This is a genomic window from Bradyrhizobium sp. BWC-3-1 (assembly GCF_032917965.1).
Taxonomy (GTDB): domain Bacteria; phylum Pseudomonadota; class Alphaproteobacteria; order Rhizobiales; family Xanthobacteraceae; genus Bradyrhizobium; species Bradyrhizobium canariense_D.
Window position 1 is genome coordinate 1364346 of record NZ_CP136625.1, and the last position, 55022, is coordinate 1419367.

54 protein-coding genes and 1 tRNA gene (1 of these 55 only partly in view) are annotated in these 55022 nt (G+C 65.0%); 32 read left to right on the forward strand and 23 right to left on the reverse strand.

What is annotated here, in order from left to right:
• Window positions 1-33: 33 nt before the first annotated feature.
• The gene (locus RX329_RS06670; protein WP_085360599.1) at window positions 34-477 is read left to right on the forward strand and encodes a hypothetical protein; all 444 of its coding nucleotides are present in this window, start codon (window positions 34-36) and stop codon (window positions 475-477) included.
• Here the strand turns inward: RX329_RS06670 and RX329_RS06675 are convergent, their stop codons facing one another.
• Entirely contained in the window at window positions 478-2706 is a 2229-nt protein-coding gene (locus tag RX329_RS06675; RefSeq protein ID WP_085360527.1) for an ATP-binding protein, read from the reverse strand.
• Between the two features lie 310 nt (window positions 2707-3016).
• Here RX329_RS06675 and RX329_RS06680 point away from each other — a divergent pair, with 310 nt between their 5' ends.
• Complete coding sequence (locus RX329_RS06680; protein WP_085384411.1) at window positions 3017-3790, forward strand: DUF2189 domain-containing protein; 774 nt, start codon at window positions 3017-3019, stop codon at window positions 3788-3790.
• A gap of 27 nt (window positions 3791-3817) precedes the next feature.
• Here RX329_RS06680 and RX329_RS06685 read toward each other — a convergent pair whose 3' ends face one another.
• Both RX329_RS06685 and RX329_RS06690 read right to left on the reverse strand, forming a co-directional pair.
• Window positions 3818-4009, reverse strand: a complete 192-nt coding sequence (locus RX329_RS06685; RefSeq protein ID WP_317245555.1) for a hypothetical protein — start codon at window positions 4007-4009, stop codon at window positions 3818-3820.
• The gene (locus tag RX329_RS06690; RefSeq protein WP_018453605.1) at window positions 4009-4815 is read right to left on the reverse strand and encodes a transglutaminase-like domain-containing protein; all 807 of its coding nucleotides are present in this window, start codon (window positions 4813-4815) and stop codon (window positions 4009-4011) included. The genes RX329_RS06685 and RX329_RS06690 overlap by 1 nt, the downstream gene beginning before the upstream one ends.
• A gap of 360 nt (window positions 4816-5175) precedes the next feature.
• On the opposite strand from RX329_RS06690, the gene RX329_RS06695 reads away from it, so the two are divergent.
• Complete coding sequence (locus tag RX329_RS06695) at window positions 5176-5400, forward strand: hypothetical protein (RefSeq protein ID WP_007614662.1); 225 nt, start codon at window positions 5176-5178, stop codon at window positions 5398-5400.
• Window positions 5401-5418: 18 nt separating this feature from the next.
• On the opposite strand, the gene RX329_RS06700 is transcribed toward RX329_RS06695, so the two are convergent.
• From RX329_RS06700 to RX329_RS06710, 3 genes are read right to left on the reverse strand one after another with little or no spacing between them, the layout of a single operon-like run.
• The gene (locus RX329_RS06700; protein WP_085360525.1) at window positions 5419-5931 is read right to left on the reverse strand and encodes an SRPBCC family protein; all 513 of its coding nucleotides are present in this window, start codon (window positions 5929-5931) and stop codon (window positions 5419-5421) included.
• Complete coding sequence (locus RX329_RS06705; RefSeq protein ID WP_085360523.1) at window positions 5928-6398, reverse strand: SRPBCC family protein; 471 nt, start codon at window positions 6396-6398, stop codon at window positions 5928-5930. The genes RX329_RS06700 and RX329_RS06705 overlap by 4 nt, the downstream gene beginning before the upstream one ends.
• Entirely contained in the window at window positions 6391-6705 is a 315-nt protein-coding gene (locus RX329_RS06710) for an ArsR/SmtB family transcription factor (protein WP_007614659.1), read from the reverse strand. Before RX329_RS06710 ends, RX329_RS06705 begins: the two co-directional genes overlap by 8 nt.
• Window positions 6706-6816: 111 nt before the next feature.
• Here RX329_RS06710 and RX329_RS06715 point away from each other — a divergent pair, with 111 nt between their 5' ends.
• Complete coding sequence (locus RX329_RS06715) at window positions 6817-7437, forward strand: LysE family translocator (protein WP_085384410.1); 621 nt, start codon at window positions 6817-6819, stop codon at window positions 7435-7437.
• Window positions 7438-7448: 11 nt separating this feature from the next.
• On the opposite strand, the gene RX329_RS06720 is transcribed toward RX329_RS06715, so the two are convergent.
• Entirely contained in the window at window positions 7449-8255 is an 807-nt protein-coding gene (locus tag RX329_RS06720; RefSeq protein WP_085360521.1) for an N-formylglutamate amidohydrolase, read from the reverse strand.
• Between the two features lie 91 nt (window positions 8256-8346).
• Between RX329_RS06720 and RX329_RS06725 the strand changes: the two genes are divergently transcribed.
• Window positions 8347-9258, forward strand: a complete 912-nt coding sequence (locus RX329_RS06725; protein WP_018453611.1) for a transglutaminase N-terminal domain-containing protein — start codon at window positions 8347-8349, stop codon at window positions 9256-9258.
• 45 nt (window positions 9259-9303) lie between these two features.
• Entirely contained in the window at window positions 9304-9702 is a 399-nt protein-coding gene (locus RX329_RS06730; RefSeq protein ID WP_018453612.1) for a gamma-glutamylcyclotransferase, read from the forward strand.
• On the opposite strand, the gene RX329_RS06735 is transcribed toward RX329_RS06730, so the two are convergent.
• Entirely contained in the window at window positions 9699-10262 is a 564-nt protein-coding gene (locus tag RX329_RS06735) for a chlorite dismutase family protein (RefSeq protein WP_085360595.1), read from the reverse strand. The two genes, RX329_RS06730 and RX329_RS06735, sit on opposite strands and share 4 nt — an antisense overlap.
• 161 nt (window positions 10263-10423) lie before the next feature.
• On the opposite strand from RX329_RS06735, the gene dnaG reads away from it, so the two are divergent.
• The 3 genes from dnaG (at window position 10424) to RX329_RS06750 (ending at window position 15551) form a co-directional block, all read left to right on the forward strand.
• Window positions 10424-12436, forward strand: a complete 2013-nt coding sequence (dnaG, locus tag RX329_RS06740; protein WP_018453614.1) for a DNA primase — start codon at window positions 10424-10426, stop codon at window positions 12434-12436.
• A 377-nt stretch (window positions 12437-12813) separates the two neighbouring features.
• Complete coding sequence (gene rpoD / locus RX329_RS06745; protein WP_085360519.1) at window positions 12814-14964, forward strand: RNA polymerase sigma factor RpoD; 2151 nt, start codon at window positions 12814-12816, stop codon at window positions 14962-14964.
• A 206-nt stretch (window positions 14965-15170) separates the two neighbouring features.
• On the forward strand, window positions 15171-15551 hold the full coding sequence (locus tag RX329_RS06750) for a thiol-disulfide oxidoreductase DCC family protein (RefSeq protein WP_410706472.1): 381 nt from the start codon (window positions 15171-15173) through the stop codon (window positions 15549-15551).
• 18 nt (window positions 15552-15569) lie between these two features.
• On the opposite strand, the gene RX329_RS06755 is transcribed toward RX329_RS06750, so the two are convergent.
• Window positions 15570-15806, reverse strand: coding sequence for a hypothetical protein (locus RX329_RS06755; RefSeq protein WP_007614643.1), 237 nt, complete (start codon window positions 15804-15806; stop codon window positions 15570-15572).
• Window positions 15807-16309: 503 nt separating this feature from the next.
• Here RX329_RS06755 and RX329_RS06760 point away from each other — a divergent pair.
• On the forward strand, window positions 16310-17116 hold the full coding sequence (locus RX329_RS06760) for a lytic murein transglycosylase (protein ID WP_085360517.1): 807 nt from the start codon (window positions 16310-16312) through the stop codon (window positions 17114-17116).
• A 195-nt stretch (window positions 17117-17311) separates the two neighbouring features.
• On the opposite strand, the gene RX329_RS06765 is transcribed toward RX329_RS06760, so the two are convergent.
• Window positions 17312-18145, reverse strand: coding sequence for an SDR family NAD(P)-dependent oxidoreductase (locus RX329_RS06765; RefSeq protein WP_085360515.1), 834 nt, complete (start codon window positions 18143-18145; stop codon window positions 17312-17314).
• Between the two features lie 129 nt (window positions 18146-18274).
• Here RX329_RS06765 and RX329_RS06770 point away from each other — a divergent pair, with 129 nt between their 5' ends.
• The 4 genes from RX329_RS06770 to RX329_RS06785 all read left to right on the forward strand — a co-directional run bounded on the left by RX329_RS06770 (window position 18275) and on the right by RX329_RS06785 (window position 21755).
• Window positions 18275-18649, forward strand: a complete 375-nt coding sequence (locus RX329_RS06770; RefSeq protein ID WP_018453620.1) for a response regulator — start codon at window positions 18275-18277, stop codon at window positions 18647-18649.
• A 56-nt stretch (window positions 18650-18705) separates the two neighbouring features.
• The gene (locus RX329_RS06775) at window positions 18706-19317 is read left to right on the forward strand and encodes a LysE family translocator (protein ID WP_085360513.1); all 612 of its coding nucleotides are present in this window, start codon (window positions 18706-18708) and stop codon (window positions 19315-19317) included.
• Window positions 19318-19882: 565 nt separating this feature from the next.
• The gene (locus RX329_RS06780; protein WP_085360511.1) at window positions 19883-21094 is read left to right on the forward strand and encodes a GGDEF domain-containing protein; all 1212 of its coding nucleotides are present in this window, start codon (window positions 19883-19885) and stop codon (window positions 21092-21094) included.
• A gap of 34 nt (window positions 21095-21128) precedes the next feature.
• Entirely contained in the window at window positions 21129-21755 is a 627-nt protein-coding gene (locus tag RX329_RS06785; protein ID WP_018453624.1) for an N-acetylmuramoyl-L-alanine amidase, read from the forward strand.
• Between the two features lie 184 nt (window positions 21756-21939).
• Here RX329_RS06785 and RX329_RS06790 read toward each other — a convergent pair whose 3' ends face one another.
• The 3 genes from RX329_RS06790 to RX329_RS06800 all read right to left on the reverse strand — a co-directional run bounded on the left by RX329_RS06790 (window position 21940) and on the right by RX329_RS06800 (window position 24596).
• Window positions 21940-22281, reverse strand: a complete 342-nt coding sequence (locus RX329_RS06790) for a hypothetical protein (RefSeq protein WP_018453625.1) — start codon at window positions 22279-22281, stop codon at window positions 21940-21942.
• Window positions 22282-22471: 190 nt separating this feature from the next.
• On the reverse strand, window positions 22472-23371 hold the full coding sequence (gene rpoH / locus RX329_RS06795) for an RNA polymerase sigma factor RpoH (protein WP_007596598.1): 900 nt from the start codon (window positions 23369-23371) through the stop codon (window positions 22472-22474).
• A gap of 217 nt (window positions 23372-23588) precedes the next feature.
• Complete coding sequence (locus tag RX329_RS06800; RefSeq protein ID WP_026232566.1) at window positions 23589-24596, reverse strand: RluA family pseudouridine synthase; 1008 nt, start codon at window positions 24594-24596, stop codon at window positions 23589-23591.
• Here RX329_RS06800 and RX329_RS06805 point away from each other — a divergent pair.
• From RX329_RS06805 to RX329_RS06815, 3 genes are all read left to right on the forward strand, one after another.
• Window positions 24595-24939, forward strand: coding sequence for a hypothetical protein (locus RX329_RS06805; protein WP_018453628.1), 345 nt, complete (start codon window positions 24595-24597; stop codon window positions 24937-24939). The genes RX329_RS06800 and RX329_RS06805 overlap by 2 nt on opposite strands.
• Before the next feature lie 223 nt (window positions 24940-25162).
• Window positions 25163-25237: transfer RNA gene (locus RX329_RS06810), tRNA-Glu, on the forward strand.
• A gap of 61 nt (window positions 25238-25298) precedes the next feature.
• Window positions 25299-25832 (forward strand): 2'-5' RNA ligase family protein, encoded by a 534-nt coding sequence (locus RX329_RS06815; protein WP_085349596.1) that lies wholly within the window; start codon window positions 25299-25301, stop codon window positions 25830-25832.
• 62 nt (window positions 25833-25894) lie between these two features.
• Here the strand turns inward: RX329_RS06815 and RX329_RS06820 are convergent, their stop codons facing one another.
• Window positions 25895-26848, reverse strand: coding sequence for an alpha/beta hydrolase (locus tag RX329_RS06820; RefSeq protein ID WP_085384409.1), 954 nt, complete (start codon window positions 26846-26848; stop codon window positions 25895-25897).
• A gap of 787 nt (window positions 26849-27635) precedes the next feature.
• On the opposite strand from RX329_RS06820, the gene RX329_RS06825 reads away from it, so the two are divergent.
• Together RX329_RS06825 and RX329_RS06830 are read left to right on the forward strand one after the other, a co-directional pair.
• Window positions 27636-29126 carry an amidohydrolase family protein gene (locus RX329_RS06825; protein ID WP_085360509.1) on the forward strand — a complete coding sequence of 497 codons (1491 nt, stop codon included), beginning with the start codon at window positions 27636-27638 and terminating at the stop codon, window positions 29124-29126.
• Window positions 29127-29129: 3 nt separating this feature from the next.
• Window positions 29130-30095 (forward strand): CobW family GTP-binding protein, encoded by a 966-nt coding sequence (locus RX329_RS06830; protein ID WP_085349593.1) that lies wholly within the window; start codon window positions 29130-29132, stop codon window positions 30093-30095.
• Between the two features lie 10 nt (window positions 30096-30105).
• On the opposite strand, the gene RX329_RS06835 is transcribed toward RX329_RS06830, so the two are convergent.
• Window positions 30106-30483 carry a tautomerase family protein gene (locus RX329_RS06835; protein ID WP_026232569.1) on the reverse strand — a complete coding sequence of 126 codons (378 nt, stop codon included), beginning with the start codon at window positions 30481-30483 and terminating at the stop codon, window positions 30106-30108.
• Between the two features lie 110 nt (window positions 30484-30593).
• Here RX329_RS06835 and RX329_RS06840 point away from each other — a divergent pair, with 110 nt between their 5' ends.
• Window positions 30594-31193, forward strand: a complete 600-nt coding sequence (locus tag RX329_RS06840) for a TetR/AcrR family transcriptional regulator (protein WP_085384407.1) — start codon at window positions 30594-30596, stop codon at window positions 31191-31193.
• Between the two features lie 3 nt (window positions 31194-31196).
• On the opposite strand, the gene RX329_RS06845 is transcribed toward RX329_RS06840, so the two are convergent.
• Entirely contained in the window at window positions 31197-31670 is a 474-nt protein-coding gene (locus RX329_RS06845) for a hypothetical protein (RefSeq protein ID WP_018453635.1), read from the reverse strand.
• Between the two features lie 12 nt (window positions 31671-31682).
• Entirely contained in the window at window positions 31683-32033 is a 351-nt protein-coding gene (locus RX329_RS06850) for a hypothetical protein (protein WP_240543218.1), read from the reverse strand.
• 440 nt (window positions 32034-32473) lie between these two features.
• Here RX329_RS06850 and RX329_RS06855 point away from each other — a divergent pair, with 440 nt between their 5' ends.
• From RX329_RS06855 to RX329_RS06870, 4 genes are all read left to right on the forward strand, one after another.
• Complete coding sequence (locus tag RX329_RS06855; protein ID WP_085349591.1) at window positions 32474-34156, forward strand: methyl-accepting chemotaxis protein; 1683 nt, start codon at window positions 32474-32476, stop codon at window positions 34154-34156.
• A gap of 12 nt (window positions 34157-34168) precedes the next feature.
• Window positions 34169-34834, forward strand: a complete 666-nt coding sequence (locus tag RX329_RS06860; protein ID WP_085360507.1) for an aspartate/glutamate racemase family protein — start codon at window positions 34169-34171, stop codon at window positions 34832-34834.
• A gap of 126 nt (window positions 34835-34960) precedes the next feature.
• The gene (locus tag RX329_RS06865; protein WP_085360505.1) at window positions 34961-38266 is read left to right on the forward strand and encodes an acetyl-CoA carboxylase family protein; all 3306 of its coding nucleotides are present in this window, start codon (window positions 34961-34963) and stop codon (window positions 38264-38266) included.
• Window positions 38267-38375: 109 nt separating this feature from the next.
• A complete protein-coding gene (locus RX329_RS06870) occupies window positions 38376-40256 on the forward strand; it encodes a sigma-54-dependent Fis family transcriptional regulator (protein WP_085384405.1) in 1881 nt (626 codons plus the stop codon).
• Between the two features lie 190 nt (window positions 40257-40446).
• Here the strand turns inward: RX329_RS06870 and RX329_RS06875 are convergent, their stop codons facing one another.
• Window positions 40447-41016, reverse strand: coding sequence for a flavin reductase family protein (locus RX329_RS06875; RefSeq protein WP_085384404.1), 570 nt, complete (start codon window positions 41014-41016; stop codon window positions 40447-40449).
• 57 nt (window positions 41017-41073) lie between these two features.
• The gene (locus RX329_RS06880; RefSeq protein ID WP_085360501.1) at window positions 41074-42171 is read right to left on the reverse strand and encodes an LLM class flavin-dependent oxidoreductase; all 1098 of its coding nucleotides are present in this window, start codon (window positions 42169-42171) and stop codon (window positions 41074-41076) included.
• Window positions 42172-42410: 239 nt separating this feature from the next.
• On the opposite strand from RX329_RS06880, the gene RX329_RS06885 reads away from it, so the two are divergent.
• From RX329_RS06885 to poxB, 3 genes are all read left to right on the forward strand, one after another.
• On the forward strand, window positions 42411-43325 hold the full coding sequence (locus tag RX329_RS06885; RefSeq protein WP_085360499.1) for a 2-dehydro-3-deoxygalactonokinase: 915 nt from the start codon (window positions 42411-42413) through the stop codon (window positions 43323-43325).
• Between the two features lie 13 nt (window positions 43326-43338).
• Window positions 43339-43971 (forward strand): 2-dehydro-3-deoxy-6-phosphogalactonate aldolase, encoded by a 633-nt coding sequence (locus RX329_RS06890; protein WP_085360497.1) that lies wholly within the window; start codon window positions 43339-43341, stop codon window positions 43969-43971.
• 80 nt (window positions 43972-44051) lie between these two features.
• Window positions 44052-45788 (forward strand): ubiquinone-dependent pyruvate dehydrogenase, encoded by a 1737-nt coding sequence (gene poxB, locus RX329_RS06895; RefSeq protein ID WP_085360495.1) that lies wholly within the window; start codon window positions 44052-44054, stop codon window positions 45786-45788.
• Here the strand turns inward: poxB and RX329_RS06900 are convergent.
• A complete protein-coding gene (locus tag RX329_RS06900; protein ID WP_018453646.1) occupies window positions 45785-46150 on the reverse strand; it encodes a hypothetical protein in 366 nt (121 codons plus the stop codon). The genes poxB and RX329_RS06900 overlap by 4 nt on opposite strands.
• A 69-nt stretch (window positions 46151-46219) precedes the next feature.
• A complete protein-coding gene (locus tag RX329_RS06905) occupies window positions 46220-47128 on the reverse strand; it encodes a PaaI family thioesterase (protein WP_085360493.1) in 909 nt (302 codons plus the stop codon).
• A 148-nt stretch (window positions 47129-47276) separates the two neighbouring features.
• On the opposite strand from RX329_RS06905, the gene RX329_RS06910 reads away from it, so the two are divergent.
• A complete protein-coding gene (locus RX329_RS06910; protein WP_027565258.1) occupies window positions 47277-47597 on the forward strand; it encodes a hypothetical protein in 321 nt (106 codons plus the stop codon).
• Between the two features lie 38 nt (window positions 47598-47635).
• Here the strand turns inward: RX329_RS06910 and RX329_RS06915 are convergent, their stop codons facing one another.
• Complete coding sequence (locus RX329_RS06915; RefSeq protein ID WP_085384401.1) at window positions 47636-49105, reverse strand: amidase; 1470 nt, start codon at window positions 49103-49105, stop codon at window positions 47636-47638.
• 124 nt (window positions 49106-49229) lie between these two features.
• Window positions 49230-50342, reverse strand: a complete 1113-nt coding sequence (locus tag RX329_RS06920) for a ring-opening amidohydrolase (RefSeq protein ID WP_317245556.1) — start codon at window positions 50340-50342, stop codon at window positions 49230-49232.
• Window positions 50343-50640: 298 nt separating this feature from the next.
• Here RX329_RS06920 and RX329_RS06925 point away from each other — a divergent pair, with 298 nt between their 5' ends.
• The 4 genes from RX329_RS06925 to RX329_RS06940 form a co-directional block, all read left to right on the forward strand.
• Window positions 50641-52977 carry a Tex family protein gene (locus tag RX329_RS06925; protein WP_085360491.1) on the forward strand — a complete coding sequence of 779 codons (2337 nt, stop codon included), beginning with the start codon at window positions 50641-50643 and terminating at the stop codon, window positions 52975-52977.
• A gap of 190 nt (window positions 52978-53167) precedes the next feature.
• Window positions 53168-53608: a hypothetical protein gene (locus RX329_RS06930; RefSeq protein WP_018453653.1), complete on the forward strand. Its 441-nt coding sequence runs from the start codon at window positions 53168-53170 to the stop codon at window positions 53606-53608.
• 97 nt (window positions 53609-53705) lie between these two features.
• Window positions 53706-54398, forward strand: coding sequence for a response regulator transcription factor (locus RX329_RS06935; protein ID WP_018453654.1), 693 nt, complete (start codon window positions 53706-53708; stop codon window positions 54396-54398).
• Window positions 54385-55022, forward strand: the 5' portion of a protein-coding gene (locus RX329_RS06940) for a sensor histidine kinase (protein ID WP_018453655.1). The gene runs 436 nt beyond the window's last position; the window shows 638 of its 1074 coding nt (coding positions 1-638); its start codon is at window positions 54385-54387; the stop codon falls past the right edge of the window. The genes RX329_RS06935 and RX329_RS06940 overlap by 14 nt, the downstream gene beginning before the upstream one ends.

Here is a 55022-nt window from a genome sequence, read left to right on the forward strand (position 1 = left end):
TTCCTGGCCAACGAGCCGTGGGAGGGCTCCGCCATGCGTCTTTCGGATATCGTGCTGCTCCTCAACGCGCTCTGGTTCGGCGGCGCCTTCATCCAGTTCAGCATTGCGCAAGCCAATACACTGAAGATTCTCCTGCCGCGGGAAGAGCGCACCAATCCGATCGCGCCGACATTGTCGGCCAGCGTGGCATTCCTTGGCGGCATCAATCTGCCAATCGGCCTTCTGTCGCTCTACTTTCTGGCAGCCCGTCCGGTCTTCTTCCAGCCGGTCGAAGCGCAGCTGGTGCTGTTCCTGTTCTTTGCCGCCTGCCATTTCAGCCAGTTCGCCTACAACCTTCCGGTCCTGCTGCGCGGAGGACGCGTCGGGGTCGCTTATTGGCCCGTGTTGAAAGGCCCGATGCTCAGGATCTTCGTCATCGACGCGGCCTTGTTCGTGGCCAATCTGGGTGCGGCGCTTCTCCTCGCGTCGCGCTCCTGACTACCGCGACGGCGTCGACAGCGCAGATCGCAGCATGGCGGCGAGGTCTCGCCGCCGGAACGGCTTGGTCAGGATGCGGGCATCGCCGATTGCGTCGGGCGCCGAGACCGGATTTTGGCTGTAGCCGGAGGTGAAGAGCACCTTGAGCCCGGGTCGCAGCTGGATTGCTTGCCGGGCAAGCTCCGGCCCGAACATGCCGCCGGGCATCACGACGTCGGTGAACAGCAGGTCGATATCCCCGGACTGGCGCAACAAGTCGAGCGCCGCCGGGCCGCTCGCGGCCGTGATGACGCGATAGCCGAGCGTCTTCAGCTCGCTTTCGACATAAGTCCGAACCATGTCGTTGTCTTCGACGACGAGAATGGTCTCGCTTCCTTCGCGCGTGACGATCCCTTCGGCGGGTGAGGCGTCCTCGTTTGGCGGTGTTGCCAGGCGGGGAAAGAACAGCCTGACGGTGCTGCCTTGTCTCGGTGCGGACTGCATCTGCACCAGCCCGCCGGACTGCCGCACAAAACCGTAGACCATGCTCAGGCCGAGCCCGGTTCCCTTGCCGACCTCCTTGGTGGTGAAAAACGGCTCGAACGCCCGGCTCGCCACCTCGGCGGTCATGCCGCTGCCGGTGTCGATCACGGCCACCATGACATAGTCGCCTGGTCGCCGTTCGCCATTGATGTCCAAGTCGGATTCACCGAGCGAGACGTTGCGCGCCTCGATGGTCAGCCTGCCGCCCAACTGCATGACATCGCGCGCGTTGAGCACGAGATTGAGCAGCGCAGTCGTGAGCTGGCCGGGATCGACGCTGATCAACCACAGGTCCGGTGCGAGCGCGAAGGTGCATTCGATGTGCTCGCCCAAGGGGCGGCGCAACAAGTGCTCCACCTCCTTAATCTTTTCGCCGATGTCGATGTCTCGCGGCCTCAGGGGCTGCTTGCGCGCGAAGGCGAGCAGGCTCCGCGTCAGGTCGGAGCCGCGTTCGGCAGCTGTCGCGATGTCGCCGGCGATCCGGTGCAACTCCTTGTTCCCCGCCAGCCTGTCGGCAAGGTGCTCCGAATTGCCGAGAATGACGGTGAGGAGATTGTTGAAGTCATGCGCCACACCGCCGGTGAGCTGACCCATGGCCTCCATCTTCTGGGATTGGCTGAGCTTCTGGTTGAGGTCCGCGATGGCCGCCCGTTGCTGCTCAAGCGACTCGGCGGTGCCGTTGAGCAGAGTCATCAGTCCGCCCAGCTCGCCGCGCGGATGGGGAGGAGGAATTCGCGCGCTGAGATCGCCGAGCCCGAGTCTCTTCGCCATGTTGGCGAGCCGCCCGACCTGGCGCCCGACGCTCACGGTCGCGAGGATCCATACGCCGGCCAGCAGCAGCAGCAAGGCCACCGCGAGGATCGCCATATCCTCATAGAGCCGGCGATTCGCCGCCGCGACCAATCCGTCCTTGGACCGTCCGACCAGGATGTAGAGGCCGGCATCACGGATCGAAGGTGAGTGGGCGACGGCCCAGACCTGCGTGCGGCCGTCGCGATCGGTCACTTCCTGAAATGCCTTTTGATCGGGAGCCGTCGCGAAGCCGAGCAGGTCGGATCCCGCGATCGACGCGCCCACGGGCGCGGTCCAGCCGGCTCCCGAGGGAGCGACGAGAACGGTGCCCTTGCCGTCAATGAGCAGAATATCCTTCTCGGCGAGCAGCCGCTTGTGGTGATACTCGGCGAATTTGCGCAGGTTGAACGAGGCAAGCAGCACCAGCTTCAGCGCGCCCGCCTCCGATCGCACCGGATATGCGATCTGGAGCACCGATATTCCGGTCAGCCGGCCGAATACCGGCTCAACCACGACGTTGCGCGAGACCAGGGCCTGCTTGAAATAGGCGCGATCCCTCAGATCGAGGGTGCGGTTGGTCCGTAGCGAGTCGCAGAACAGGCTGCCGTCCGGATCGATGGTCAGGATTCCCGTGAACTGAGGATATTCCTCGCGCACGTCCGACAGAAACGCCGAGCACGCCGCCTTGTCGCGCGTGTCGAGGTCGCGCGCGCGGGCCAGACCATAGTGAAGCTGAGCGGTGCCCTGAATCTTCCCACCCAGATCGCTCGCAATGTCGTCGGCCGAGGCCGCCAGATTGGCCAGGGCGGCGTTGACTTCACTGCTCCGGTTCTGCACGAAACGCAGCCCGACGAGGCTCGCCGGCACCAGCATGGCCGCGATGACGAGTATCAGTAGCCGGGTACGCAAGCTCATCGGTCGGACGGTCCATTCGGGTCATCGCGCGCTCGTTCAAAGACCCAATTTGCGGCACCACCCGCCGCTCAGTCCATAGGCATCGGGTCGAAAAAGTCCCCCACGGGGAAAGATTTGGAGCCGCGGGCAGCGCGGATGAGCTTCCCGAAGGGAGCGCCGCCGTCGGCGCGGTGGTTCTCCCGGGTCTGTGCCGGCGGCTTCGAGATACCATCGTCCGGCCATCAACTCGCGCGTGCGCACCGGCCGCGGGGACGCTAAGATCGAGGTCCGCGTGCGACGGAGATCGCGCCGGCCAACGAAGAGGAAGCTGATGTCCATTTCGGGCAAGGTCGACCCGGTGGTGCGTCCCGTCGCGGCGACCGACATCGCCGAGGCGCTCGTCGAAGGCCTGCGGGATTTCCAGGCGCTGCCGCTTTACGGCCTCTGCTTCGGTACGCTCTACGCCGCCGGCGGCATCGCCATCATGCTGTGCTTCACTGCGTTCGGCATGGTCTATCTGGTCTATCCGCTGGCCGCCGGCTTCGCGCTGCTCGGGCCATTCGTGGCGATCGGGCTCTATGAAGTCAGCCGCCGTCGCGAGCGCGGCGAGCCCGTCTCGCTCGGCGCGATCTGGTCGGCTGTGCGCGCGCGCAGCGAGATCGGCTGGATGGCCTTCGTCACGCTGTTCGTGTTCGTGGTCTGGATGTATCAGGTGCGGCTTCTGATCGCGCTGCTGCTTGGCCTGCATGCCTCGTTCTCGAGCCTGCAGGAGTTCATGACGGTGGTGCTGACCACGAACGAGGGCCTGCTGTTCCTCGGCATCGGCAACGCGGTCGCCGCGGTGCTGTCGCTGATCCTGTTTTCGCTGACGGTCGTGTCGTTTCCGCTGCTGCTCGACCGCGAGGTCGATTTCGTCACGGCGATGGTGACAAGCGTGCGCGCGGTCGTGGCCAGCCCGCTGCCGATGATTGGCTGGGCCGCGGTGATCGTGATAGTCCTGATCGTCTCGGCGCTGCCGTATTTTCTGGGGCTGGTGGTGACGCTGCCGGTGCTCGGGCACGCGACCTGGCATCTTTATCGGCGGATCGTGGTGCCGGTGGCGTAGCGGGAAGCCGGACGCAACGGCAGCGAGCTATTCGCCGGTTGCCAGCCGGCGTTCGCCGGATGAGGTCAGTTCGAGTTCGCCGAGGCGCCTGATTGCATAACCGAGGTTGGTCAGGCGCTCGCCGTGCGCTTGCGGGATTTCGCCTTGCGCCTTGCCCTTGCCGATCTCGGCCAAGGACGCAAATCCATCGGCGCTGAGTGCAACGCTGCTGTCTGTCATCAGGCAACCTCGTCGGTCCATACCTTGAAATTGACAAGGGTATTCGGACCGAAGGTTTGGGTGATCGGGACGTCCGCGGCATCGCGTCCTTGTGCGATCAACACGCGACCGATCCGCGGCGTGTTGTTGCGCGGATCGAACATGTGCCAGCTTCCGCCGAGATAAGCCTCAAACCAGCCGGCGAAATCTCCCACGGCCCAGGGCTTCGGCGTGCCGATGTCGCTGAGATAACCGGTGCAGTAACGCGCCGGGATGTTCATGCAGCGGCAGAACGCGATGGCAAGATGAGCATAGTCGCGGCACACGCCCTTGCCTTCGTCGTAGGCTTCCCGCGCCGTCTTGGTCGCGCGCGCGTGCTCATAGCCGAAGGCGATGTGACGATGAACGAAATCGCAGATGGCCTGGACCCGCGCCCAGCCGGGCGGCGTGTGCTCGAACAACTTCCATGCGATATCCGACAGGCGATCGGTCTCGCAGTAGCGACTGCCGAGCAGATAGACGAGCGTGTCGGTCGGCAGCGCCTCGACGGCGTGCTGAGCCGCGTTCGGGAACACTGGATCGGGCAGGCCGCTGTCGCTCACGACGCCGTCGCCGGCAAGGCGAAAGGCGCCAGCCGGCGCCACGATGCGGCTGCACCAATTGCCGAAGAGGTCGCGATAGGGAGTGATCGGCACCGAGGGTCTGGTGGTCAGCAGGTCGGGCACGATGACATCGGAGGCGCGGGTGAAGTGCGTGCCCAGCACCATGATCATAGGCGTGGGCTGCGGGAATTCGTACAGCATCTCAAACCCGACGCGGAGCTTCATACGATTTTCCCTTGGCTAAGCTCGTAACATGGCTACGAAGCGGCCGATCACAAGGCTTTGACGGCTTATTCGGTCGCGGGCGGCAATTGGCGCCTCAAAAGTGCGGCACGGGCGAGAAAATGATAGCTAATTGCGGCGCTTGCGCGCACGGTGCGGGAATGTCGAAAGATCTGTCGTTTCTGCGCCTATGCAGCGCCACGACTATTCGCGCGACGTGAAGCGCCTCATTCCCTCGCACCGGCGGAGCCGACTCGTAGCGACGTCGTAACAGCGGTCGTCGCGCATATTGCCCACTCCAGCGGTGAGTTGGACGCGGCAGGCGCGTGCCGCGGACACCTGAAGGTTTCACCGCGATCGATCATGAGATCGAACGCCAACCGAAAGCACCCGATGCAAACTCAACCGATGCAAGCTCTCTCGCCACGGCACGTCAAGACAGAAGAAGCGCTCCGGCTCGGCGTCGAGTCGGGCTGGTACGCGATCAAGGTCAGCGGAACCTTTGTCTCGGGCCCGCACGACTCGGAAGCGGATTGCAGTCGCAAGATCGACGAAATCAATCCGCCTCCGGTGAAGAAGAAGCGATGACGACACGGAGTTCGCCCGCTACGGCGTCTTGATACCCATCGCCTTCAACGCTTCCAGCATCTGCGCCGGCGGCGCCATCTTGATCTGCGGCGCCTTGCCCGTTTCCAGCAGGCTCTTCAGCCCCGACAGGATTGCGGGCCAGCCGGTGCGGCCGCCGGAAAGGATGTCGTCGCTGAGCGGGCGGTCGTGGCGTTCGCTCATGGTGAGGCGGACGGCCTCGCCGGCTTGTTCAATCGCGTAAGTGACAAGCGTCGTGCCGAGCTTCGCGACGAGGTCGGGCCAGTTGACGTTCCACGTCACCGTCAGCTTGTTCGGCGGAGCGTATTCGAACACATCGCCCGAAATGTGTTCCGAGCCATCAGGCGCGCGCACGACGAATTTGCCGCCGAGTCTTGGCTCCATCTCGACCGCAAAGCCGGAAAAGTATTTGCGGCTGAACTCGGCGGAGGTCAGCGCCTCCCACACCTGGTCCGGCGTCGCGGCGATGTAAATCGTGTAGACGGTGAGCGGTTTGAACTGATCGAGGTTCATTTTGCATCGAATCCCTTGTTGAGGGCTGCGTGCGGAATGGCCAGCACCTTGCCGCTTTCCAGCAGGCTCTTGAGCCCGGACAGGATCGCCGGCCACCCGTTGGAAACGGCGCCGAAATATTTGCCGCCTTCGACGAAGCCGTCATGCAGCACCGTCAAACGCACGAGCGAGCCGAACGGTTCGATGGTAAAGACCACCCGCGAGATCGGCTCACCGCGCAGCTCCTCGTATTTTTGGTGCTTGAAGCTGTAAGACAGCCGCCGCGGCGGATCGGCTTCGAGGATCTCGCCGGAATCGGTGGTCTCGCCGTCCAGCAGCAGCGCGAAAGGGGAGCCGATTTTCCAGTCGGACTTGACCTCGGCGCCGAACCAGTATTGCTTGGTGAACTCGCTCGATGTCAGCGCCTCCCACAGCCTCGTTGGCGTTGTCTCGATGTAGGTGACATAGACGAATTGCGGCTTACTCATCGCGCTTCTCCAACTGGCGTTTCAACTCGCCGAGTGCGGCGAGCTTGCCGCGCTCGAATTTCTTGATCCAGCGTTCGCCGATCTGATGGATCGGAACCGGATTGAGATAGTGCAGCTTCTCGCGGCCGTGCCTGATGGTCGTGACCAGATTGGCCTCTTCCAGAATGGCAAGGTGCTTGGTCACGGCCTGGCGCGTCATCGCGAGGCCTTCGCAGAGTTCGTTCAGCGTCTGGCCGTTCCTGGCGTGAAGTCTGTCGAGCAGCGACCGTCGTGACGCATCGGCGAGCGCTTTGAAGACCTCATCCATGGCGGCGATAATAGGCAACCAAATGGTTGCATGTCAAGGGCAAGGTCGTGACTTCCGTTCCCGCCCTCGCCATGCATTAATGCCGCAAACCGCTCCCAGCGAGTCCTCCCCATGATGTCTCTGCAAGCCTATCTCGCCTTCCTTGCCGCCTGCATCGCGCTCGCGCTGTTGCCGGGGCCGATCGTCACCCTCGTCATCGCCAACGGGCTGCGCCACGGCACGCGCGCGGCGCTGACCAATGTGGCCGGTGCGCAGGCCGGCCTCGCCATCGTCATCGGCATCGTCGCGGTCGGACTGACCTCGCTGATGGCGACCATGGGGTATTGGTTCGACTGGGTGCGCTTTGCCGGCGCCGCCTATCTGGTCTGGCTCGGCATCAAGCTGATCTGGGCGCCGGTCGAGGGCGTCAATGTGGATGAGCCGCCGGCGCCGCCGCGCGGCGGATTCTTCCTGCAAGGTTTCCTGGTGCTGCTGTCGAACCCGAAGGTGCTGGTGTTCTTCGGCGCCTTCATCCCGCAGTTCATGGACATGAACCGCGACCACTTCCCGCAGGTCGCGCTGCTGGGAGCCACCTTCATGGTCACTGCGGTGATGACGGACGCGCTCTACGCCATCGCCGCGGGGCGGGCCCGGAAGTTCTTCTCGGCTCGCCGCACCCGCATGATGTCGCGCATCTCCGGCGGCTTCATGATCGGCGGCGGCATCTGGCTGGCGCTGACCAGGGCGAAATAACCGCCGTCGGGCTAATCGACCAGCCTTTCCGCCCGCAGCTCAACCTCGATCTCTGCAAAAATCCGCGCCAGCCGCTCGGCCCATTGTTGCTGGCCAGACTGGTCGGCGATCAGATCCTGGCGGATCTCGATGCCGGTATTGGCGAGGCCGCGAGCTTCGCCGTGCACGGGGATGGTGTAGTCGGTGAGGTCGTTCACCGCATAGGGCTCGTTGTCGCCCACGACGAGATCGCCCTCGCTGCGGAGATGCCTGAGCAGCAGCTGCGGCAGCACGGTGTCGCGATTGTAGAGCGCGCCGATGTGCCAGGGACGCGCGACGCCGGCATAAACGGGCGTGAAGCTGTGCAGCGACACCAGCACCGTCGGCCGCTTGTCGTGCACGCGGCGGTCGATCGCGGCATGGATATGCCGGTGATAGGGCTCGAAAATCTCGCGGCGGCGCGCTTTGCGCTCCTGCTCCGAAATTCCCTCGTTGCGCGGGATCGCGGTTGCTTCGGAAATCAGGGGAATCGAGCTCACGGCGGCGGGCGGGCGGTTGCAGTCGATCACCAGCCGCGAATAGCGCTGGGCGATCAGATGTGCGCCCAGCATCTCTGCCAGCCGGTCGGCGACACCCCCAATGCCGATGTCCCAGGCGATATGCCGCGTCAGCTCGTTCTCGGCGACGCCAAGATCGCCAAGCGCAGCCGGCAGGACCCGTCCGTAGTGGTCCGAGGTGAGCAAAAAAGGCGATGTCCCTTGCGCATTCACCTCGTGCACCGGGGGGACGTCACCCTCGCTGAGGAGTTGATTGGTCGCCCCGATTGTGTCTAAAGCCATCCTGATTGCCTAATGAAACAGCAGTCACCCCGAAGAATCGGGCGGGATTGCTATAGATTGGTCCGCCCGACATCACCATGATTGCCTGACGATGCCGTTGCTGACGATTCATCACAAGACCGAATATCGCTACACCCGCCCCGTGGCGTTCGGCGAACACAGGATCATGCTGCGGCCGCGCGACGGGCATGATCTGCGCGTGCTCGACTCCAGGCTCGAGATATCGCCCGAGCCGATGTCGCTGCACTGGATCCACGACGTGTTCGGCAATTCCGTCGCGATCGCGAATTTCGACGAGCGCGCGGACGCGCTGATCTTCGACTGGCACGTCACCGTCGAGCACAATCCGGTCGAGGAGTTCGCGCTGACGCCGGACGACTCGGCCTATTTCTATCCTTTCGCGTATGACGATGAGGAGTTTCCCGACCTCGTCCACTACATCACGCCGCAATATACCGATCCCGATGGCGAGATCGCGGAATGGGCGCGCGGCTTTCTCGACGAGGACGCGCCGACGCCGACCTTCAAGATCCTGAGCGGCATGACCCACGGCATCCGCGAGCGGTTTAAATACCGCAAGCGCCACGAGCTGGGCACGCAGCATCCGCTCGACACCTTGCAGTCCGGTAGCGGGACCTGCCGCGATTACGCGCTGTTCATGATCGAGGCGCTGCGCCATCTCGGCATCGCCGCACGATTCGTCTCCGGCTACATCTTCCTGCCGGAGGATATCGAGCAGCGCCATGTCGGCGGCGGTTCGACGCATGCCTGGGTCCAGGTCTACCTGCCCAGCGCGGGCTGGATCGAGTTCGATCCGACCAACGGCATCGTCGGCACCCGCGACCTCATCCGCGTCGCGGTCGCCCGCGATCCGCGCCAGGCAATCCCGCTGCACGGCGTCTATATCGGCCCTGCCGGCGCGTTCGACGCCATGGACGTGACCATCAGGGTGGTGTCGGACGAGCAATGCAGCGGCGAGACACTCGAGGCGGAGGTTTTGTAGATCCGCTGCGATTTGCACGCTGCCGATTGATGGTTATAGAAGGCCATGACCTCCAATCGTCTCTTCGTCTACGGCACGCTGATGCGCGGCTTCGACCATCCGATGGCGCGGTTGCTTGCGGGCCACGCGGATTTTCTGGGTGAAGCGACCTGCCGCGGCCGGCTCGTTCTGGTGAAGCATTATCCGGGGCTGCTGCTCTCCGATGTGCCGTCCGACCGCGTCCACGGCGAACTCTTTCACCTGCGCGTGCCCGACGAACTCTTGCGCGAGCTCGACATGTACGAGGCCTGCGGCGAGGGCTTTCCGGAGCCGACCGAATATCTGCGCCAGCTGGTCGACGTGACAGGTGCAGACGGGGTGACGGCACCGGCCTGGACTTACATCTACAACTGGCCCGTCACCGATCTGCCGCGCATCGAATCCGGCCGCTTTCTTGGGCTCTAGCCCGACAGCACTTCCTTCACTGCGCGCACGTCGACCTCGCGCTCGACATAGCTCCACTCCTCGGTTCGCCTGAGCATTGCGACCAGCTCCTCGAACAGCGAGGCGTGCGCAGGCGCGAATTCGAACCAGGTCAGGAAGTCGAAGGGCCCGCCGAGGTCGCGGCAATGATAGAGCTGCCGCGCAATCGCAGGCAGGAAGCGCAGGCTATTCGCGATGTGATGCGACTTGTCCTCGAAGATCCTGCGGCGCTCTTCCTGGGTCAGATCCCACCAGGCCTGCGACTTGCGGATCGGGATCAGCGCCGCACTGGTTGCTTCCAGCCGGCCGAGGCCGGCCTGCACGGCAGTGAGCTGCTGCTTCTCCGGGCGCTCGGTGTAGCGCAAGCTGCTCGCGACACCGACCAGGCGCCAGGCATTGCGCGAGGGCACCAGCGGCAACGCGATGGCCTCGCTGTCGGTGACCGACAGCGTTGGCATGAAGGCGAGGGGCTCGCCCGTCACCGGCGAAATCGAGGTGATGCGCCAACCCCCGCTCTGGCCGCCTCGGAAGGTCCTGAACATGGCCCCCATGGAAGCGTGGAACCGGGGCGGGTTCAAGCTTTCCGTCGAATCTTCGACCTGTGAATAGCCGGGAGAAGCCCTAAGTGCATCGTATTTCCCGGGGGCATCCTTATATGCCTATTCGTTGGCAAAACGCCCGACTCACCCCAGAAATCAACCTGATGCGCTTCACGCCCCAATTCCTCGACGAGCTTCGGGCCCGGCTTTCGGTCTCCGAAGTCGTGGGCAAGCGCGTCAAACTGAAGAAGGCGGGGCGAGAGTGGAAGGGGCTGTCGCCGTTCCAGCAGGAAAAGACGCCGTCCTTCTACGTCAACGACCAGAAGGGCTTTTACCACGACTTCTCCTCCGGCAAGCACGGCGACATCATCAGCTTCATGATGGAGACCGACGGCCTGCCGTTCGCGGAGGCCGTGGAGCGGCTCGCCAATATGGCGGGCCTGCCGCTGCCAGCGGTGACGCCGGATGCGGCGCGTCAGGAGCAGCGGCGCCGCTCGCTGCATGACGTCATGGATCTCGCCGCCAAGTTCTTTGCCGAGACGCTGGCCTCTCGCGTCGGCGCCAAGGCGCGGGGCTATCTCGCCGACCGCGCGATCTCGCCGGCGACGCAATTGCAGTTTCGGCTGGGCTATGCGCCACCTGATCGCTTTGCGCTGAAAGAGCATCTCGGCAAGCTCGGCGTCTCCGTCGACGACATGGTCGAAACCGGCATGCTGGTGGCCGGCAACGACATCCCGGTGCCCTATGATCGCTTCCGCGATCGCGTGATGTTTCCGATCACGGATCTGCGCGGCCGCGTCATCGCCTTCGGCGGGCGCGCGCTGGAGAAGGACGTTCCGGCCAAGTACCTGAACTCGCCGGAGACGCCGCTCTTCCACAAGGGCGACAATCTGTACAACCACCAGACCGCGCGCAAAGCCACCCATGACGGCAGCCCCCTCATCGTGGTCGAAGGCTATGTCGACGTCATCGCCATGGTCACCGCGGGCTTTGCCGGCAGCGTGGCGCCACTCGGCACCGCGCTCACTGAAAACCAGCTCGCGCTGCTCTGGAAAATGGCGGACGAGCCGATCCTCTGCTTCGACGGCGACCGCGCCGGCCAGAAAGCCGCTTATCGTGCCGCGGATCTCGCCTTACCCTTCCTCGCGCCCGGCAAGAGTCTGCGCTTCGCCCTGCTGCCGGAAGGGCAGGACCCCGACGACCTCGTGCGCTCCGGCGGTCGCGGCGCGATCGAGGAGGTGATCGCGGCGGCGCGTCCGCTCGCCGAGATGATCTGGTCGCGCGAGCTCGAAGGCGGCAATTTCGCCACTCCCGAGCGCCGCGCCGCGCTGGAGGCGCGCATCAAGGAGCTCTCCAACGGCATCCGCGACGAGGTGGTGCGGCGCTATTATCGGCAGGATCTTGCCGAGCGGCTCCAGCGTGCCTTTGCCCCCGAAGGCGGGCGCGGCGGCTTTGGCGCCGGCCGTGGCAATTTCCGCCCCGGGCCCGGCGGTCGCCAGTTCCAGCCCCGCGGTGGGGGAGGCGCGAATCGATTCGGCGGTCAGGGATTTGGTGGCCGCCGCGGCCCGCCCGGCCCGATCCAGCTGCCCTCCGGGCCCTATCAGGCGGCGAGCGCGCAGCTGGCGGCAAGCCCGATCATGCGCGGCCAACGCAGCGCCATCTCCCGCCGGGAGGCCCTGATCCTGCAAATCCTGATCAACCACCCCTGGCTCCTCCACGATCATCTCGAGGAAGTCGCGGCCCTGGAGCTGGCCCATCCCGAGGTCCATAAGCTCCGGGCCGGCATCATCGCCGCCTTCGCCAACGACCATCACCATTCGCCGGACCCCGGCGAGCTCGCCGAGAAGATGCGCAGCGACCTCGAGAAGGGTGGATTTTCTCAGGCCCTTCAAAGGGTTGAGGGCGGCATCACGACCGCGGCGGTGTGGGGCGCCCGCGAGGGCGCCGCACGGGACGACGTTCTCTCCACCTGGCATCAGCTGGTCGCCTTGCATCGGCAGTACCATTCACTACTTAGAGAGCTGAAAGACGCCGAGCTGGCCTTGGGGGAAGATCCCAGCGAGGCCAACATGGCGTGGCTGCGCGACGTCAAGGCTCGGATAGGCGAAGTCGACGGCACCGAGGCCCTGATCGAGGGTTTTGGCGAACTGTCGGGCCGGTTCCAGAAGAGCGTGTGATGAAAGAATCATGCGGACGGCCGGGACCGGAACCGCTAAAAGACTCGCCAAATCCGAGGTTTGGCGGCAAAAACAGGGTTAATCGAGGCTTAACGGTCTTGTAGCACTTTGGCCACCAGGCGGCCGCAGGCAGAACAGACGCGTCAGGAATGAATCCGCGCAATTGCTGTTGGCACTACACCTGCATCCGCTGCGACAAAGAGGCTCTACGAAGCGTTAGGCAAATCCGGCGAGTGAAAGGTCGGGGGTGGCGACAAGAGGTCCGCGCCGCCCTTTCCGTGTCGAGATCTGACGAAGCGAGAGCATCGAGCAACAGGTTCAAGTGATTTTGCGCGGGCGCGGCGAACGTCTGTGTGAAACGCGTTTAGGAGCAATGGATGGCCACCAAGGCAAAGACGCTGCAGGCGAAGGACAAGGAAAAAGACGACAAGGCAGCGGACGCGCCGGAGAAGGACTCCCAGGATGCGCCCTCGCCGTTGCTCGATCTGTCCGACGCGGCCGTGAAGAAGATGATCAAGCAGGCCAAGAAGCGCGGCTTCGTGACCTTCGATCAGCTCAACGAAGTTTTGCCGTCCGACCAGACCTCTCCCGAGCAGATCGAGGACATCATGTCCATGCTCTCGGACATGGGCATCAACGTCACCGAAGCCGACGATAGCGAAGGCGAGGAGGACAAGGACGAGAGCGGCGAGGACGAGACCGACAACGAACTGGTCGAAGTCACCCAGAAGGCCGTCACCGAGGTCAAGAAGAGCGAGCCGGGCGAGCGCACCGATGATCCCGTGCGCATGTATCTGCGCGAGATGGGCACCGTCGAGCTGCTGTCGCGCGAAGGCGAAATCGCGATTGCGAAGCGCATCGAGGCCGGCCGCGAGGCGATGATCGCAGGTCTGTGCGAAAGCCCGCTGACCTTCCAGGCCATCATCATCTGGCGCGACGAGCTCAACGAAGGAAAAATCTTCCTTCGTGACATCATCGATCTCGAAGCCACCTATGCCGGGCCCGATGCCAAGGCCGGCATGAACAATGCGATGATCGCCGGTCCGAACGGCGAGACCGGTGAAGCGACGGCCGAAGGCGGCCAGGCCACCGGCGCCGCGCCGGCGCATGTCGCGCCGCCCGCCGCACCGCCGGCGCCGACCCCGTTCCGCGCCGCGCCTGCGCCCGGCAATGCCGGCGACGCCGCGAAGGATCCCGCGGAGTCCGCCGCCGAAGCCGACATGGACGAGGACGACGAGTTCGAGAACCAGATGTCGCTTGCGGCGATCGAGGCCGAGCTCAAGCCGAAGGTCGTCGAGATCTTCGACAAGATCGCCGACAGCTACAAGAAGCTGCGCAAGCTGCAAGAGCAGGACATCCAGAACCAGCTCGAGAGCACCTCGCACGGCCCCTCGCTCTCGCCGCACCAGGAGCGCAAATACCGCAAGCTCAAGGACGAGATCATCGTCGAGGTGAAGTCGCTGCGCCTGAACCAGGCGCGTATCGACTCACTGGTCGAGCAGCTCTACGACATCAACAAGCGCCTCGTCTCCCATGAGAGCCGCCTGATGCGCCTTGCCGACAGCCACGGCGTCGCGCGCGAGGACTTCCTGCGCAACTACACCGGCTCGGAGCTCGATCCGCGCTGGCTCAACCGTGTCTCGAAGCTGTCGGCCAAGGGCTGGAAGAACTTCGTCCATCACGAGAAGGACCGCATCAAGGACCTCCGCCACGAGGTGCATCAGCTCGCGGCGCTGACCGGCTTGGAGATCATCGAGTTCCGCAAGATCGTGCACTCGGTGCAGAAGGGCGAGCGCGAAGCCCGCCAGGCCAAGAAGGAGATGGTGGAAGCCAACCTCCGTCTCGTGATCTCGATCGCCAAGAAATACACCAACCGCGGCCTGCAGTTCCTCGACCTGATCCAGGAAGGCAACATCGGTCTGATGAAGGCGGTCGACAAGTTCGAGTATCGCCGCGGCTACAAGTTCTCGACCTACGCCACGTGGTGGATCCGGCAGGCGATCACCCGCTCGATCGCCGACCAGGCGCGCACCATCCGCATCCCCGTGCACATGATCGAGACGATCAACAAGATCGTGCGCACCTCGCGGCAGATGCTTAACGAGATCGGCCGCGAGCCCACTCCTGAGGAATTGGCCGAAAAGCTCGGCATGCCGCTGGAGAAAGTGCGAAAAGTCCTCAAGATCGCCAAGGAGCCGTTGTCGCTGGAGACGCCCGTCGGTGACGAAGAGGATTCACACCTCGGCGATTTCATCGAGGACAAGAACGCGATCCTGCCGATCGACGCCGCGATCCAGTCCAACCTGCGCGAAACCACCACGCGCGTGCTGGCCTCGCTCACCCCGCGCGAAGAGCGCGTGCTGCGCATGCGCTTCGGCATCGGCATGAACACCGACCATACGCTGGAAGAAGTCGGCCAGCAGTTCTCGGTGACGAGAGAGCGTATTCGTCAGATCGAAGCGAAAGCGCTGCGCAAGCTGAAGCACCCGTCAAGGTCGCGGAAGCTGCGGTCGTTCCTGGATAACTAGTTCAAACGCCGCCACTTGGCTGTTGAAACAAGAACGGCGGGCGAAAGCCCGCCGTTTTCGTTCACGCCTACTTCGACAGCGTTCAGCCCAAAGAGGCTCATGCTTTTCCAATCGAATATACATCCGACGAGAGAGGCGCATCGATTCTGGAATTCCGGGTGGATGGCTCCAGCCTCGACGTCGCACAGATCGACATCTATGCTTCGATGATGCCGGCTCACCTCACCGTCTGGTACAACACCCGTTGCCCTGTCTGCGATGCCGGCATCGACTGGCAGCGCAACAAGCTGTTGGCGCTGGTGCGCGCGGGCACGATCCAATTCAGGGATATCAACGAGCAGCCCGATGCGCTGGCGCACTTTGGCGCCACGCTCGACGACGTCAGGCGCTGCCTGCATGCGACCGATGCGGCCGGCCAACTCATCGTCGGCGCGGATGTCGCGGTTGCGCTGTGGGGGCTGACGCCGGGGGAGGGGTGGCTTGCGGAGTTGTTCGGCAATCGCGTGGCGCTGCCGTTCACCCGGTTCTTCTATAACCGGTTTGCCGATCTGCTGTTTGCCTGGAACAGGCGGAGCGGGCGCTGGTGAGCGCCTGCCTGGGTCGACCTATTTCTTCTTCGCGCCGACCCGCTCGAGGTTCTTGATCTCAAGCGCCGGGCGGCCGGATTTTTCGGCGATCTCGCGGTCCTGCTCCATGATATAGGCGCGGGCCGGCTCGTCGCCGTCGAGGCCGCCGAGCAATTCGGCGGGCACGCGCCGGTTGGAGCGTTGTGAGCCGTCTTCATAGAAGACGTTGAAAAAGGCGAATTCGCCCTTGGGATTGGTTCCGGGTTTTTTGGCCATGGCCGGCTTTTCGTCGATCAGGGGGCCATAGTCAAATGACTTTGGCAGGTTTCCGGTGGCTGGGCGCGGACCCTGCAGCGGCAGAACCAGCTGCGCGATCGATCGACGAACCCATTTACGAGGCGCCTCGATGTCGGGCGGAAGAGTCCAACGCTTCGTAAAACCCGATGCGCTCCTTAGGAGATCCTTGCCTCACCCTTGCCTCAACAAACGGCGGGCCGCGAAGCCCGCCGTTTATTTTGGTCTTCAGCGTCGCCCGGGGCTGGCGGGGCGACAACCTAGGATAGAATGTTATAACCGGCGCCATGCCATGGCAAGGCAAATCGCTGGCGCTGCGATGCCGCAGCGAGCGCATGAGATATGCAGTGGTCGCGACATCGGACTTCATTCGTCGAGCCAGGATGCGATTGGTTCTGGTGAGGATTTGCCGCTTTGACGCGAATCTGGTTCCCGGGCATGATCGCGCGCCGCTCTCCCGCCCATTCCCTGTAGGATTCATCCGAATGTCGAAATACGCCTTGGCCATCGCCTTCATCGCCTGTCTGGCCGGCGGATCGGCGCAAGCCGCGCGCTGCGGCGGCGACTTCAACAGCTTTGTCGCCAGCATGGCCTCGGAAGCGCAGGCCGCCGGCGTCTCGGCGAGCGTGACCAGCGCGGCGCTCAGCGGCGTGCAGCAGGACGGCGCGGTGCTCGCCTTCGACCGGCGCCAGCGCTACACCTTCAACAAGAGCTTCGAGCAGTATGTCTCGACCCGCGTCGGCCCCGGCCGCATCAATGGCGGCAAGGCGCTGTTGCAGCGCCATGCCGCGCTGCTCTCACGCATCGAGCAGCAGTTCGGCGTGCCCCGCTATATCCTGGTTGCGATCTGGGGGCTGGAGAGCGATTTCGGCAAGGGCGACATCGGCAAGCTGCCGGTGGTCCGCACGCTGGCGACGCTCGCGCATGACTGCCGCCGCACCGAGCTATTCCAGGGCGAGCTGCTCGCGGCGCTGAAGATCGTGCAGCGCGGTGACCTGCCGCTGCGCGACCTGATCGGCGCCTATGCCGGCGAGATCGGCCAGACCCAGTTCCTGCCGTCCTCCTACATCAAGTACGGCGTCGATTTCGACGGCGACGGCCACGTCGATCTCCGCCACAGCGTCCCCGACGTGCTCGCCTCGACCGCGAACCTGCTCCACACCAGCGGCTTCAAGATGGGCCAGCCCTACGGCGAAGGCACCGCCAATTTCGAGGCCATGCGCGAATGGAACAGGGCGGTGATCTATCGCAAGACGATCGGGTATTTTGCCGATCGGCTGGCGGGGCAGTGAGGGGAGCCAAAGAGACGGAGCACTCGCGCACATACTTGGTGTCATCGCCCGCGAAGGCGGGCGATCCAGTATTCCAGAGACCGCGCGAGAATACGGAGAGGCTGCTGCGTACTGGATTCCCCGCCTTCGCGGGGAGTGACAACGGAGAGGTCCGTGAACGCTCGCCAGGACGACGGTTTAATTCGACGGCGCCCCTCACTCCGTCCCCTTCGCCATCCTCTCCAGCTTGCGCTGCAACGGCGCCCAGTACGTTGCCGGGCGGAAGCGCTGCAGGAGATCCATGAAGCGGGCGTCGTTGCCGATCAGGATGCGCGGCTCGTTTCTCTCGATGCCCTTGATGATGCGCAGCGCGGCGTCCCGGGGCGTGGTCCTTGCCGCGTTCTCGAACCGCTCGATCGATTGCGACCGGCGTGCGTTGTCGGTGACGCCGACCCCGGTGCGCGAGTTGCGGGCGATGGCGGTGGCGACGCCGCCAGGATGCACGACCGACAGCCTGACAGGGCTGCCCGCCATGGCCAGCTCGTGCCGCACGCTCTCGGAAAAGCCGCGCACCGCGAATTTCGCCGCGGCATAGGCCGACTGTCCCGGCGGGGCGATGATGCCGAAGATCGAGGACAAATTGACGATGTGTGCCTCGCCCAACGTCTTCAGATGCGGCAGGAAGGCGCGCGTGCCGTGCACCACGCCCCAGAAATTGATGTCGAACAGCCAGTCCATCTGCGCCTGGTCGATCTCCTCGAACGATCCCATCAGTGCAACGCCGGCATTGTTGACGACGATGCCAAGTGCGGGATGCGCGGTGGCCGCCTCACGCGCGAATTGCGCGATGTCGTCGGGCTCGCTGACATCGACGCGATGCAGGCTGAGCTTGCTTGCGGCGCCGATCTCGGCCGCGAGCGTCTTCAGCCCGGGCTCGTCGCGATCGGCGAGCGCGAGATCGCAGCCGCGCCGCGCAAGCTCGATCGCCAGTGCGCGGCCGATGCCGCTTGCCGCTCCGGTGATAGCGGCGGCGCCGCGGATTGCAGTCATGATGATCCCCCGTCGAGCCACTTGAGCGGAACTATGATTTACATTTTTTCATATTGGAACCGAACCGCATGGCGGTTCCCTCCTTAACCTACGTTACTTGATGAAGACAGGCAGCATTGGGAGCCGCCGATGGGACAAGCAAAGCCGTTTCGAGCCACCGCACTGATCGTGGAAGACGACCTCATGCAGAGGGAGATGCTCAGTCTTCTTCTCGAAGAAAGCGGCTACGACGTCATTCAATGCGAGAGCGCCGAGGCGGCCGAGCTTGTGCTGGAGAAGAGCGCCGGCGCGCTCTGCCTGATGATGACCGACGTTCAGCTTGCCGGCCGCATGAACGGCGTCGAGCTCGCGCATGTCGCCAAGGACCGCAACCCGAAGCTCGACGTCGTCGTCACCTCCGGCCGGCCCTTGATGCAGGCCTTGCCGAACGGCGCGAAGTTCTGGGCTAAGCCATGGGCGCCGCTCGACGTGCTCCGCGAGGCCGAGATCGCGCAGCTGTCCTGAGGGTCGATCCGGCAGGCCGGCTTTCGTGGTCCGCGGCGCGGTGATAAGGTCGGTCCATGACCTTGTCCTTCCTGCTCACCTCGCTGATCGTCGTCGCCTCGCCCGGCACCGGCGTGCTCTACACGCTGGCGGCCGCGCTGACCCGCGGCTCGCGCGCGAGCGTCGCCGCTGCCTTCGGCTGCACCCTCGGAATCGTGCCGCACATGACGGCCGCGATGCTGGGGCTCGCCGCCGTGCTCCACACCAGCGCGCTCGCCTTCGCCGCGCTGAAATGGTGCGGTGTCGCCTATCTGCTCTACATGTCCTGGCAGGCGCTGCGCGAGACCGGGGCGCTGGCAGTCGACGGCGAGATCCGCGAGCGTTCGGTCGGTCGGGTGATCGTGACCGGCTTCCTGATCAACATCCTCAATCCAAAACTGTCGATCTTCTTCCTGGCTTTCCTGCCGCAGTTCATCGCCGCGGACGAAGCCCATGTGCTGGCGCGAATGCTGGAATTGAGCGGCGCCTTCATGGCGATGACGTTTGCGGTGTTCGTGGTCTACGGCCTCTGTGCGGCATCGGTGCGCGAGCGCGTCATCTCCCGCCCGCGTGTCATGGCCTGGCTGCGCCGGAGTTTTGCCGCCGGCTTCGCCGCGCTCGGCGCCAAGCTGGCGTTCGCGGAGCGATAGCTTCTCCAGCCAATAAAAAAGCGGGCCTTGCGCCCGCCATCTTCCAACTCAGAACTCCCACCCGACGCCCGGGCGGAGCGTGCTCCACCCGGGCAAAGAATAAGAAGCCTCGCTACTTCTTCTTCGCTGCCTTCTTGGCCTTCTTCTTCGTCGCCTTCTTCGCCTTCTTCGCTTTCTTAGCCATAGGATCCTCTTCAGGGTTAATGGTGAAACGCGACACGAGGGATGCTCGGCGGAGGGCCAGCCTCGCAACATCCTCGATGACAAGCTCAGCAGATTCGCGCGCTTCTGCCCCGCGCTGTCACATCCGTGTCATCGCGTTATCCACAGCTCAGATGCATTTTCGGGTGATTTTGGCTCGCGAATCCGCATCGCCGGCATGCCTAACGATCCGACAATGCGCCAGCCGTTCATGAATCCAAAACCAAAGTCATGCTTTCGCGGATCGCAGTGAGACTCCGTTAAGCGCGGCGGCGGCATTGTCCCCCCAAGAAAACGGGGACGGGATCATGGACGGTCAGCTGGCAGGGACGGAGGGCGCGACGCTGCGCGCGCCGCGTGCGCCATGCTGAACGTGCCGACACTCTGGACCGTGTTCGTCGTCAACTTCCTGGCGCTCGGCCTGATCTGGGCCTACGTGATGCGCACCTATCCGAAATTCGCGGCCGCGCGGTTCTGGATGGCATCGTCCTTTATCGGCGCGACCGGCGCGATGACGGCCCTGCTGCGCCTGTTCGTCGCGTCTCCGTTGCCGCTCCTGCTTGGCGCCGCCGGCGTCATCGCGGCGAGCTGCCTTGCCGCCATGGGCATTCAACGCTTCTATCACCGGCCCGTCTCATGGCGCGTCATGATCGCAACAGCAGGCTTAAGCCTCGCCGGCGTCGTGTTCTTCGTGGTCGGCTTCGACAACATGCAGCTGCGCATGCTCTGCTACACGCTCGGTCAGGCCGTGCCGCTGGTGCTGGCGCTGCGTCTGTTGCTGTCGCCGCCGGAAGGCCGCGTCAGTCCGGGCGCCCGGCTGTCCGGCATCGTCATCCTCGCCATTATCGCGATCCTCGTCGTCCGCACGGTGGGCAATCTGCTCGGCGGCGATTTCTCGGCAAGCGCCGGCGGCCAGGCTCATGGCGTCATGGTGCTGGGTCTCCTGTTCCTGTCCATGACGCTCAATTTCGGCTTCCTGCTGATGGCGATGGACAGCTTGCGCAACGAGGTCGCCGACCTCGCGCTACTCGACGATCTCACCGGCGTCGCCAACCGGCGGCATCTGTTGCAGCGGCTGAGCGAAGAATGCGCCCGCTCGGAGCGCAGCAGCGAGCCGTTCTCGCTGCTGGTCATCGATCTCGACGGCTTCAAGACCATCAACGACACCCATGGCCATGCCGCGGGCGATGCCTGCCTCCAGCACTTCACCCTGATGGCGCAGACGCGCTTGAGGCCCGGCGACATGCTCGCCCGCACCGGCGGCGACGAATTCTGCGTCGTGCTGCCGTCGTCGACCTTGCGCGAGGCGGCTGCGATCGCCCGCCGCGTGCTCGAGGTCTGCCGCCAGGATGCCGTCAGCTGCACCGGCATCGACATTCCGATTGCGATCTCGATCGGGGTGGCGCAGTGGGACCGCGGCGTCGGCCAGTTTCCGGACCGCCTGATCGCGCATGCCGACCACGCCCTCTATGCGGCCAAGAAGAACGGCAAGAACGACTTTGCCGTCCACGATCCAGCGCCACCGCTGATGCCTGACCCGATCGGTTCAGGCGAGGCCTTGCGCAAATTCGCGTAAGGGCGTGCTAACGTCAGGTCCGCATTGGACCCGCATGATGATCTCTCGCCTGCTCGCGGCCGTTCTCGCCGCCCTCATTCTGATCGCACCTGCCGCTGCGACCGACGCCGAGCTCGCAAAGCTCGCGCGCGCCTCCGGCACGCCCGACATTCCCGGCCTGAAGATGGTGTGGCTGGCGCCATGGGGCGATGTCGGCAACGCAAAAGCCTGGCGCAACATCATCGTGCACCAGACCGAGGGACCGGCAGGCTCGGCGCGCGGCGGCGCCGAGATGCAAACGAAGAATCCCACGCGTCGCGGCGTCACATTGTGGGTCGAGACCGACGGCACCGTCTATTGGGCGGTCGCGGAAAACCTGGTGCCGACCCATGGCGACGGCGCCAACCGCAACGACAACAAGTACATCGACAACAAGCCGACCTACCGCCAGGTGGTGCGCGACAATTCGATCGGCGTCGAGTTCGCCGGCAACTATCCCGACGTCACCACGGGACCGACCGCGGCGCAGGTCGCGGCGTGGAAGATCCTCGTCCAAATCCTGCGCGCGCGCTACGGCATCCCGCTCGACCACGTCTATGCGCACAACTGGATCGACTACAAGGATGCCCGCTATTGCGAAGGCTGCTGGCTTGCGACGCTGGCGCGGACATGGGAGGAGTGAGCGAGGCGCCGACGATGCGCTCTTCCCTTCTCCCCTTGCGGGAGAAGGTGGCGCGAAGCGCCGGATGAGGGGTTGTCTCCGCGAATGACGATGTGAGAGACGTGCTCGCGGAGACAACCCCTCACCCGTCTCGCCGCTATCGCGGCGAGCCACCCTCTCCCGCAAGGGGAGAGGGGAAGATCAATCACACCGGCTCCGACATCCACCCGAAAAGCCGCCGGATCAAGCCCGGTCGCCGCGGCAGTTCCGGCGGGCCGTCCGCGGCCAGCACGCGCTTGAAGAAGTAGTCCAGGAACACCATGTCGTTCGGCTCGGTGACGGTGAATGTCTCCTCGCCGAAATAGACGCTGTAATTGAAGAAGAACGGACCCATGAGCGGGATCGTCGCGGTCGAGGCATAGTCCTTCGAGATCACGAACTCCGACGGCTCGAGCCCGTGCTCGCGCATCGCCTGCTCGACCAGCGGCAGCTTGCGCATGAACTGGGCGGAGAAGCCGCCCACGGTGGATTGCAGGATGATCGACACGGCGCGTGTCCGTTCTCTTGATGCTGTTGGCCCGATCCCTTTGGTCGGTCAACCGGCAGTGCGGGTTCAAGATGCCTGGTCCGCGTCCCCGCGAACATGCTGCGCCTCACACGCAAACAAAAAAGCCGGCGTCGCCGCCGGCTTTCTGTCTCTTGTTGATCCGCCAATCTCTGGCGCCAAAACCTCGCGCTTAGAGCGCGGCTTCCAGCGCGGCCTGTTCGGCCTTTGCGATCGTGCCCTTGACCGCGGACTGCACCTTCTCGAAGGCGCGGACCTCGATCTGGCGGACGCGCTCGCGCGACACGCCGAACTCGGCGGCAAGGTCTTCCAGGGTCATCGGCTCGTCGGCGAGGCGGCGGGCCTCGAAGATGCGGCGTTCGCGCGGGTTGAGCACGCCCATGGCGCCGTTCAGGGCGTCACGACGGTGATCATACTCCTCGTGCTCGGCCAGCATGGCTTCCTGGTTGGGCGAATTGTCGACCAGCCAGTCCTGCCATTCGCCGGCTTCGCCGTCGTCGCGGATCGGAGCGTTGAGCGACGCGTCGCCACCGAGGCGGCGGTTCATGTCGACCACGTCCTGAGCCGTGACGCCGAGACGCTTTGCGATGATGGCCACCTGGTCGGGGCGAAGATCGCCTTCGTCCAGAGCGGAAATCTTGCTCTTCGCCTTGCGCAGGTTGAAGAACAGCTTCTTCTGGTTCGCGGTGGTGCCCATCTTCACGAGCGACCACGAACGCAGGATGTACTCTTGAATCGACGCCTTGATCCACCACATCGCGTAGGTTGCGAGACGGAAGCCCTTCTCGGGCTCGAACCGCTTCACCGCCTGCATCAGGCCGACATTGCCTTCCGAGACGACCTCGGAGATCGGTAGGCCGTAGCCGCGATAGCCCATGGCGATCTTGGCCACGAGACGGAGATGGCTGGTGACGAGTTGGTGCGCGGCGTCGCGATCATCGTGCTCGCGCCAACGCTTGGCGAGCATGTATTCCTGCTGGGGTTCCAGCATCGGAAACTTGCGGATTTCGCCGAGGTAACGGGAAAGGCCGGATTCGCCATTAAGGACCGGCAGGGTAGCTGTACGGGCCATAGTGCGCCCTCCAAACAGGTTCAGGCCCCCGATAGCGGCGGGCCAGGCAGACGACCGCTTGGTTAAAGCCGATCGGTGCTGCGATGTTCCGCGTTGGTCTTCAACGCAAGCGCAATATACTCCATCGGAAGGCAAAAAGGGAAGGATTGCTGACGTCACGTCCCCGTGTGGCAGCTATAACTTTTTGTAATGTAAAGCATTTCTGAAGCGGCCTGCGTCATAGCGCCGCTTTGAGGGCCCCCTGAAGGAGAAGCAAATCCTCCGGCAGAGGCGTCTCCCAGTGAAGTAATTCTCCAGTCCTCGGGTGCTCCAATACCAGCAGGTAGGCGTGCAGCGCCTGCCGCCCCAGCGCGGCGAGGGCGGCCTGCGACTCGGGGCCCAGCTGGTTCGCCTTGGTCTTGAAATGCGGGCCGTAGACGGCGTCGCCCATCAGGGGGTGGCCGATATGGGCGAGGTGGACGCGGATCTGATGGGTGCGTCCGGTCTCGAGTTCGCAGGCGAGCAGCGTCGCGATCGGCTTGCCGTCGCGTCCGGCAAAACTCTCCAGAAGCTCCCAATGCGTCACGGCCTCGCGGCCGCCCTGGCGCACCGCCATTTTCTCGCGCGCATGCGGGTGACGGTCGATCGGCGCGTCCACGGTGCCGCGATGGCGGCCCGGCAGCCCCCAGGCGAAGGCCATGTAGCCGCGCCGCATCGGCCCGGTACGGCCGTGATCGGCGAATTGCGCGGTGAGCGAGGCATGCGCGAGGTCGTTCTTGGCGACCACCATCAACCCGGTGGTGTCCTTGTCCAGCCGGTGCACGATGCCGGGCCGGCGCACCCCGCCGATGCCGGAGAGCGAGCCGCCGCAATGGGCGATCAGCGCATTGACCAGCGTACCGGTCTCGTGGCCCGCCGCGGGATGCACCACCAGCCCCTTCGGCTTGTTGAGGACGACGATGTCGTCGTCCTCGAACACGATGTCGAGGGCGATATCCTCGCCTTTCGGCTCCGGCGCGGCCGCTTCCGGCACGTCGATTGTGATCGTATCGCCGGAGGCGACGTGATAAGCGGGGTCCCGGATCGCGGCGTCCCTGAGGCTCACCGCGCCCCCCAGAATCAGGGCTTTCAGCCTCGATCGCGATAGCTCGGCAAGGTGCAGCGCCAGCACGCGGTCGAGCCGGGTCGAGCCCTCGGAGCCTTCGACGACAACCTCCAACCTTTGCGCAGAGCCAGAATTTTCCATGACGACGTCTGATACCGTTGTTCCCGAACCGAGCCCCGAGCAGGCCGCGCTGTTCGCGCGGGTGCGGCGGATGATGCTGATCGCGGGGTTGACCACGGCGCTGGCAATCTGCGCCGTGCTGATCGCGGTGGGCTACCGCCTTTTCAAGTCCGAGGGAAGGGCGCCCGAGCCGGCAGGCGACGTCACCGCGACTCTCCCGAAGGGCGCCAAAATCGTCTCGAGCGGCGTCGCCGGCGACCGGCTCGTGATCACGCTCGACATCGGCGGCGTCACCGAGATCCGCACCTTCGATGCCCACACGTTGAAGCCGGCTGGAAAGCTGAAATTCGCCAATGAGCCGTGAGTACGGCCTCGGAACTCGCCGCCATCGTCGTCTTGGCGAAGGCCAGGACCCATAACACCGGCTGGTGTGGTTGCGGGGACTGGTGGTTGGCACTTCGCCCACAACCACGCCTTGGGGTAATGGGTCCTGCATTCGCCAGGACGACAGCGGAGAGCGAGCATCCGAAACCCCTCGATCCCCGCTTGCCGCCGGCAAAATTCGAGGCTATGTCCTCTCCCTCAACGCTCCCTTCGTCTAGCGGTTAGGACGCGGCCCTCTCAAGGCTGAAACAGGGGTTCGATTCCCCTAGGGAGCGCCATTGTCTTGAAGCCAGCCTTCCCCTGATCTCGATTTGATTGTTCCGCCCCTTGGGTGCGCCTGTGGCATTGGCGATCAATATCCGGTCTGACAACGATTCAGCAGGCGAGATCGTGCGGCTGTGGCATCAGGTTGCCGTCTTCGAGGCCGAGCCCTCGATGCGTGCCCTTGGCTACCGGCCTCATTTTACGTTTGCCATCTACGATTCCCCGGCGGCTCACGAGAAGGCTGCGTGCGATGCGATGCTGGCAGCTAGTTCTGGCGAGAGGCAACTGCGGATCAGGTTCAAACGAATTCGCTGGTTCGAAGCTTCTCCGCTTGTCCTCTGGGCGGAGCCGGAGGCCAACGAATCCCTGGCTCGCATCCACGGCATCATCAGCGCGGCAATCGATCCAGCGCATTGTCGTCCTCACTACCGGCCCGGCGCTTGGACGCCCCATTGCACGCTCGGCACTGCTATTGCCGATGAACGCCGCGATGATGCGATGGACTTCGCGCACGCGTTTGACCGCAACATTGAAGTGTTGTTCGACGTGGTGGATTGCGTCGCCTTTCCGCCTGTGCGGATCATCGCCGAGCGAAAATTGCCATTGTAGTTGGTTGTCGCTTCGGTGTCATTGATCGCGACGCATCAAACTCATGCCGCGCGGGCGCTCTCCTAAGCGATCGTGCCGTCGATCGAGCGGCGGATCACCCGCTGTACTTCTGCATTCGACAGAAAAAGATCGTGGTTGATGATGCCCCAGCCTTCCGCTGACGCATCGACCACGCGTACGCCGAGGCGCGCGATGACGGCTTTTTCGGCGGCGCCGACCCTGGTCATTCCACCTGCGATCTGTCCCGACAACGCCAGTGCGCGATCGTTCGTCGCGGCGATCACGGTGATTTTGCCCGCAAGCGGACCGATGCGCTGGATCGCTGACGAGAACACGTCCATGTCGATATCGGGCGCGGCAAACACCACGGCGCCGATCTTGCTCGTCACTGTGTCGCCGTATCGCGCATAGAGCTGACGCAGGCTTTCGAGCGACAGCATGGTTCCCATGCTGTGCGCAACGATGTTCACGCGGCCGGTGCCTGGCGCCGACACGAGTGTGGAGAGCACGCGCTCGAACTCGTCGCGGGACCACATCGCACTGTCGCGGTCATAGGCATAGTCGAACAGTCCTGCCTTGGAGGGCCAGGAGAACACCATGGTCCGGCCGCGGAACTTGATCCCATCGGAGAGATGGGCGCCATCCAGCACCGCCGTCTCGAACGTCTGCTTGAAGCCGTGCACATAGATCAGCACGTCTCCTCCGCCGGCCTGCGCAACGAGATCGCCAACGTCGGCCGACACCGGTTCGACCCGGTCAAGGCGCCAATCGCCAAGTCCAACCGAGGCCAGAGAAAGGCGGCTCTCGTCCGGCGCCCCCAGCTTCGCCCGCGCGATTGTCATGGTCGTCGCGCGCTCCGGCCCGAACCAGGGCTTCGTGCGACCGCCGTTCACCGGCTTGCGCGTGGTGGTGACGAGCAATGTGGGGTCAAGGGATAGCGATGACGCGTCGAAACGCGCCCCGGTCGCACCCAAGCCGGCGCATCCGCCAAGCGCGAGGGCGGTCCCCGCCGACATAAATCCGCCGAGGAGAGCGCGGCGCGAAATAGAATGACGAGGGTCGCGTTGCAGGAGACGTCGAGCGATCACACGAAACCTTTGGGAACTTTGCCCACCGGGGCGGTCGTACGTCGTCACGAACGCGGGTTGGGAGTTGCGGTGGACGCGGGCGGCGTTAAAGGCGGGCTTGTGCGTGCAGGGCGAGATGAACCTCGTGAGCATGGCACGAACCGCATCGACGGACGGCGCTCAAACCTCGCGAAGCCTCTGGCGAAGCAGGGCCATGTCCTGCGAAGCTTGGGCGAAGCAGGATGCCTGCGTACGGCGAAACCGTGTGGTCTTGGCCGTCGTTGCTACGGTCAAGCCTTTGCGAAGGCGTCATCGCGTCAACCGGCGCGGTGCCGTGCATTTCGCGGAGGTGACGGAGGCAAGAAGGAACTCGTCTCCGGGGAGAGCGCGGCATAGGCCGTCAAACCATCGCGCAGGGAAGGCCTGGTCTCGGCTGCCCTGTGTCTCCCCTGTGCATTGCGTGTGCAATCAGTTCGCATGGGGGTTTTTATGGGTGCCAGCCGGCGCCCGGTCTTCCCTGCGCCCTTTCTTTTCGAGGGGGTGAAGCGAGAAGCATAGCTCGGGCAAAACATGCCGCGAGGCTGCGAGCGCATGTCCGCGACCCGCATGCAAACTGACCTCCCTTTCGAGCCTCCCTTTCGAGCTTCCTTGCGAGCATGATGCGTCGGCATCGGTGGAGGTGGTCGTCCCTCCCGGAATCTGCCTTGATGCGAATTCAGCGCGGAGGAATTTTGACATGAGCGGCTTGGTGATCTCTGGCGGCCGGGTGGTGGATCCCGCCAGCGGAATGGACGCCATCGGGGATGTGGCGGTCGTGGACGGCAGGATCGCCGCGGTTGGCGCCTCGCTCGGAAGCGCCGAGCGGACAATCGACGCGACGGGGCTAGTGGTCGCCCCCGGCTTCATCGACCTGCACGCGCATGGCCAGTCGCTCCCCGCGGATCGGATGCAGGCGTTCGACGGCGTCACGACGACGCTCGATCTCGAAGCGGGCGTGCTGCCGGTCGGGTCCTGGTATGAGCGCCAGGCGCGGAAGGGGCGCGTGTTGAACTACGGCGCGGCCACCAATTGGGCTTTCGCGCGTATTGGCGCGATGACGGGCTCCAATGCGGAGAGCTCGCTGGAGGCGTTCGGCAACGCCATGCGCGATCGCCGCTGGATGGACAACGTCGCGAGCGATGCGGAGGTTGCCGGCATCCTCGAGCGCCTTTCGCGCGGCCTGAACGAGGGCGGCATCGGCATCGGGATCTTGAACGCCTATGCGCCGGGCGCCGGCGTGCAGGAGCTGACCGCGGTCTGCCAGCTCGCGGCCGCGCAGGACGTGCCGACCTTCACCCATGTCGCCTACATGTCGCGCATCGATCCCGAGAGCGCGGCGGAAGCCTATATCCGCCTGATCGGCTATGCCGGAGCCACCGGCGCGCACATGCACATCTGCCATTTCAACTCGTCGAGCAAGACCGACGTCGAGCGCTGCCGCGTGCTGATCGCGAAAGCGCAGGCGCAGGGCCTGCCCATCACGGTCGAGGCCTATCCCTACGGCACCGGCTCGACCGTGCTGGCGGCCGCCTTCTTCAGCGACCCCGAATTCGTCGAGCGCAACGGCACCGGTTACGATTCCGTGCAGCGGGTCACCGACGGCCATCGCTTCAGCGATCGCGAGGAGCTCCTGAAGGCGCAGGCGGAAGAGCCGTCCTCGCTGGTGCTGTGGCACATCCTCGACACCGAGAACAATGCGCATCACCGCGACCTCCTCGACATGTCGGTGCTCTATCCCGGCGGCGCGATCGCCTCCGACGCGATGCCGTGGACGACGTCGGACGGCAAGACCTACACCGGCGATGCCTGGCCGCTGCCGGATGACGCCACCTCGCATCCGCGCTCGGCGGGCTGCTTCACGAAATTCATCCGCGAATGGGTGCGCGAGCGCAAGACCGTGTCGCTGCTCGAAGGCGTGCGCAAATGCGCGCTGATCCCGGCGGAGATCCTGTCGCAGAGCACGCCCGCGATGCGCGCAAAAGGTCGGCTCGCGAAGGATGCCGATGCCGACATCGTCGTGTTCGACTACGAGAAGCTCTCGGACCGCGCGACCTTCACGGCGATGAACCGTCCCTCCGAAGGCGTGCGGCATCTGATCGTCAGCGGCCAGCCGTTAATCACAGATGGTGTGCTGGACGTCGCGGTGCGGCCCGGCCGTCCCGTGCGCCGTCCCGTCGTCGGGAGCTGAGACATGCCGGTCCCCATTCTCCTGGTGACGGGCTTTCTGGGGGCGGGCAAGACCACTGTCGTGAACCATCTGCTGGCGCATGCGGAGGGGCGGCGAATCGCCGCTGTGGTCAACGATTTCGGTGCGATCAACATCGATGCCGAGCTGATCGCGGGCGCGAGCGACGGCGTGGTCAGCCTCGCCAATGGCTGCATCTGCTGCTCGCTCGAAGGCGACCTGCTGCGCACGCTTGCGACGCTGCTGCGGCGTGATCCGAAGCCGGAATACATCGTCATCGAGACCAGCGGCGTCGCCGATCCCGCCGAGATCGTCCGCAATTTGATGGATCCCGTGATCCTGCGCGAAGCGCCGTTGGAAACGGTGCTCTGCGTGATGGACACGGCGACACCGCCGGCCGCTCTCGACGACGCGCTGCACCGTTCGCAGCTGCGCGTCGCCGACATCGTGGCGCTGAGCAAGCTGGATCTGGCGGATGAGGGTGCGGGCGCGCGTATCCGCGAGGCCATCCGCGCGCAGCGCGTTCCTGCCGTGGTGGTCGACGCGCAGCACGGCGAGATTCCGTCCGCGCTGCTGTTTCCCGCGACCGTCGATCGTGCGCCCGCGCCGCGCAAACCCGGACCGAAACGTCCGGCAGAGCAACGCTTCGAAACCCTGAGCTGGACCTCGGACCAGCCACTTTCGCTCGCCCGCTTGCAGCAGGCCATCGGCCGCCTCGCGCCAAAACTCGCGCGGGCAAAAGGCCTGTTGGAGACCGTCGAGCAGCCCGGGCGCCGGATGGTGTTTCAATTCGCGGCCGGCCGCGCCACGCTCGCCCCTGCAGATGCCGCGCTCGCCGTTAGCGATGCCGCGCTCGCCGTTGGCGATGCCCCGGCTCTGCCGTGCGCGCGGATTGTCTTCATCGTCGAGCTAGGCGTGCTCTCGAAGGCGGAGCTCGACGGGATCATGGAGACCTGCGTTGCGGATCGTTGAAGCTGCCGCTTCAGGCGAATTGTGCGATGCCGTTTCCAACGGACCAATTCTCCGCGGGCGCATCGAGGACATTGACGAACACGTCCTCGGGGCGGAGGCCCGGTTTTTCGCCGAGCAGGTCCGCGATCCGCCGGTACAGGGCCTTCTTCTGCTCGGGGGTGCGCGAGGCGAACACGGTGATCTGGATCAGCACGGCATCGTCGCTGCGCGTGACGCCGTAGGCATTGCCGCAGCGGAAGTTCGCGGGCGAAAGCTCGCTGATGGTCATGAACTCGTCGCCTTCAGGGACGTTCAGCGCTTCGCGCATGGCGCGGTAGAGGCCGTCGAGGATCGCCTGCCGGTAGACTTCCGGCTTTCCGGCGCGCATCGAAATGTGGAGGAGAGGCATCGCGAAATCCTCATTGACGAAAGGGCGCATCGGCCCCAGTTTGTTTTTGACGCGGCGTCAGGAAATCATGTTTTTGACATCGTGTCAAATATGCTTGGTAGGAGCAAAGCTTGAGGCCGCGCGAGTTCGACCACGACGATGTCCTGCGTATCGCCTTCGACCAGTTCTGGCGCAAGGGCGTCCGCGGCACCTCGCTGTCGGATATCGCGCGCGACGCCGGTGTCCAGCGCGGTAGCCTCTACAACGCCTTCGGCAGCAAGGAGGCGCTGTTCGTCCAGGCCTACGAGCGCTACGCGGGCGATTATCTCGTCGCCCTGCAAAAGGCGCTGGGTGCGGGCTCATTGCGAAAACGCCTCACCGCGTTCTTCGACCTGACCATCAGCAACTTCCGCGCCGGCACGCCCCCGCGCGGATGTCCGACGACGCGCGGGCTGATGGAGCTCGGCGCGGCCGAAGGCGAGGGGCTCGACGAGGAGGCGCGGCAGGCCTTCGCGAACCTCATCTCGCGCATCACCGTTCTGGTTCAGGAGACGTTGTCGGCGGGTGCGGCGCGCGGTGAATTCAACGGCAATTCCGCGTCCGCAGCGCTGCACATCATCACGGTGACGCGCGGCCTCGCCGTGCTCGAACGTGCCTTCGGCGACGAGCCCCAGCTGCGCAAGATCGCGTCCCACACCATCGATCTCGTGCTCGGCAGGAAGGGCGGCTAGGGGTCAGCAGACCGCGAGCGCGTTGACCGCCCGCGTCGTCACGGTCTCGTTCTCGTTGCCGACGAACTGGCAGACGACAGTTTGGAGCTCGCCCGGCTGCTTGCCGCGTGCGACCGCCAGCAGCCGCATCAATTCCGCCTCGTCCTTCGACAGGCGCCGGCACGATGGCGGCATGAAGCACAATTGGCAAGGCCGGCCGCTGCGCAGGATTCTGACCAGCGCGGCAACGCGTGCGACCAGCAGCGGACTGTCGGTGATGCCAGGCGCCTCGTCGGCAAAGCGATAGGCCGCCTCCCAGCAATCGGACGCGCCGGTCGCATAGGCGGCAGCGATGAACCGGAACAGCGAGAGCGTGACGCGGCCAAAATCATCGTAACTCTCGACGTCAGGCCGCGTCGCAAGCGCGGCCTGAAGCGGACAGAGCCGCGCCTGGCCGGCTTCCGTGACAGGCACAGAGCCGCAACTATCCTGCATCATGCGCGATCCCGGTCAGTGCAACGTGGGGCTTCCGACCAGCCAGCTCTTCATCGCCATCGTCTGGTCATGGTCCAAAGACGGAACGTGCCGGTCGGGCAGGATGAGACCCGCCATGCGGAACATCGTTGCAAGCCCCCGCACGGGTGCGAGAGCCCAATCGGCGCCGACCGGCGGCAGCCAGCATTCGAACTGCTCGCGCGCGATATCGTCGCGCTCTTTCTGCGCGGCCGCGATCGCCCGTAACATGCTGTGCTCGCTGTCGGACATGCGGGGGCAGGTCGGGCAGTGCACCGCGATGGCCGTATGCGCCGTGCAGGCAAAGATCTCGATGATGGATTCCAGCGAAGGCACGGCGTCGCCCACGCCAAAATGGTCGTCACTTGCTGGATGTCGGCCGCGGTCGGAACGGCGCTTCCGCTGCGCGCCTTGGCCCGAAATCCCCAAATGAAGAGCCGCTCCGCTGCGCTCAGCGCCGGAAGGTCGAGAGACCCTGTCGATGTCGATTGGTGCATTGAGCCTCTGGCCTCCGGCTGCGCCCATGCCCCGGCTGGCGCCGATGATCTGCGCCGATCGTTCCGTCAGAGCCCCCTGCAAGTCAACGCTCGGAGGGGCGATGTCGAGGTCTTCTAGTTTGGAAGAGTTCGCATCTCGGATGCAGCCAGCCTCGCGAGCCTGCGAGCCGTCTGCGGCATGCCGGTAGGATGCATGGAGTTTTGCGGGGTGGGGGAACCCGAATGCTTAAAGCTTTGCTAAGGGGCGCGGGATAAACTGGCATATCAGCCTTCCAAATCTTGCGAGCACCAATGTTTTTCTCCCGCATCAGTTTCAAGCTGGTCCTGATTGTCGGCATCAGCCTCCTTGGCATGATCGCGCTGGCGCCGATCGCGCTTTCGACCTTGCGCGCGCAGATGATCGCCGATCGTCAGGCCAAGACGCAGCACTTGGTCGACGTCGGCTACGGCATCCTGGCGCACTACCAGAAGCTCGAGAGCGAAGGAAAACTCCCGCGCGAGCAGGCCCAGGCCGGCGCGATCGCGGAGATCAAGAGCCTGCGCTACGACAAGGTCGAGTATTTCTGGCTGAACGACATGACCCCCAAGATGGTCATGCATCCGATCAAGCCCGAACTCGACGGCAAGGATCTCTCCGGGATGAAGGATCCGTCCGGCAACGCGCTGTTCGTCGGCTTCGTCGACGTCGTCAAAAAGCAGGGCGCGGGCTTCTACAGCTACCTCTGGCCGAAGCCCGGCTTCGACCAGCCGGTCGGGAAAATCTCCTATGTGAAGGGCTTTGCGCCCTGGGGCTGGATCATCGGCACCGGGATCTATCTCGACGACGTCGACGCCGTTTTCCGCCAGAATGCGATGACCTTCGCCCTGGTGTGCCTGGTCGTGTTCGTGCTCGTGCTCGGCGCCTCCTTCGTGATCGGCCGCAGCGTGACCCGGCCGCTGGCGAAGATCACGGCACTGACCGACCGCCTCGCCGCCGGCGACAGCGCGTTCGACGTGCCCCATACCGATCGTCGCGACGAGATCGGCGGGCTCGCCAAGGCGCTCGCCGTGTTCAAGGACAATGCGTCGGCGGTCGGCCGCATGCACGCCGAACAGCAGGAGACGAAGCAGAAGGCCGACGAGGAGAAGCGCAAGACGATGACCGACCTCGCCGGCAAGTTCGAAGCGAACGTTCAAGCCGTCGTCCGCGACGTGTTCAAGGAGGCGCGCGCGATGCAGCAGGCCGCGCAGGGCATGTCCGAGACCGCCGACAAGGCGACCGACCGTGCGAGCCTCGTCGCCACCGCCTGCCAGCAGGCATCGAGCAACGTGCAGACGGTGGCCTCCGCCGCCGGGCAGCTGTCGTCCTCGATCGCCGAGATCAGCCAGCGCGTCGCGCAGGCTGCAAGCGTGGCCGACAAGGCCGCCGCCGACGGTCAACGCACCAACGACACCGTGCAGGGACTTGCTGCAGCCGCGCACAAGATCGGCGAGGTCATCGACCTCATCAACCAGATCGCCTCGCAGACCAATCTGCTCGCGCTCAACGCCACCATCGAGGCGGCGCGCGCCGGCGAGGCCGGCAAGGGTTTTGCGGTGGTGGCAAGCGAAGTGAAGTCGCTGGCGAGCCAGACCGCGAAGGCGACCGACGAAATCGGCGCGCAGATATCGGCGATCCAGGCCGAGACCAACCAGGTGGTCGGCAACATCGACAGCATTCGCAAGACCATCATGGAGGTCAACGAAATTTCCTCGTCGATCGCCGCAGCCGTCGAGGAGCAGGGCGCCGCGACGGCGGCGATCGCGCACAGCGTACGGGAGGCCGCCTCCGGCACCGACCAGGTTTCGCAGAACATCTCGGGTGTGACCGACGCGACGGCGGAGACCGGCCAGGCCGCCGGCCTCGTGCTGCAATCGAGCGGCCGGCTGTCGCAGAAGCTGCAATCGCTGGAAAACGAAGTCAGCGCTTTCGTTGCGGGGGTACGGGCGGCCTAGTATAGCAGAAGGATGAGCGCGCGCATCCTTCTGATCAATCCGAACAGTTCTGTGGCGACCACAGCGATGATGGTCGCCATCGCGAGGTCAGCCGCCGTGGACGGCTTCGACATCGACGGCGCGACCGCAACGCGCGCGCCGCAAATGATCGTGACGCCGGATACGCTGGATGCAGCTTCCACCGAAGTTCTGGAGATCGCGCAGTCACACCGGCATGCATGCGACGGTATCATCGTCGCGGCGTTCGGCGATCCTGGGTTGGCCGGGATCAAGGCCGCGATGAAACTGCCGGCGGTCGGCATCGGCGAGTCCTCGATGCTCGCAGCTGCCGAGAACAGCCGCCGCTTCGGCGTGGCGACCACGACGCCGCTGTTGGAAGGGAAGATCGACGCCGTGCCGGAAGCGCTGGGGTTGCGATCGCGTTATACCGGCGCCCGCTTCGCCAAAGGCGATCCGCAAGACCTGATGCGCGATCCGGCGCGATTGCGCGCAGCACTCGCCGGCGCGGTCGAGGCTTGCATCGCGCAGGATGGCGCGGAGGCGGTCGTCATCGGTGGCGGTCCGCTGGGCGAAGCCGCGCGCGAGCTTCAGCCGATGTTCACCGTGCCGATCATCGCGCCGATCCCGTCTGCCGTGGCGCGGATTATTCGCCTCATCACGGCGCGCGCGACCGATTGAAATTCCGGCCCGCGGGAACGGTCGTCGGGACCGCGTTCTTGCCCTTGACGGCCTCGGTTAAAGTGACGAAGCAGAACCATGGGACCTGCCGACCCGCGCTTGGGCACGCGGGCATGGAGACGCTGCATGTCGTTCAAGAAGCTCCTGATCGCCAATCGCGGCGAGATCGCCATCCGCATCGCGCGCGCCGCCGCCGATTCCGGCATCGCGACGGTCGCGATCCATCCCGCGGACGATGCGATGTCGCTGCATGTGCGGGTTGCCGACGAGCCCGTCGAAATCCCCGGTCGCGGCGCGCGGGCCTATCTCGACATCGAGGCCGTGGTCAAGGCGGCGAAGAGCGCAGGCTGCGACGCCGTGCATCCCGGCTACGGCTTCCTCAGCGAGAACGCTGCGTTCGCGAAGGCCTGCGCCGATGCAGGCATCGCCTTCGTCGGGCCCCAGGCCGCGGCGCTCGAGTTGTTCGGCGACAAGGTGGCGGCACGGCAACTGGCAAAGCGCTGCGGCGTCCCGATCATCGCCGGCACCAGCGGGCCGTCCTCGCTGGAGGACATCGCGGCGTTCTTCACCTCGCTCGGCAGCAACGCGGCGATCGTGATCAAGGCAATGGCCGGCGGCGGCGGGCGCGGCATGCGCGTGGTCGAGCGCGCTGCCGATCTCGCGGAGGCCTATGCGCGCTGCCAGTCCGAGGCCAAGGCCGCGTTCGGCTTCGACGGCGTCTATGCCGAGCGGTTGATCCGGCAGGCGCGCCATATCGAGGTGCAGATCATCGGCGATCGCGACGGCGCGATCTCCCACCTCTGGGAGCGCGAATGCACCATTCAGCGCCGACACCAGAAGCTGATCGAGGTGGCGCCGAGCCCGTCGCTCAGCGACGGCTTGCGTGGCCGTATCATCGCGGCGGCGAAGCAACTCGCCGTGGCCGCGTCGTACGACAATCTCGGCACGTTCGAGTTCCTGGTCGACGGTGCCGCCGAAGACAGTTTTGCCTTCATCGAGGCCAACCCGCGGCTTCAGGTCGAGCACACCGTGACGGAAGAGGTGCTCGGCCTCGACCTCGTCCGCGCCCAGCTCGCGGTTGCTGCCGGCGCCTCGCTTGCCTCGATCGGCCTGGCGCAAGGCTCGATCCCGAAACCGCGCGGCTATGCCATGCAGTTGCGCGTCAACATGGAGACGCTGGACGAGCTGGGGGCGACGCACCCGACCGGCGGCGTGCTCGCCGTGTTCGAACCGCCGTCGGGTCCCGGCGTCCGCGTCGATAGTTTCGGGTATGCCGGCTACAAGACCAGCGCCGCCTTCGACTCGCTCCTGGCAAAGGTCATCGTGCATACGCCCGGTGAAGCCTGGCACGACGTGGTCGCCAAGGCTTCGCGCGCCTTGCGCGAGTTTCGGATCGACGGCGTCATCACCAACATCGCCTTCCTCCAGGCGGTGCTGGCGCATCCCGACTTCAGGTCCAACCGCATCGCGACCGACTTCATCGATTGCAACATGGGCAAGCTCGTCGAAGCCGCGGATGGCGCGGCCAAACCACTTTATTTTGCAGCGACGGAGCGAAACGGCGGTCCCGGCACCGAGGCGCATACGGCACAGACCGTGCCCGAAGGCACAGTGATGGTCGCGGCACCCTTGCAGGGGACCATTGTCACTATTCAGGTGAAGGAAGGCGAGGTCGTGCGCCCGGGCCAGCAGCTCGCCGTGATCGAATCCATGAAAATGGAACATCTGGTCATGGCCGAGCAGGGCGGCCGCGTCACGAAGCTACTCGCCGGCGACGGTATCACGCTGATGCATGGCGAGCCGATCATGTATCTGGAGCCGCTCGACGTTGCGGCGGACGCGTCGGCAACGGAAACCGATGTCGATCTCGACCACATCCGTCCTGATCTCGCCGAACTGATCGCCCGCCAGGCCAACACGCTCGACGAAAATCGCCCTGCCTCCGTCGAGCGCCGCCGCAACACCAATCAGCGCACCGCGCGCGAGAATGTCGCGCAGCTCGTCGACGACGACTCGTTCATGGAGTACGGCAGCCTTGCGATTGCGGCGCAGCGGCGCCGGCGCAAGCTCGACGATCTCGTCAAGAACACGCCGGCCGACGGCCTCGTCATGGGCGTCGCGACCGTGAACGCCGAGAAGTTCGGTCCCGAAGGCGGGCGCTGCATCGTCGTGGCCTACGACTACACCGTGCTCGCGGGCACGCAAGGCCACATGAACCACAAGAAGATCGACCGCATGCTGACGCTCGCGGAAGACTGGCGCGTGCCGCTGGTGTTCTATGCCGAGGGCGGCGGCGGCCGCCCCGGCGATACCGACCGGCTCGGCATGACCGGGCTTGATGGTCCGTCCTTCGTGCAGTTCGCAAGGCTCTCGGGTCTGGTGCCGGTTATCGGCATCGTCTCCGGCTATTGCTTCGCCGGTAATGCCGCGATGCTCGGCTGCTGCGATGTCATCATCGCGACCAAGAACGCCTCGATCGGCATGGGGGGCCCCGCGATGATCGAAGGCGGCGGGCTCGGCGTCTATCACCCGGCCGAGGTCGGTCCTGTTACGTTCCAGTCGCCGAACGGCGTGATCGACATCCTCGTCGAAGACGAAGAGGAGGCAACATCCGTTGCGCAAAAATACCTATCCTATTTCCAGGGCGCGGTGACGGAGTGGCAGGCCGCCGACCAGCGCCTGCTGCGCCGCGCGATCCCCGAGAACCGACTGCGCGTCTACGACATCCGCAGCGTGATCGACCTCGTCGCGGATAAGGAGGCCGTGCTGGAGCTGCGCCGCGACTACGGTGTCGGCATGATCACAGCGTTGATTCGCATCGAAGGGAAACCGTTCGGCCTGATCGCCAACAATCCGCGCCATCTCGGCGGCGCGATCGACGCCGATGCCGGCGACAAGGCCGCGCGCTTCCTCCAGCTCTGCGACGCCTTCGATCTGCCGATCGTCTCGCTGTGCGACACGCCCGGCTTCATGGTCGGCCCGGAAGCCGAGAAGACGGCGATCGTGCGTCACGTCTCGCGCATGTTCGTGACAGGCGCGAGCCTGACTGTGCCGTTGTTCGGCATCGTGCTGCGCAAGGGCTATGGGCTGGGTGCACAGTCGATGATCGGCGGCGGCTTCCACGCCTCATTCTTCACCGCGGCGTGGCCGACCGGCGAGTTCGGCGGCATGGGCCTGGAGGGTTACGTCCGCCTCGGCTTCCGCAAGGAGATGGAGGCGATCGCCGACCCCGTCGAGCGCGAGACTTACTATCGCAACAAGGTCGCCGAGCTCTATGCCAACGGCAAGGCGGTCTCGATCGCCTCCGTGTTCGAGATCGACAACGTCATCGACCCCGCCGAGACCAGGCGCTGGATCATGGCGGGCCTGCGCTCGGTGCCGAAGCCGCCGGCGCGGACTGGGAAGAAGCGGCCCTGTATTGATACGTGGTGAGGGCGGTGCAGCAATTCTGATTGCGCTTCGCCGCGTTCCCGGTTCCCGATTGACATCCCCGCCTGCGGTGCCAGACTTTGCACAATAACGCAGGGTGGAGACGTCCGCGATGGCCAGCCTTTCGGCCTCGAACCATGTCGCCCGTGTCTTGTCCGTCGCCAATCAGGTTACAGACCGCTTGGCCGACGTCGATGCCTCTTCGCGCATTGCCAATTCCTGGCGGCGCTGCCTGGTCAGCCACAAGCTCGATCCCGGCCGTCAGGGGCCGCCGCAGACGCTCACCGAAGTCGAGATCCGTCACGTCGCCGAACCCATGGAGGAGACGATCCGGCTTGCAACACCGGAGCTCGACGACCTCGCCCGGATACTGCGCGGTGCCGGCTATTGCGTCAACCTGGCAGACGTGAACGCAACCATGCTGTTCAGCCGCCTGCCCGGCGAGGCCGACGCACGACTATTCATGGACTGGAAGATCTACACAGGCTCGAATTTTTCCGAGGCCTCCGAAGGCACCAATGGGCTCGGCACCGCGCTCGCCGAGCAGAAGCCGATCCTGGTGCATCGCGACGAGCATTTTCGCGCGCAGTGGCACATGTTTTCCTGCGCCGTGACGCCGCTGTTTGACCAGGCGGGACGGCTCGCAGGCGCCGTGAACATCACCTCCTGCCGCGAGGACCTCGAACGCACCGCACATCAGCTTGCGCTCGCGGTGACGATGGAGGCAACGCGGCGCATGGAGGGCGCGATCTTCCGCAGTCATTTCCGCAACGCCTGGATCGCGACCGTGCCGGGCGACGGCGGCAGCGGCCTGCTCGCCTATGACGACGATCGCCGCATCGTCGGCGCCTGCCGTTCGGCGCGCGCACTGCTGGGTCTCACCGACGGCTTGATCGCAGCCGGCATCGATCTGTCGCGCTATGTCAAATTCGACCATCCCGCCGCGCGCGACGCAGACGATCTCGTCGAGCTGCGCCGGGCCGATGGCAGTTCACTAGGGCACGGCCATGTCGCGCCGCCGCTGCGGGCGAGGGCCTCGACCCGTCCGCTCGCGCCGCGCCGCGATGCACCGGTCGATCGCTTCGATGCGCTGCAGCGGCTCGCCGGACGCGATCCCAGCCTGATCAGGAGCGTGAAGCGACTTAGAAGCATCGGCGATCGCAATCTGCCGGTGCTGCTGCATGGCGAGACCGGCGTCGGCAAGGATGTGTTCGCCCGTGCCATTCACGCAGGCGGCAATCGCGCACGCCACAACTATGTCGCGCTTAACTGCGCGGCGATGCCGGAAAGCCTGATCGATGCCGAGCTGTTCGGTTACGAGGCCGGCGCCTTCACCGGCGCGCGCCGCGACGGCTCGAAGGGCCTGATCGTGCAGGCCGACGGCGGCACGCTGTTCCTCGACGAGATCGGCGACATGCCGATCGCGCTGCAGACGCGGCTGCTACGGGTGCTGGAGAACCGCGAAGTCTGGCCGCTCGGCGCGCTGAAGCCCGTGCCGGTCGACATTCGCCTGATCAGCGCCACCCATCGCGATCTCGGCCGCATGGCCGAGGAGGGCGCCTTCCGCACCGACCTCTATTTCCGTCTGCGCGGCATGGAGGTGCGGCTGCCGGCCTTGCGCGAGCGCGCCGACCGCGACGACGTCATCCGCCAGATCGCTCACGAGGAGGCGCCGAATTGCTCGCTCTCGGACGAGGCCTGGGCGCGGCTCGCGGCCTATCCCTATCCCGGCAACATGCGCCAGCTTCGGCATGTGCTGCGGCTCGCCGGCTGCACGGCGGAGGACGGCGTCATCACCGATGCCGACCTCGATCTGCCGCCGTTTGGTGGAAGGGCGGCGGAGCCGGATTTGGCAGCGGCGGAGCGCGCTACGATCGTGGAGGCGCTGCGCAAGCATGGCGGCCGCGTGACGGAAACAGCGCGCGCGCTGAAGCTGAGCCGCGCCACGCTGTATCGCAAGATCAAGCAGTTGAAGATCGAGACGACGCAGTAGCGATCTTTCTTCCCTCTCCCCTTGCGGGAGAGGGCGGCTAGCCGCGAACGCGGCGAGACGGGCGAGGGGTATCTCTCCGCACTTGACTCTCTTGCTTCTGAGTCCGCGGAGAGATACCCCTCATCCGGGGCTTCGCGCCACCTTCTCCCGCAAGGAGAGACGGGAGCGGCAGCGAGCCTGCTGGCGCTCTCTACGAAAAATCGCTCCAGCTCAGATGTCGCGAGTCGAGGTCGCCGACTGTTACGGTGCCGCGGATTTCGCGCGGGGCGTGGAAGCTGCTGCGCAGATACACGAGCGGCGCCGCCCCGTCGGAATGCGATGCGCCGCGCACCTCGCCGACGAAGATCGAATGCGTCTTGGTCTCGAATTCCTGCGCCAGCACGCAGTCGAATGCGGCGACCGCATCGCTCAGCACCGGCGCGCCGGTCACCCCGCGCGTCCACTCCCCGAACGCAAAACGGTCGTCGCCATTGACGCCCTTCTGGCCACTGAAGGTAAGCGCCAGGAGGGCGTGGTCCTCGTGCAGGAAGTTGATCGCGAACGCGCCTTCCTCGCGGATGCGCGCGTGCGCACTGGCGTTGCGGTTGACGCACACGATCAGGGATGGTGGCGAGTCCGACAGTGAGCAGGCCGAGGTCACCGTCAGCCCCGTGCGCTTGCCGTGCTCGGCGCCGACCGTCACCAGCGCGACCGCGCCGGCGCACTGGCGCATCGCCTGCTTGAAATCCTTAGCGTCGAAAGCACTGGCGTCCACCCTCACGCGGAAATCTCCGAAATGGATGCGGGTGCGGCACGATCGCGCCGCACCCGCGCCGGGTCAAGCCGCCTTCTTCGCGGAGCCGAGATGCTTCAGGCGCGGCATCACCTCGTTCTTCAGCATCGACAGCGAGTGATGCCAGGCTTCAGCCTTGTGCTTGTAGTCGAAGCCGAACACCAGCAGCACGCCGAAGCCGCCGACCTCCTCGTAGATCTTCTCGATTTTCTCGGCGACGGTCGCTGGCGAGCCGACGATCCAGTTCCGCTTGGCGCAATATTCGACGGTGACGTCGCTATCGGGCACGTCGGGCGCGTGCTTCAGATAGTCCTTGAAGCCGAAATGGCCGAGCAGCGGCAGGAAGTACTCGCCCATCATCCGGCCCATCATGTCGCCGGTCGAGAGCCGCCACGCTTCCTCGTCGGTATCGGCGACGAACACCTCGCGCACCAGCCGCCAATCGGCCCGGTCCGGCTTGCGCCCGGTCTTGGCGGCACCGGCTACAACCGAATCCCAATGACTGCCGACATAGGCCGGGTTCAGGTTGAGGCTCATTGGAATGAAGCCGCGCTCGCCGGCGAGCTTCAGCGTGTCCGAGTTCTTCGAGAGCCCAGCGACGCCGATCGGCGGGTGCGGCGTCTGCAACGGCTTGATGTGGGGTTTCAAGAAGTCGAACATCGTGTCCGGCTTGGTCACCGTCCAGAATTTGCCCTTGTAGGTCCAGGGCGCGGGATCGCTCCACATCTTCAGAATGATCTCCAGCGCCTCGCGCGTCATGTCGCGGTTCTGTCCGCTCATGCCGTCGACATTGAACATGGCCCAGTCGCTCGGCAGGCCGCTCGCCGCGACGCCGAAATTGAGCCGACCTCCCGAGAGGTGATCGAGCATGGCGACGCGGTTGGCGAGCTCGGCCGGGTGGTGATAGGGCAGCAGGAAGCCGCCCGGCCCGATACGGATATTCTTGGTCTGCATCAGCGCCTGCGCGATCAGCAGATCGGGCGTGGGATTGGGTTCCCAGGGCGCGGTATGGTGCTCGCCGACCCAGGCCTCCTGATAGCCGAGCTCGTCGAGCCAGCGCATGACCTGCAGGTCCCAGTCGTTCCCTTCCTTCAGGCCGCACTCCGGCGGGTGCGAAGGCATCGTGAAATAGCCGATCTCCATGGGTTTCCTCATCTGATGTTGACGCGTCTTATTGCGCGGTTCACGGACGTGAGCAGGGTTGCTTGAGCAAGCGGTGTGCCACCGCTCCGCAAGCGGTGTGCCAGCGCTACAGCGGCTCAGTCCCGCGAGAAAACGCTGGTTTGCGGCGGCAATAGCCGATATCCCGTGGCGAATTTGCGGGCCGTCGTCTCATTGTCGCGAGACGGCGTCTTGCCGGTGAGACGAGGACGAGAACCGAGATGACCGAACCCGCTTACGTCGCGGTGGACTGGGGCACCAGCAGCTTCCGGCTCTGGTTGATCGATCGTACCGGCGTAGTGCTGGCCGAACGCCGCAGCGGCGAGGGCATGCTGGCGGCGGCAAAGACCGGCTTCGCGGCCGTGCTGCAATCCCATCTTGCCGCCGTCGAAGCACCAGCTCATCTGCCGGTTCTGGTCTGCGGCATGGCCGGCGCCAAGACGGGCTGGGTCGAAGCCGGATATGTCGATACACCCGCGCCGCTCGCGGCCGTCCTGGAGCAGGCCGCGCACGTGCCGGGCGAAGCACACGATATCCGCATCCTGCCGGGTATCGCGCAGCGCGATACAAGAGCGCCGGACGTGATGCGCGGCGAGGAGACGCAGCTGCTCGGCGCGCTTGGTCTCGATGCCGCAGGTGAGGCGCTGGTCTGCATGCCCGGCACGCATTCGAAATGGGTACGCCTGAAGGACGATACGATCGCGCATTTCTCCACCTTCATGACCGGCGAGCTCTTCAGCGTTGTGTCGCGCGAGACGATCTTGTCGCTTGCGGTCGCAGGCGCCGAAGACGCCGAGGACGTCGCGAGCTTCAAGGCGGCGGTGAGAGCTGCGTATGAGGCGCCGTCGTTCGCGGCCAATTTTCTGTTCAGCGCGCGCTCGCGTCAGCTTCTGTTCGGGAGCACACCGGCCGCGGCGCGCGAAACGTTGTCGGGCACTTTGATCGGCATCGAGCTGGCCGCCGGGCTCTCCGGCGCCGTGCCGAAAGCAGGCATTACGTTGATTGCCTCGGGGCGGCTCGCGATGCTGTACAAGTTGGCTTTCGATGCGTTGTCGGTCACCGTGAACCCCGTCGATGCCGATGAAGCGGTCCGCCGCGGTCTGTCGATGGCGGCTGCCGCGATCTGGACGAAATGAGAGGACTGTTGAAATGAGCGTTCCCTTTCCGGCGATGAAGCGGCCACTGCTTGCGATCCTGCGCGGCGTGAAGCCCGAGGAAACGCAGGCCATCGTCGGCGTGCTGATCGAGGCCGGCATGACCGCGATCGAGATCCCGCTAAACTCGCCCGATCCGTTCCGCTCCATCGCCACCGCCGTCAAGCTCGCGCCGGCCGGCGTGCTGATCGGCGCCGGCACGGTGCTGACCACAGCGGATGTCGATCGGCTCAACGATGTCGGCGGCAAGCTGATGGTCTCGCCGAATGTCGATACGCAGGTGCTCACACGTGCGCACCAATACGCCATGGTCACGTTGCCGGGCGTGTTTTCGCCGACCGAGGCGCTGCTGGCCGCGCGCTCCGGCGCCTCTGGCCTGAAGTTCTTTCCGGCAAGCGTGCTCGGCGCGTCCGGCATCGCCGCGATCCGCGCCGTGCTGCCGGCCGGCGTGATGATCGCCGCCGTCGGCGGCGTCTCCGACCAGAATTTCGCGGAGTACATCGAGGGTGGCGCGACGGCGTTCGGGCTGGGCTCCAACCTCTACAAGCCCGGCATGACGGTAACGGACGTTGCCGCTCGCGCAAAATTGACGATCGCGGCCTACGATCGGGCGATTGCGAAAGACTGAAGCAGCAATAAACAAGCCGTGATGCCGTCACGGTTGCGCGTTATCCTATCTTGCCGCAGAGGCGAGATCAGGAGACCGACATGGCAATCAACAACGTGGCCGATCTGTTCGTGGCAACGCTCGAACAGGCTGGCGTCAAGCGCATCTACGGCATCGTCGGCGACAGTCTCAATGCGCTGACCGAAGCGCTGCGGCGGCGCGGCACGATCGAATGGATCCATGTCCGGCACGAGGAGGTCGCGGCCTTCGCCGCCTCCGGGGAAGCGGAAATGACGGGCAGCCTTGCGGTGTGCGCGGGCTCGTGTGGTCCCGGCAATCTGCATCTGATCAACGGCCTGTTCGACGCCCATCGCAGCCGCGTTCCCGTGCTGGCGATCGCCGCGCAAATTCCGACCGCCGAGATCGGCAGCGGCTATTTCCAGGAGACGCATCCGCAAAACCTGTTCCGCGAGTGCAGCCATTATTGCGAGCTGGTCTCGGATCCGAGTCAGCTTCCCTACGTGCTGGAAAACGCGATCCGCGCGGCGGTCGGCATGCGCGGCGTCGCCGTTGTCGCCACGCCGGGCGACGTCGCGTTCCGCAGCCCACCCAAGCGCGCGCTGTCGACGGCGCGTGGCCTTGCGCTGTCGGCGCCGAAGGTTATGCCGCAGGCCGATGAACTGAAGGCACTCGCGGACCTCTTGAACGGCGCCGAGCGCATCACCCTGTTTTGCGGTCGCGGCTGCACCGGCGCGCATGCGCCGCTGATGCAGCTTGCGGAAGCCTTGAAGAGCCCGATCGTGCATGCGCTGGGCGGAAAGGAGCATGTCGAATACGACAATCCCTACGACGTCGGCATGACCGGCTTCATCGGCTTCTCCTCCGGCTATGCTGCCATGCACGCCTGCGACGCGCTGGTGATGCTCGGGACCGATTTTCCCTACAAGCAGTTCTTCCCGACCGATGCCAAGATCGCGCAGATCGACATCCGTCCGGAAAATCTCGGGCGCCGCTGCAAGATCGATCTCGGCCTCGTCGGCGACGTCAAGCTCACCCTCGAGGCGCTGCTGCCGCTTCTGAAATCCAAGACGCAGCGCAAGCACCTCGACGAAGCGATCGCGCATTACAAGAAAGCGCGCGAAGGCCTCGACTCGCTCGCCAAGGGCACGCCGGGCAGCAAACCAATCCATCCGCAATACCTGGCAAAGGTCATCAGCGACCATGCGAGCGATGATGCGGTGTTCACCGCCGATGTCGGCACGCCGACGGTGTGGGCCGCGCGCTATCTCGAGATGAACGGACGCCGCCGGCTGATCGGCTCGTTCGTGCACGGCTCGATGGCCAACGCCATGCCGCAGGCGATCGGCGCGCAGGCCGCGCAGCCCGGCCGGCAGGTGATCTCGCTCTCCGGCGACGGGGGCTTCACCATGCTGATGGGCGATCTGATCACGCTGACGCAGATGAAGCTGCCGGTGAAGGTGGTCATCTTCAACAACGGCGTGCTCGGCTTCGTCGCACTGGAGATGAAGGCGGCCGGTTTCGTCGACACCAATGTCGATCTGGAGAATCCGGACTTCGCGGCGATGGCGCGCGCGATGGGTATCTTCGCAAGGCGGGTCGAGGATCCCGGCGAGCTCCCGGGCGCGGTGAAGGACATGCTGGCTCACAACGGACCGGCGCTGCTCGATGTGGTCACCGCCAAGCAGGAGCTGTCGATGCCGCCGACCATCACGCCCGAACAGATCAAGGGCTTCAGCCTCTGGGTCTTGCGAGCCGTGATGAACGGACGCGGCGACGAGGTCGTCGATCTCGCCAAGACCAATTTGCTGCCGCGCTAACCCCGCTTGACCGACGGCACGGGCAGCCGCTCATGGCGGCGCTGGAAGCGTTGCCAGTGCAGCACGATGCCGATCAGCAGCGCCGGTACGAAGCCGAGCGCGATCACGAAATGCGGCAGCTGCGCCGGCGAGATGAACGCAATGCCGATGTCGGAGATCAGCCAAAGCGCGGCGAACATCACCGCGAAATCGGTGCGCGGGCAGCGCAGATAGTAGAACACGGCGGTGATGACGACGGCGGGTCCGATGGCGATGCCGATCATCACCGTCGTCAGCTCCTTCGGCGTCAGCGCGTCGAGCACCATCGCTGCCAGCAGCCAGAGCGCGGCGAACATGGCGATGATGTCGAGCGGATGCCGCAAGCCAATACCTCTCGTGAGGGGACGCGCTATCGTTGTGGCCCAGACCTTGGCCGTCAAGGGAAAATGCGCCTATTCCTCGTCGTTTCCGGGCGTCGGCCGCAGCATGAAATGGCCGAAGGCTGTGGCGATCGGCTTGTTCGCATCGTCCTGCCAGGCCCGTGCCTCGAAGGCGACGATGCGCCGGCCCTGTTTCACGATCGAGACGTTGGCGAACGTGTCGAGCGCGCGGCCGGAGCGCAGATAGTTGACGGTCAGTCCGATCGGCTTGGGCAGTGCGGTGGCGCCGAGTTCACGGGCCACTCCGAAGATCGCGGTGGTTTCGAGGAAGGCGCCGGTCATGCCGCCATGGATCGCAGGCAGAATCGGATTGCCGATGATCTTTGGCGAGAACGGCATCGTCAGTGTGCCGTCGTCGTTGACGCGAATGCCGAGGCAGCGTGCGAACGGGCTGTTGGCGAACGGGCCTTCCGGATCGTCCGGCGCCTCCAGCCTCGGGATGCCGGGCGAATCCATCCTGCGATCCGCGAGCATGTTGGTGCGGTTGGCGCCGATCATGAAACAGGCGGTCGCGGTCGCGACCGGATCGTCCTCGGACTCCTGATAGGCGGTGGAGCGCACGAAGGCAATCGAACGCGTGGTGCGGTAGCAGACCGAATGCGCCTTGATGTCGAGGCCCGGCGTTGCCGGCTTCTGATAGTCGATGCGCAGATCGAGCGTCGCGATCGCGCTTGTGCCGTCCAGCGCGAGTTGCACCGCCATGCCGCAACTCTCGTCCAGCATCGCGGTGACGACCCCGCCATGCAGGACGCCGGTCTCGGTGTCACCGACAAAGACCGGCCGGTAGGGCAGGCTGGACCAGGCTTCGCGCGGTGCGAAGCGGTCGAGCTGGAGCCCGCTGATCTGGCCGTAATCGGAGCGGCGACCCTTGATCGCCTCGGCGAGGTCCTCGAACGAAAGTGTGGTCGGTGAGCGGGACATGAGGACGTTCTAGACCAGTGGCGGGCGCGGCGCAAAACCCCGGATGCGCGTCCCACGGCGGGTGCCGGGGGCGGTTTGGCCTCGACAGGGCGGGCCGAAGCAACGATGGTGGGCGCCTCGTTCGTTCGACCAGCCGTAAGGAGTGCCCATGGCCGATCCCGAAACGCCCGCCACCAGCCAGGGGCCCGTCATCATTTCGACATCGAGCTCGGAGCGGGCGCCGATCATCTATTTCGACGGTGCCTCCTGCTTCGGCCACCACAACGGCGCGATTCAGATCGAGCTTGCGGCGAACCTTCTGATGCCGGTCGGCGCCGCCGTCAGGGTTGACGTGGTCCAGACCGCGCATCTGCGTTGCAGCGTGGCCGCGGCGCTGGCTCTGCGCGAAGCGCTCGAAAAGGCGCTGGCAATGTACCAGCAGGGCCAGCAGCAGCCCCGGCCGGAGGAAATTCCCTCGGTGAAGAACTGAGGCCGTTCGCGGATCGCAAGTTAATGCGATCAACTCGCTCAGCTCACATGCACCTTCGGCTTCCTGCCGTCGTTCCACTTGCCGTCGAGCGCGCGCTCGATCTGGGCGGCGAGTTGCAGCAGGAGGCCGTCATTGGCCTGTTTCGCAATCGCCTGGATGCCGAGCGGCAGGCCGTGGTCCTGCGTGGCCATCGGCATCGAGATCGCCGGCATGCCGCAGAGATTGGCGAGCGGCGTGAAGGCGAAGAAGCGCCAAAGATTGCCGAACCAGTCGAGCACGTCGGGGTTGTCGGAGATGGTGAGATATTCCCGGGTGCCGACCTTCGGCGTCGGCAGCGCCGTGATCGGGGTCAGGATCACGTCCCACTGCTCGAAGAAGGCGCCGAAGGCGCGCGAGGTCGTGTTGAACACGCCTTGCATCTTCGCCCGCTCGGCGAAGCTCGTATGCCGGCCGGCTTCCCAGATCCGGATATTCATGGGTTCGATGAGATCTTCCGGCGGCCGTTCCAGTCCGCGCGCGGCGAGCATGTTGGAGATCACCACGGCAAAATTCGAGATGTAGCAGGTGGTCTGCGCCTCGAACGCGGCGCGGAAGTCGAGTTCGGGCAGGGCGTAGTCGACGTGATGGCCGAGGCCTTCGAGGAAGCGGCCGGCCTTCGCCAGCTCGGCCGCGATCTCGGGCGTCGCGGTGTAGTCGCCCCAGGTGTGCGACAGCGCGATACGAAGCTTTGACGGATCGCGCTTGATCATCTCGGAATAGGGCTGCGCTGTGGTCCAGAACGGCATGAATTCGCCGGGCGCCGCTCCCCTTGCATGATCGACGAAGGCGGCGGTGTCGCGCACCGAGCGCGACTGGCAGCCCTGGATCGAGACGAGGCCGGTGAGATCGGACATGTGCGGTGCGAGCGAGAACACGCCGCGCGAGACTTTCAAGCCGATATTGCCGTTGACGCCGGCGGGAATGCGGATCGAGCCGCCGCCATCAGTCGCGTGTGCGATCGGCACCACGCCGGCCGCGACCATTGCGGCGCTCCCGGCCGACGAGCCGCAGGTGGTGTAGTCGGTGTCCCAGGGATTGCGCGTGACATAGACGGCCGGATTGTCGGCCGAGCTGCAGACGCCGAACTCCGGTGTCGTGGTGCGTCCGATCAGGTTCAGTCCGGCCTGGCGGAATTTGCCGGTCAGGAACGTGTCGGCGCTGGCGCGATTGCCGCGCATTAACAGCGAGCCCATCTCCTGGAGCCGGCCCTTCATGGTCGGGCCGAGGTCCTTCATCAGGAAGGGCAGGCCTGCGAACGGGCCGGCGAGATTGGCGCCGTCCTTGGCCGGATCGGCGATCACGTCATCGAATAGCTCGACCACGCCCGACAGTGCCGGGTTGACCTTGGCGACGCCCGCGGCGGCCTGGCGCGCCAACTCCTTTGCCGTGAGCTCGCCCTTGCGGACGCGCGCGGCCAGCCCCACGCCATCGTGCTGCGCCCATTCGTTCCAGCTCATCGGGAAAGTCATGCGATCCAAACCTCTTCGTGCGCCGCCATCTTAGTTTCGCACAGGAACACTTTAATCAACTGAGCGGCGCGAAGGGCAGGGTTGCGCCGGATGGAGAGGTAATCCCGAATTGCATGCGCGCGCATCAATTGGAGAACTTTGCGATCACCGCGACCGGCCCGCCGCCGGCTGGGCCCTGATGCTCGGCGCCGCCGGAGACGTAGACCGCACCAGTGCCGGCGAGGCCGGCAATCAACCCGCCAACGGCAGCCCGGGCGTGGCGTGTCGAGCTGATATCGGTATCTTCGAGCATGGTGTGGCGGAAGCCGCGCACGCTGCCATCAGGGGAGGCCTCGGCCTTGGCGAAGATGTTGACAAGCTTGCTGCCGGTCGGCGTCTGTTGCCCGGCACGGAGCCCAACGCTCTCCAGCGCCGCAAGCACCGCGGCGGCGTCGATCGCATCGCTCATCACGGCATGCCCGATCTCGAATTCGCTCGTCGAGGACATCGAATTGCCGAGCACGATGACGACGTTATACATGAGCTCGATCCCGGACGAGGTCGAGGCGACGTTCGAGAACAGATCGTAGCGTCGCAGCACGTCCTCATCACGAACGCCGGTTGCGATCTCGCCGAGCGCGACCGCAACGCCGAGCGCGGAAGCGCCGCGCGAATAGGCCATCGAACTGTAGGCGCTGGTCGTCGCTGTCTTGTGACCGCGCGCATTCGCCGCTTCGACGCGCTCGCTGGTGAGCAGCGGGCATTTGATCTGCACGAAATGGACGTCGGCGGGATCGGCGATCCCGGCATCCGCCATCGCGGCCTTCACGGCCTTGGTTGTCTCCGTGATCTGAGCGGAGCGGCCGAGCTCTTCAGGGAGAAAATCCCGCGTGTGCGCCATGCCGATGCTCAGGCGCTTGCCGGAGAGGCCTGCCGGGCGCTGTAGAATGTCCTGGCGCGTGAACACCGTGATGTGCGGGCTGAGCACGCCCTCGGTGCCGCCCGACATCACGAAAGCGATGCGTTGCTCGACCTCCTGCGGCGACAGCCCGAGCTGCGGCGCCAGCGCCGTGCACAGCGCGGCAACGGCATATTCCCGGGTAAAGTCATTGACCCCGCCATTGCCTTCGGTCTTGCCGAGGATCGCCAGGATGGATGCCGGATCGATCGCGCCGGAGCCGATCATGCTCATCAATCCGGAGACGTCGCCGGGGCCTCTGGTGGCGACCTTGAAGACGCCGACCGATGTCGTCCGCATTATAATCCTCACATGAAGTTCAGGAGTCCGGCAGACAAAACAGCCGCTGAACCGGGGCGCCTGTCAAGGTGTCGAGGCAATCCCCATTGTCGTCCTGGCGAAAGCCAGGACGACAGCAGGACGTGCGCCGTCTGCGTAGCACCCACGATTGTGGCGAGATCGCATCGCTTCGACAAAAAATCCCTTGTCGACGGTCGTCCGCCGCACCTTGATGAATCAACCCTGATTGGTCCATAAGCGGCGTCCCGCAGCCGGTGGTTCGCCTCCGCGATGCGTGCTTGGATAGAGGGGTTCTCGCGTGGCAAATATCAACCAGAAAATTGCGCAGGAGCTTGGGGTTCGGGCGGAGCAGGTCGAGGCGACAGTGGCGCTGCTCGACGGCGGCGCCACGGTTCCCTTCATCGCCCGCTACCGCAAGGAAGCGACCGGTGCGCTCGACGACGCGCAATTGCGCACGCTGGAGGAGCGCCTGGGTTACCTGCGCGAGCTCGAGGACCGCCGCAAGGCCATCCTCGAATCGGTCCGCGAGCAGGGCAAGCTCGATGCCGCGCTGGAGGCCTCCATTCTCGCTGCCGACAGCAAGGCGCGCCTCGAAGACATCTATCTGCCGTTTAAGCCGAAGCGCCGCACCAAGGCCGAGATCGCCAAGGAAGCCGGGCTCGAGCCGCTCGCCTTTCAGCTCATGGCCCAGCCCAACAACGATCCGAAGGTGGTCGCTGAAGCCTTCGTCAATCCCGAGAAGGGCGTTGCCGATGCCGCTGCGGCACTCGATGGCGCCCGCGCCATCCTGGTCGAGCGCTTCGACGAAGACGCCGACCTGATCGGCGCGCTTCGCGAGGAGGTGTGGACTAATGCGCGCATGACCTCCAAGGTGCGCGACGGCAAGAAAACCGAGGGCGAAAAGTTTGCCGACTATTTCGAGTTCTCCGAGCCGCTGACCAAGCTGCCCTCGCACCGAATCCTCGCAATGTTCCGCGGCGAGAAAGAAGAAATCCTCGATCTCCAGATCCAGGCCGAGGCCGAACCATCGCCGCCCGGCGTGCCGAGCGTCTATGAACTGAAGATCATGAAGCGGTTCGGCATCGCCGACCTTAAGCGCGCCGGCGACCGCTGGATGATCGATACCGTGCGCTGGGCCTGGCGCACCAAGATCCAGGTGCATCTCAACATCGACCTGCGCATGCGGCTGTGGAATGCGGCCGAGACAGAGGCCGTGCGCGTGTTCGCCTCGAATCTGCGCGACTTGCTGCTCGCGGCGCCCGCCGGCACCCGCGTCACCATGGGTCTCGATCCCGGCTTCCGCACCGGGGTCAAGGTCGCCGTCACCGACGCGACCGGCAAGGTGGTGGATACCGCCGTGATCTATCCGCACGAGCCGCAGCGGCAGTGGAACGAGGCGCTTGCGATCCTCGGCAAGCTCGCGCTGAAACATCGTGTCGAGCTGATCGCGATCGGCAACGGCACCGCCTCGCGCGAGACCGACAAGCTCGCGGCCGACCTCGTCAAGGGCCTGCCCGACTTGAAGATGACCAAGATCGTGGTGTCGGAAGCCGGCGCGTCGGTTTATTCGGCCTCGGCGTTCGCCTCGGAGGAGTTGCCGGGCCTCGACGTCACCCTGCGCGGCGCGGTGTCAATCGCGCGGCGGCTCCAGGATCCGCTCGCCGAGCTCGTCAAGATCGAACCCAAGGCGATCGGCGTCGGCCAGTACCAGCACGACCTCGGCCAGGCCAAGCTCGCCAAATCCCTCGACGCCGTGGTCGAAGACTGCGTGAACGCCGTCGGCGTCGACGTCAACACCGCGTCCGCTCCGCTGCTCGCGCGCGTGTCGGGCGTCGGCTCCGGCCTCGCCTCGAGCATCGTGGCACACCGCGACGCCAACGGGCCGTTCAAGTCGCGCAAGGCGTTGAAGGACGTGCCGCGGCTCGGCCCCAAGGCGTTCGAGCAGTGCGCGGGCTTCCTGCGCATCCTCGGCGGCGAGGACCCGCTCGACGCCTCCGGTGTGCATCCGGAAGCCTATCCGGTGGTGCGCCGGATTCTCAGCGCCACCAAGAGCGACATCAAGGCGCTGATCGGCAGCAGCGACATCGTTCGCACGCTGAAGCCGAAAGACTTCGTGGACGAGACGTTTGGTCTGCCGACCGTCACCGACATCCTGCGCGAGCTCGAGAAGCCCGGTCGCGACCCGCGTCCGGCCTTCAAGGCAGCTGTGTTCATGGACGGCGTCGAGGAGATCAAGCACCTCAAGAAGGGCATGATCCTCGAGGGCACCGTAACCAACGTCGCGGCGTTCGGCGCCTTCGTCGATATCGGCGTGCACCAGGACGGCCTCGTGCACATCTCGGCGATGTCCAAGACCTACATCAAGGATCCGCGTGAAGTGGTGAAGCCCGGCGACATCGTCAAAGTGAAGGTGCTAGACTTCGAGGTCGCGCGCAAGCGTATCTCGTTGACACTACGGCTCGACGACGAGGTCGGCGCCAAGAAGGACGCGCCCGGCATGCAGCGGGATAACAGCTCACGTAACCCGTCCCGCATGACGTCGTCGGCCCCGCGCCAGCAGGAGTCTTCCGGCGGCGGTGCGCTCGCCGAAGCGCTGCGCCGCGCGGCCGAGAAAAACGGCGGCAAGCGGGCGTAGCTTCTAACCTCTCCCCGCTCTCACCCCACCCTCTTCCCGCAAGAACGGGGCGAGGGAGTGAGAGAGCAGCGTCTCCCTAACTTCCGCGTCAGAATCTGGCGCGTTTGTAAGTTGAAGGCGCCTGTCCCTTCCTCTCATCTGATCCTCCTCGCGCGGCAGAATATTGTCGCGCAGCACGGAGGATGCTTCGATGGACAACAGGATTCTCAAAGGCCTCACCGCGGTGACGATCGCAGCGGTGATGGCGCTCGCTTCACCGGTGCTTGCCAGAGGCGGTGGCGGTGGCGGTGGCGGTCATGGCGGATTCGGCGGTGGTGGGCATTTCGGTGGCGGCGGCATGCACACCGGTGGCTTCGGTGGTATGCGCGTCGGCGGCATGGGCGGCGCCCGTTTCGGCGGCCCGGGCTTTGGCGGTGCACGTTTCGCGCATGCGGCGATCGGGCCGCGCTTCGCTGGCTCCGGCTGGCACGGCAGGCCCTTCATCGGCCGCCATGCCTTCTTCCGGCACCACCATCGCTTCTTCTTCGGAGCACCTTTCATCTATGCCGGCTACTATGACGGCTGCTGGCGCAGGAGCTTGACGCCCTATGGGTGGCAATGGGTCAATGTGTGCGGAGACTCTTGGTACTAGCATCGCCGTACCGCACCATTGTCGCGATCGTCATCGGACGGTTCCGCTCAGCCCCGGAACGGGATAGTCTGGTGGCGATCGTCGCGCGGAGTTTGTCATGACCGGAGCTCACCGCCGCATTCTGGTCGTCGAGGACGACGCGGAAACCGCAGGCCAGCTCGTCGAGGAGCTGACGACTTCCGGCTACGACGTCGATCTCGCCGCCACCGGGCGCGAAGCGCTCAGCCACGGCGCCGCGCGCGACTATGCCGTGATCACCATCGACCGCATGCTGCCCGATATCGACGGCATCAGCGTGATGCGCCAGTTGCGCGACGACGGCATCGCCGCGCCGTTCCTAATCATTTCCGCACTTGGCGAGGTCGACGACCGCGTGCGCGGCTTGCGGGCCGGCGGCGACGATTATCTCGTCAAGCCGTTCTCCTTCACCGAATTGCTGGCGCGGCTGGAGGCACTCGGCCGGCGCAGCGACACCGTCGCCAAGGAGACGATCCTGCGGGTCGGCGATCTCGCCATCGACCTGATCGCACGCAGCGCGAGCCGCCGCGGCCGGAAGATTCCGCTGTTGCCGCGGGAATTCCAATTACTCGAATATCTGGTCCGCAACGAGGGCCGCGTCGTCTCGCGTGCGATGCTGCTCCAGCATGTCTGGGATCTGCATTTCGATCCCTCCACCAACATCATCGACGTCTATGTCGGACGCGTCCGTCGCAAGGTCGATGATGCCCAGGCCTATCCGCTGATCCACACCATCCGCGGCATCGGATATTGTCTCCGTGCTCCTGGCTAAAACGCTCCGCTCCTCGACCTTCCGCCTTGCGCTGATCGCGATCGCGGCGTTCGGGCTGATCGTCGCGGCGATCATGGCCTATGTCTATTTCGGCACGATCGCCTATGTGCAGAGCCGTGTCGGCGATGCCGGCGACCACAGCGGCTTCACCGCGATGATCGAGCTCGCAATGGCCGCTGTCGCCGTGCTGATGCTGGTGCTCGCCGGGCTCGCCGCGGTGCTGGTGACGCGCCGCACGGTCGGGCGGATCGAGGAGATCAACGCCACCAGCCGCGCCATCATGATGTCGGGCCTCGACCAGCGCATTCCCTTGCGCGGCAGTCACGACGAATGGGACCGGGTCGCCGAAAACCTCAACCAGATGCTCGACCGCATCGAGACTTTGATGGGAGAGGTCAAGCAGGTCAGCGACAACGTCGCCCATGATTTGCGTACGCCGCTGACGCGCATGCGGGGTCGGCTGGAAAAGGCTTATCACGCCTCGCGCAATGGCGAGGCCGACGCGGCGCTGATCGGTGACACCATCGCCGATCTCGACGCCGTGCTCGGCATGTTCGCCTCCATCACGCGCATCTCGGAGATCGAGACCCGCGCCCGCCGTAGTGCGTTTCGCACCCTCAATCT

What these genes read in the sequence shown, in the direction of transcription:
- RX329_RS06670 (WP_085360599.1), top strand. Translation starts at nt 34, where the DNA reads ATGCGTCTTTCGGATATCGTGCTGCTCCTCAACGCGCTCTGGTTCGGC.
- RX329_RS06675 (WP_085360527.1), bottom strand. Translation starts at nt 2,706, where the DNA reads ATGAGCTTGCGTACCCGGCTACTGATACTCGTCATCGCGGCCATGCTG.
- RX329_RS06680 (WP_085384411.1), top strand. Translation starts at nt 3,017, where the DNA reads ATGTCCATTTCGGGCAAGGTCGACCCGGTGGTGCGTCCCGTCGCGGCG.
- RX329_RS06685 (WP_317245555.1), bottom strand. Translation starts at nt 4,009, where the DNA reads ATGACAGACAGCAGCGTTGCACTCAGCGCCGATGGATTTGCGTCCTTG.
- RX329_RS06690 (WP_018453605.1), bottom strand. Translation starts at nt 4,815, where the DNA reads ATGAAGCTCCGCGTCGGGTTTGAGATGCTGTACGAATTCCCGCAGCCC.
- RX329_RS06695 (WP_007614662.1), top strand. Translation starts at nt 5,176, where the DNA reads ATGAGATCGAACGCCAACCGAAAGCACCCGATGCAAACTCAACCGATG.
- RX329_RS06700 (WP_085360525.1), bottom strand. Translation starts at nt 5,931, where the DNA reads ATGAACCTCGATCAGTTCAAACCGCTCACCGTCTACACGATTTACATC.
- RX329_RS06705 (WP_085360523.1), bottom strand. Translation starts at nt 6,398, where the DNA reads ATGAGTAAGCCGCAATTCGTCTATGTCACCTACATCGAGACAACGCCA.
- RX329_RS06710 (WP_007614659.1), bottom strand. Translation starts at nt 6,705, where the DNA reads ATGGATGAGGTCTTCAAAGCGCTCGCCGATGCGTCACGACGGTCGCTG.
- RX329_RS06715 (WP_085384410.1), top strand. Translation starts at nt 6,817, where the DNA reads ATGATGTCTCTGCAAGCCTATCTCGCCTTCCTTGCCGCCTGCATCGCG.
- RX329_RS06720 (WP_085360521.1), bottom strand. Translation starts at nt 8,255, where the DNA reads ATGGCTTTAGACACAATCGGGGCGACCAATCAACTCCTCAGCGAGGGT.
- RX329_RS06725 (WP_018453611.1), top strand. Translation starts at nt 8,347, where the DNA reads ATGCCGTTGCTGACGATTCATCACAAGACCGAATATCGCTACACCCGC.
- RX329_RS06730 (WP_018453612.1), top strand. Translation starts at nt 9,304, where the DNA reads ATGACCTCCAATCGTCTCTTCGTCTACGGCACGCTGATGCGCGGCTTC.
- RX329_RS06735 (WP_085360595.1), bottom strand. Translation starts at nt 10,262, where the DNA reads ATGTTCAGGACCTTCCGAGGCGGCCAGAGCGGGGGTTGGCGCATCACC.
- dnaG (WP_018453614.1), top strand. Translation starts at nt 10,424, where the DNA reads ATGCGCTTCACGCCCCAATTCCTCGACGAGCTTCGGGCCCGGCTTTCG.
- rpoD (WP_085360519.1), top strand. Translation starts at nt 12,814, where the DNA reads ATGGCCACCAAGGCAAAGACGCTGCAGGCGAAGGACAAGGAAAAAGAC.
- RX329_RS06750 (WP_410706472.1), top strand. Translation starts at nt 15,171, where the DNA reads ATGATGCCGGCTCACCTCACCGTCTGGTACAACACCCGTTGCCCTGTC.
- RX329_RS06755 (WP_007614643.1), bottom strand. Translation starts at nt 15,806, where the DNA reads ATGGCCAAAAAACCCGGAACCAATCCCAAGGGCGAATTCGCCTTTTTC.
- RX329_RS06760 (WP_085360517.1), top strand. Translation starts at nt 16,310, where the DNA reads ATGTCGAAATACGCCTTGGCCATCGCCTTCATCGCCTGTCTGGCCGGC.
- RX329_RS06765 (WP_085360515.1), bottom strand. Translation starts at nt 18,145, where the DNA reads ATGACTGCAATCCGCGGCGCCGCCGCTATCACCGGAGCGGCAAGCGGC.
- RX329_RS06770 (WP_018453620.1), top strand. Translation starts at nt 18,275, where the DNA reads ATGGGACAAGCAAAGCCGTTTCGAGCCACCGCACTGATCGTGGAAGAC.
- RX329_RS06775 (WP_085360513.1), top strand. Translation starts at nt 18,706, where the DNA reads ATGACCTTGTCCTTCCTGCTCACCTCGCTGATCGTCGTCGCCTCGCCC.
- RX329_RS06780 (WP_085360511.1), top strand. Translation starts at nt 19,883, where the DNA reads ATGCTGAACGTGCCGACACTCTGGACCGTGTTCGTCGTCAACTTCCTG.
- RX329_RS06785 (WP_018453624.1), top strand. Translation starts at nt 21,129, where the DNA reads ATGATGATCTCTCGCCTGCTCGCGGCCGTTCTCGCCGCCCTCATTCTG.
- rpoH (WP_007596598.1), bottom strand. Translation starts at nt 23,371, where the DNA reads ATGGCCCGTACAGCTACCCTGCCGGTCCTTAATGGCGAATCCGGCCTT.
- RX329_RS06805 (WP_018453628.1), top strand. Translation starts at nt 24,595, where the DNA reads ATGACGACGTCTGATACCGTTGTTCCCGAACCGAGCCCCGAGCAGGCC.
- RX329_RS06800 (WP_026232566.1), bottom strand. Translation starts at nt 24,596, where the DNA reads ATGGAAAATTCTGGCTCTGCGCAAAGGTTGGAGGTTGTCGTCGAAGGC.
- RX329_RS06820 (WP_085384409.1), bottom strand. Translation starts at nt 26,848, where the DNA reads ATGTCGGCGGGGACCGCCCTCGCGCTTGGCGGATGCGCCGGCTTGGGT.
- RX329_RS06825 (WP_085360509.1), top strand. Translation starts at nt 27,636, where the DNA reads ATGAGCGGCTTGGTGATCTCTGGCGGCCGGGTGGTGGATCCCGCCAGC.
- RX329_RS06830 (WP_085349593.1), top strand. Translation starts at nt 29,130, where the DNA reads ATGCCGGTCCCCATTCTCCTGGTGACGGGCTTTCTGGGGGCGGGCAAG.
- RX329_RS06835 (WP_026232569.1), bottom strand. Translation starts at nt 30,483, where the DNA reads ATGCCTCTCCTCCACATTTCGATGCGCGCCGGAAAGCCGGAAGTCTAC.
- RX329_RS06845 (WP_018453635.1), bottom strand. Translation starts at nt 31,670, where the DNA reads ATGATGCAGGATAGTTGCGGCTCTGTGCCTGTCACGGAAGCCGGCCAG.
- RX329_RS06855 (WP_085349591.1), top strand. Translation starts at nt 32,474, where the DNA reads ATGTTTTTCTCCCGCATCAGTTTCAAGCTGGTCCTGATTGTCGGCATC.
- RX329_RS06860 (WP_085360507.1), top strand. Translation starts at nt 34,169, where the DNA reads ATGAGCGCGCGCATCCTTCTGATCAATCCGAACAGTTCTGTGGCGACC.
- RX329_RS06865 (WP_085360505.1), top strand. Translation starts at nt 34,961, where the DNA reads ATGTCGTTCAAGAAGCTCCTGATCGCCAATCGCGGCGAGATCGCCATC.
- RX329_RS06870 (WP_085384405.1), top strand. Translation starts at nt 38,376, where the DNA reads ATGGCCAGCCTTTCGGCCTCGAACCATGTCGCCCGTGTCTTGTCCGTC.
- RX329_RS06880 (WP_085360501.1), bottom strand. Translation starts at nt 42,171, where the DNA reads ATGGAGATCGGCTATTTCACGATGCCTTCGCACCCGCCGGAGTGCGGC.
- RX329_RS06885 (WP_085360499.1), top strand. Translation starts at nt 42,411, where the DNA reads ATGACCGAACCCGCTTACGTCGCGGTGGACTGGGGCACCAGCAGCTTC.
- RX329_RS06890 (WP_085360497.1), top strand. Translation starts at nt 43,339, where the DNA reads ATGAGCGTTCCCTTTCCGGCGATGAAGCGGCCACTGCTTGCGATCCTG.
- poxB (WP_085360495.1), top strand. Translation starts at nt 44,052, where the DNA reads ATGGCAATCAACAACGTGGCCGATCTGTTCGTGGCAACGCTCGAACAG.
- RX329_RS06905 (WP_085360493.1), bottom strand. Translation starts at nt 47,128, where the DNA reads ATGTCCCGCTCACCGACCACACTTTCGTTCGAGGACCTCGCCGAGGCG.
- RX329_RS06910 (WP_027565258.1), top strand. Translation starts at nt 47,277, where the DNA reads ATGGCCGATCCCGAAACGCCCGCCACCAGCCAGGGGCCCGTCATCATT.
- RX329_RS06915 (WP_085384401.1), bottom strand. Translation starts at nt 49,105, where the DNA reads ATGACTTTCCCGATGAGCTGGAACGAATGGGCGCAGCACGATGGCGTG.
- RX329_RS06920 (WP_317245556.1), bottom strand. Translation starts at nt 50,342, where the DNA reads ATGCGGACGACATCGGTCGGCGTCTTCAAGGTCGCCACCAGAGGCCCC.
- RX329_RS06930 (WP_018453653.1), top strand. Translation starts at nt 53,168, where the DNA reads ATGGACAACAGGATTCTCAAAGGCCTCACCGCGGTGACGATCGCAGCG.
- RX329_RS06935 (WP_018453654.1), top strand. Translation starts at nt 53,706, where the DNA reads ATGACCGGAGCTCACCGCCGCATTCTGGTCGTCGAGGACGACGCGGAA.